Below are 57124 nucleotides of genomic sequence, written 5' to 3'. Positions count from 1 at the left end.
TCGGCGGCAGCAGTACTCAGCCTGATTGCTGTGCTGTGCCTTAAGGAAACGAGGAATAACGATCTGAATCAGGTTGCCTGACAGGAGATCAAAAGCTTCGCGAGCAAGCCCGCTCCCACATTGGAATGCATTTCCCTGTGGGAGCGAGCTTGCTCGCGAAAGCCGCGCCTCGGTTTACAGCTCTACAACAACAGCCTGAGCAGCACGAGTCGCTTTCGCACGCGCCGCCTCAATCGACTCATCCCGCGCCAACGCCACGCCCATCCGGCGCTGACCGTTGACCTCAGGCTTGCCAAACAGACGCAACGCCGTATCCGGCTCGCTCAGCGCTGCGCCAAGGTTGGCGAACGCGGTCTGGGTCGACTGCCCTTCCACCAGAATCACCGCCGAAGCCGAAGGGCCGAACTGACGGATCAGCGGCACCGGCAGACCGAGAATGGCGCGCGCGTGCAGGGCAAACTGCGACAGGTCCTGAGAAATCAGGGTCACCAGACCGGTGTCATGCGGGCGCGGCGAGACTTCGCTGAACCACACCTGATCGCCCTTGATGAACAGCTCGACACCGAACAGCCCGCGACCACCCAGGGCCTCGGTCACGGCTTTGGCCACGCGCTCGGACTCAGCCAGGGCAATCGGGCTCATGGCCTGTGGCTGCCAGGACTCCTGATAGTCGCCCTTCTCCTGACGGTGACCGACCGGTGCGCAGAACGTGGTGCCGCCGATGTGGCGCACGGTCAGCAGAGTGATTTCGTAGTCGAAATCGATGAAGCCTTCGATGATCACCCGACCTTTGCCGGCGCGACCGCCTTCTTGCGCGTACTCCCAGGCTTTCTGCACGTCATCGGCGCTGCGCAGCAGGCTCTGGCCTTTGCCCGACGAGCTCATGACTGGCTTGACCACGCACGGGAAGCCCAGATCCTGAACGGCTTTGCTGTAATCCTCGAAGGTGTCGGCAAAGTGGTACGGCGAAGTTGGCAGATCCAACTCTTCAGCGGCCAGGCGACGGATGCCTTCGCGGTTCATGGTCAGTTGGGCGGCGCGGGCGGTCGGGATCACGGTGAAGCCTTCGGCTTCCAGTTCGACCAGCGTGGCGGTGGCGATGGCTTCGATTTCCGGCACGATGAAGTGCGGCTTCTCGGCCTCGATGACTGCACGCAGCGCGGCGCCGTCGAGCATGTTGATCACGTGGCTGCGGTGCGCAACCTGCATGGCCGGCGCGTTGGCGTAACGGTCGACGGCAATCACTTCAACGCCCAAGCGTTGCAGCTCGATCACCACTTCCTTGCCCAACTCACCACAGCCACACAGCAATACGCGGGTCGCGGTCGGCGACAATGGAGTTCCGATACGGGTCATCTCAGGTCCTCAAAGAAGCGGATCATCGAGGAAAGCAACGCCAGCCGCGCTTTCCATGGGGAGAAAGCGCGGCATTTTACATGAACCGCAGGGTTTGGCTCAGCTGGCGACAGCCTGTTTGCGCTCGCGCCAGGCCATGATCAGCCAGACGGCAGTGACGCCGGCGAACTTCGAGGCCAATGCGGTGATGATCACCGGTGGCGTCATCAGGTCGATCATGCCGAAGAAGATGAAGGTATCGAGGGGAATGCTCAGCGCCGAGCTGATCCACAGGCGGTCGCGCAACGGCCGTTTGGTGACGCTGAACACCAGCCAGTCGATGATCTCGGACACCGCGAACGCTGTGGCGCTGGCCAAGGCGATGGATGGATCAGAAGTGACGTATGACAGCACCAGCGCCGCCAGCATCGCCACCAACGCACCGTGGCCGAATCGGGTTTGCACCATGTCGCGCAACACGAACACCAACCCGCCCCAGGCCGACCAGATGATGTCCAGGTGTGGCGCAGTGGAAAAGGCGAAGTTGATCAGCACGACGCTGCTGATGTAGGCGATGAGGAAAATCATGGTGGCGACCTGAGAAATTGGCGCACAGGTTACTTCAGGGCTTGGTGTGGGGCCAATAAGAAGTGGCGACTGTTCTGGCCTCTTCGCGAGCAAGCCCGCTCCCACAGGGGAATGCATTTCAAATGTGGGAGCGGGCTTGCTCGCGAAGGCGGGCTGTCAGGCGCCTGATTTTCCGGGAATCATCCACACCAACCCACTCGCCTTCGCCCGCTCATGACACAACCCCAGCACCACGCGCCGCTCGTCGTTGGTCATCCGGCCCCAGCGGGTGATCTCAGCGACGGTGCGCTGGCAACCGGTACAGATATCGTCTTCATCCAGTGCGCAGATATTCACACACGGCGAGGCAACCGGTCTTTCGGGAGTACTCATTCTTCCTGCTCGACCAGATCTCGCGCATAGCGCTGCGAGTTATGCACATAGTGCGCGGCGCTGGCTTCGAGCATCTTCTTCTGCGCCTCGGTCAGTTCACGCACGACCTTGCCCGGTGAGCCCATCACCAGCGAGCCATCGGGAATTTCCTTGCCTTCGCCGATCAGCGAATTGGCGCCGATGATGCAGTTCTTGCCGATTTTCGCGCCGTTGAGAATCACCGCGTTGATGCCGATCAGGCTGTAATCACCCACGGTGCAACCGTGGAGCATGGCGTTATGGCCGATGGTCACGCCCGTGCCGATGGTCAGCGGATAGCCCATGTCGGTGTGCATCACCGTGCCGTCCTGGACGTTACTGTTCTTGCCGATCAGGATCAGCTCGTTGTCACCGCGCAGCACGGCGTTGAACCAGACGTTGGCGCCCTCTTCGAGCTTGACCTTGCCCACCAGCACGGCATTGGGCGCGACCCAGCTCTGTGGATGGGTTTCGACGCGGGCGTCGCCCAGGCGGTATTTCATCTTGTTTTCCTCAGGCTCACGAACGGGCCATTCGAGCGATGGCTTCAGGTGTTGATATAGCTTTTGGGCGGATGATGCAGGCTGATCTGTTCGTCATAGAGCAGATTGATCAGTTCGACGATCATGATAGCGGTCAAACCCCAGATCTTGAATTCGCCATAGCGATAACTCGGCACGTACCAACTGCGGCCCTGGTAATCGATACGATGCGTGTGTTCGCGCGGGTCTTTGCGGAAGAACTCCAGCGGCACGTTGAATACTGCGGCGATCTCGGCATCGTTGGCCTGGTATTCGACGAAGTCCGGGATCACCCCGACATACGGCGTGACCTTGATGCCATGCAGGGAGATCAGCGGGCTGAGCGGGCCGATCACCTCGACCAGTCCCGGTGGCAGGCCGATTTCTTCCTCGGCTTCGCGCAGGGCGGTGAAAATCAGGTCGGGGTCTTCCGGATCCCGGCGTCCGCCGGGAAAAGCCACTTCGCCGCCGTGGGTCGAGAGGCCGCTGGCGCGCAGGGTCAGCACCAGCTCGGGTTCGTCACTGCGAGTGATCGGCACCAGAACAGCGGCCTCGGGGAAACGTTTATCGGTCTCCAGCGTGCGCGGTGTGTGGTTGCTTACCCTATGCAGTAGCTCGTCCAGCATGAGTGTTCTCGATCTGTGCCTTACCCTGCATCATGCACCAATCATTGCAGCCGCCCAAGCCCCTCGCCGGGCCATGTCGCGAAACGACAACTTGCCGACCGGCACCGCTGCACGCCAAGATAGGCGCAGCATTCAGGAACCCCAGCATGAAATTTTGCAGTCAGTGCGGCAACCCGGTGACCCAGCGCATTCCCGAAGGCGACTCGCGGCTGCGATTTGTCTGCGACAGCTGTCAGACCATTCACTATCAAAACCCCAATATCGTTGCCGGTTGCGTCGCGACCTGGGGCAGTAAAGTGCTGCTCTGCCGCCGCGCCATCGAGCCACGGCTCGGTTACTGGACGTTGCCTGCCGGTTTCATGGAAAACGGCGAAACCATCGAGCAGGCCGCGATCCGCGAAACCGCCGAGGAAGCCTGCGCCCGAGTGCGTAATCTGAGCATCTACACGCTGATCGACGTGCCACACATCAGCCAGGTGCACGTGTTCTTCCGTGCCGAACTGGCCGATCTGGACTTTGCCGCCGGGCCCGAAAGCCTCGAAGTACAACTATTCGACGAAGCCGACATCCCGTGGGACGAGCTGGCTTTCCGCACCGTGGGGCGTACCTTAGAATGCTTCTTCGCGGATCGTCGGGTCGAGGCGTATCCGGTTCGTTCGGAATCGATTCCGCCGTTGGTCCAGCCTGCCATTAGCTGACTCAAAGAATCCAAAGATCAAAAGATCGCAGCCTTAGGCAGCTCCTACACTTAACATTGCGTCACTCCTTGGGGAATCGTTTCAATGCGCTGGTTGCTTGCCCTGTTTTGCCTGTCGTTCGTCACCGTGTCCCAAGCGTCCTTCGTGACCACCGTGACGCCGTCGGATACCCCGCTGATCGAAAAGATACTGGTGCTCAAATCGGCGCATCAACTGCAGTTGATTTCCGGCGGCAAGCCGATCAAGACCTATCGCATTTCCCTGGGCAAGGGCGCGAAAAAAGGTCCGAAACTGATTGAAGGAGACAAACGCACGCCCGAAGGCTTCTACTGGATCGACTGGCGCAAGGTCAGTGAAAAATTCAATCTGGCGATGCACATTTCCTACCCGAACATCAGCGATTCGGCCCGTGCCCGCCGTGAAGGCGTCGAGCCTGGCGGGATGATCATGATCCACGGCACCCCGGATTCGGAAGAAACTCCGGAAGACCTGTTCCACACTCTGGACTGGACCGACGGCTGCATCGCCATGCGCAACATGGACATGCGTGAAGTCTGGGGTCTGGTGCCGGACGGTACGATGATCGAGATTCGCCCTTAATCAGCGACCACCGGTCACCCACAAAAAAATAAATCAAAAGATCGCAGCCTGCGGCAGCTCCTACAGGGTTGATACCACTTCCCACTGTAGGAGCTACCGCAGGCTGCGATCTTTTGCTTTTTAAAGCCCACCACTAATACCACTTAAAACCACACCCCCAAAAACCCGCCATTTCATTGGGCCATAGGCCGATTCGACGCGTTGACATGGTATTCAAGTGGTATTAATTTCCGCCCCACAAGCGAGCCACAACAATCCTATACTCGCGTCGGAAATGACCTACATGAACGACCTCCAGGCCCTACGCCCAGATGACTCCCAGCCGACGCCGCTGTACCTGCAGCTGGCGCGCAATCTGGAATCGGCGATCCATTCCGGGCAGTGGAAGGCCGAGCAGGCGATGCCGTCCGAGCGCAACCTCAGCGAGCAACTGGGGATCTCCCGGGTCACCGCGCGCAAGGCGCTGGAAGTGCTGCTCGATCAAGGTCTGATCCGCCGCCTGCAAGGTTCCGGCACCTTCATCACCCCCCGTCTGGAACAACCGCTGTCACGCCTCTCGGGCTTCAGCGAAATGCTCCGCCTCAAGGGTTTCGTCCCCAGCTCGCAGTGGCTGGAGCGCGAAATCACTCTGCCGACTCACGAAGAACTGATCCGCCTGAGCCTGTCGCCGAACGACAAGGTCGCGCGCATGAAACGCCTGCGCAAGGCCGACGACACCGTGATGGCCATCGAGATGAGCACCCTGCCCGCCTCGATCATGCCCAAGCCGCAATTGGTCGGCGATTCGCTCTACGAATACCTCGACGGCATCGGCAAACCGATCGTCCGCGCCCTGCAGCACATCCAGGCGATCAACGCCTCGGACGAATTCGCCGCGCTGGTCGGCATCGCCCCCGGCACCGCCATGCTGCTGATGACCCGGGTCGGCTATCTGGAAGACAACACGCCGATCGAAGTCACCGACACCTATTGCCGCAACGACTACTACGACTTTGTTGCAGAGCTGCGTCGTTAAGAGCGGCCATAAGCGAGAACCGAAATGTCCGAAGACAACATCCTCACCGCCAGCGGCTGGGTTCGCGGCCGGCTGATTCACGAACACGGCAAAGTCGTGTCGATCGAAGGCGTGCCCTGCGACCCGGCCGACAATGACCTGCCCTACCTGCTGCCGGGTTTCATCGATCTGCACGTCCACGGCGGCGGTGGCAAAGACATCATGGAAGGCGCCAGCGCCTTCGAAACCATCACCAAAACCCACGTGCGTTTCGGCACCACCTCGCTGCTGGCCACCACCATGACCGCGCCGAGTGCCGAGATCTCCAGCGTGCTGAAAGAGGTCGGCGAGTTCTGCGAACAGCGTCCGCAAGGTGCCGCCCGGGTGCTTGGTGTGCACCTCGAAGGCCCGTATATCAACCCCGGCAAACTCGGCGCGCAACCGAACTTTGCCCACACCGCGTTGATGGCCGAAGTCGAGGAATACCTGGCGCTGGCGCCGATCCGGGTGATCACCATCGCCCCGGAAATCGCCGGTCACGACGGGTTGATTCGTGAACTGAGCAGCCGCGGCATCCGCATGCAAATCGGCCACACCCTCGGCAGCTATGAGGAAGGCGTCGCCGCCCTGGATGCCGGCGCCACCAGCTTCACCCATTTGTACAACGCCATGAGCCCGCTGCATCACCGCGAGCCGGGGATCGTCGGCGCCGCGCTGGCCCACGCCAAATTCGCCGAGCTGATCCCGGACTTGCTGCACGTGCACCCCGGTGCGATCCGCGTGGCCCTGCGTTCGATCCCGTGCCTGTATTGCGTCACCGATTCGACCGCGGCCGCCGGCATGCCCGACGGTGAATACAAGCTCGGTAGCCACACCGTGACCAAATGCCTGGGCGGCGTGCGCCTGCCCGACGGCACGCTGGCCGGCAGCACCCTGACCATGGATCAGGCCCTGCGCAACCTGGTGAAGATCGGATTGCCGATCGCCGAGGCCTCGCAGCGTCTGTCGCAATTTCCCGCCGACTACCTCGGCATCACTGAACGCGGGCGCCTGCAACCGGGGGCCTGGGCCGACTGCGTGCGGCTGGATCGCTCACTCACACTGACCGCCGTCATGGTCGAAGGAGAAGACATTGACTTCAAAAATGCTTGAAGAGGCGCTGTCCTCGTTCGAGGCCGTGCAAGCCCAATTGCAACAGCTCGACCCGCAGATGATCGAGATCGCCGGGCGCCTGCGCCGTCAGCCGCCGCAAGTGGCGATGACCGTTGCGCGCGGCAGCTCCGACCATGCAGCGAGCTACTTCGCCTACCTGACCATGCAGCAACTGGGCGTACCGGTGGCGTCGTTGCCGATGTCGGTGGTGACCATGCAACAGGCGCCGCTGAAGGTCAGCGGTCAGGTGGCGTTCGCGTTCTCGCAATCGGGGCAGAGCCCGGATCTGGTCAACAGTCTGCGACTGTTGCGCAAGCGTGGCGCCCTCAGTGTGTCGATGGTCAACGCCGCCGATTCGCCACTGGAAGCGGCGTGTGAGTTCAGCCTGCCGCTGCTCGCCGGCACCGAAAGCAGCGTCGCCGCGACCAAGAGTTTTATCGCCACCCTCAGCGCCAGCGCCCGCCTGATCGCGCACTGGAAAGAAGACCGTGAACTGCTGGAAGCGCACAACGCCCTGCCCGAAGGACTGCGCGACGCGGCACAGCAGGACTGGAGCGCAGCAGCCATCGATGCCTTGCGCGATTGTGAGCGTCTGATGGTCATCGGCCGTGGTGCCGGTTTCGCCATCGCCCAAGAGGCCGCGCTGAAATTCAAGGAAACCTCGTCGATTCAGGCCGAAGCGTTCAGCAGTGCCGAAGTCCGTCACGGCCCGATGGCGTTGATCGACGAGCATTACCCGTTGCTGGTGTTCGCCCCGCGCGGTGCCGAACAGGCCGGTCTGATCAGCCTTGCGGCAGAGATGCGTCAACGCGGCGCCCGTGTGCTGCTCGCGGCGCCGGACGACATCCTCGAACGCGACCTGACCCTGAGCCGCGCCGAGCACCCGGCCCTCGATCCGATCCTGGCGATCCAGAGCTTCTACGTGATGGCCGCAGGTCTCGCCGTGGCCCGCGGCATGGACCCGGATCAGCCGCGCCACCTGAGCAAAGTGACCCGTACGCATTAACCACTGCTGAACGATGCACAACCCTGTCGGCGGACGCGAAAACCGTTGATTGATGCACAACCCTGTAGGAGCTGCCGCAGGCTGCGATCTTTTGATGTTGTTTTTTAAATCAAGATCAAAAGATCGCAGCCTGCGGCAGCTCCTACGGGGGAAAGCGAAATTACTGATGAGACCGAGCCATGCACAACAACAATAAAGAGCTGACCCTCAGCGCCCCGCTCAGCGGCCCGGTGCTCACGCTCGCCAAAGTCCCGGACGCGGTGTTCGCCAGCGGCGCGATGGGTGACGGCATCGCCATCGACCCGCTGAATGACACTCTGTATTCGCCCTGCGCTGGAGAGATCATCCACGTCGCCCGTACTGGCCACGCCCTGACCGTGCGCGCTGACAACGGTGCAGAAATCCTCCTGCACCTGGGCCTCGACACCGTTGAACTGAACGGCGAAGGCTTCTCGATGCTGGTCAAGGAAGGTACGCGGGTCAGCAACGGCCAGCCGTTGTTGCGCTACGACCTGGACCAGGTCGGCCAGCAGTGCAAAAGCCTGGTCAGCCTGTTGATCCTGACCAACAGCCAGGATTTCCAGGTGCGCCCGATCACCCTCAAAGCGGTGAAGGTCGGCGAGCCGTTGCTGCACATCATTGCCCGCAACGGTGCGGCTGCGAATGTTGAAGAAACTCGCGGGCCTGAGGTGCGTGGACAAGTGCTGGTGGCGCATCGCGGCGGTCTGCATGCGCGCCCTGCCGCACTGATTCGCCAGACCGCACAAGGCTTCAAGTGCCAGTCGCAGCTGCACTTCGCCGGTAAATCGGCGCCGTGCAACAGCCTGATCGGCCTGATGGGACTGGCCATCGGCGAGCAGGATGAAGTACACGTCAGCTGTCAGGGGCCGGACGCCGAAGCTGCACTGCAAGCAATGCTGAATGCGTTGGCGACCGCCCTGCCGGATGATCATCACGCCGCTGCACCGGTCAACGCCGCACCGAGCAAGCGTCCGGCCGAGACTGGCGTGCTGCAAGGTGTGTGCGCCGCACCAGGACTGGTCGGCGGGCCGCTGTTTCGCCTGAACGCGATCAGCCTGCCGGCAGATACGGGCAGTCATGATCCGCTGGTGCAACAGCAGGTGCTTGAGTCGGCGCTGAAGCAGGTGCGCGGCGAAATCCACGCCACTCTCACCCAAGCGAAAAAGCACAAGAGCACCGACGAGGAAGCGATCTTCGCCGCACATCTGGCACTGCTCGAAGACCCGGCCCTGCTCGACGCTGCGCAGCATTCCATCGATCAAGGCACAGCGGCGACCCACGCGTGGAGCCATTCGATCGACGTGCAGTGCGAAGTGCTGCAACACACCGGCAGCGCGCTGCTGGCCGAACGCGCCAACGACCTGCGCGACCTCAAGCAACGGGTGCTGCGCGCCCTGCTTGGCGAAGCCTGGCATTACGAGGTGCCGGCCGGGGCCATCGTCGCTGCGCATGAACTGACGCCGTCGGATCTGCTGCAACTCAGCGCCCAAGGTGTCGCCGGGTTGTGCATGGCCGAGGGCGGCGCGACTTCGCACGTGGCGATTCTGGCGCGCGGCAAAGGTCTGCCGTGCCTGGTTGCACTGGGCGCCGCTTTACTCGATCAAGCACAAGGTCAGTCGGTGGTGCTGGATGCCGATGGCGGCCGCCTCGAACTGACGCCGAACGCCGAACGCCTGGCCGAAGTGCAGCAGGCGCAAATCGACCGTCAGCAACGCCGCGATGCGCAACAGGCCAAGGCCCACCTGCCCGCTGAAACCCGCAATGGCGTGGCCATCGAAGTGGTCGCCAATGTCGCCTCCAGCCATGAAGCGGCAGACGCCTTTGCCAACGGCGCCGATGGCGTCGGCCTGCTGCGTACCGAGTTCCTGTTCGTCGACCGGCAGACCGCGCCGGACGTCGACGAGCAGCGCGCCGCCTATCAAGCCGTGCTCGATGCCATGGGTGAGCACTCGGTGATCATCCGCACCATCGACGTCGGCGGCGACAAGCAACTCGACTACCTGCCGTTGCCCGCCGAAGCCAACCCGGTCTTGGGCTTGCGTGGCATTCGTCTGGCCCAGGCCCGTCCGGAAATCCTCGATCAGCAATTGCGCGCACTGCTGCAAGTCAGCCCGCTGCGCCGTTGCCGGATCCTGTTGCCGATGGTCACCGAAGTCGACGAACTGCTGCACATCCGCCAACGGGTCGATGCGCTGTGCCTGGAGTTGGGCATCAATCAGCGCCCGGAAATCGGCGTGATGATCGAAGTCCCCGCCGCTGCCTTGCAGGCCGAGCAACTGGCTGAACACGCCGACTTCCTGTCGATCGGCACCAACGACCTGTCGCAATACACCTTGGCCATGGACCGCGACCACGCCGGCCTCGCCGCTCGCGTCGATGCCCTGCACCCGGCGCTGCTGCGGCTGATCGCCATGACCTGCGCAGGTGCGGCGGTGCACAAGCGCTGGGTCGGCGTCTGCGGTGCCCTCGCCTCCGATCCGCTGGCGACACCAGTGCTGATCGGTCTGGGCGTGACCGAGCTGTCGGTGAGCCCGGTGCAAATCGGTGAAATCAAGGATCGCGTGCGCCAGTTGCACGAGGCCGAATGCCAACGCCTCAGCCTCGATCTGTTGAAGCTCAACAGCGCCGCTGCGGTTCGTCACGCCTGCCACCAGCATTGGCCTCTGCACTAACAACAAGCTCTCTATAAAGAGCAGGGAGAACCACCATGTACCAACTCTTCATCGAAGGCCTGCAACGCCTCGGCCGCGCGCTGATGCTGCCGATCGCGATTCTGCCGATCGCCGGGCTGCTGCTGCGTCTGGGTGACACCGACCTGCTGAACATCGCGATCATCCACGATGCCGGGCAAGTGATCTTCGCCAACCTGGCCATGATCTTCGCCATCGGCATCGCCGTCGGGTTCGCCAAGGACAACAACGGCACCGCAGGCCTGGCCGGGGTGATCGGTTACCTGGTGATGATCTCCACCCTCAAGGTGCTCGACCCGAGCATCAACATGGGCATGCTCGCCGGGATCGTCAGCGGCCTGATGGCCGGCGCGCTGTACAACCGCTTCAAGGACATCAAGCTGCCGGAGTACCTGGCGTTCTTCGGCGGCCGCCGGTTCGTGCCGATTGTCACCGGGTTCGCGGCGGTCGGGCTGGGCGTGGTGTTTGGCTACATCTGGCCGCCGATCCAGCACGGCATCAACAGCTTCGGCACTCTGATGATGGAAAGCGGCAGCATTGGTGCGTTCGTGTTTGGCGTGTTCAACCGCTTGCTGATCGTCACCGGCCTGCACCACATCCTCAACAACATGGCGTGGTTCGTGTTCGGCAACTTCACCGACCCGACCACCGGAGCACTGGTCACCGGCGACCTGTCACGCTACTTCGCCGGCGATCCAAAGGGCGGCCAGTTCATGACCGGCATGTTCCCGATGATGATCTTCGGCCTGCCCGCCGCGTGCCTGGCGATGTACCGCAACGCGTTGCCGGAGCGCCGTAAGGTCATGGGCGGGATCTTCCTGTCGATGGCTTTGACGTCGTTTTTGACCGGGGTGACTGAACCGATTGAATTCGCCTTCATGTTTTTGGCGCCGTTGTTGTATCTGCTGCATGCGCTGCTGACCGGCCTGTCGATGGCGATCACCAATGCGCTGAACATCCACCTCGGTTTTACCTTCTCCGGCGGCTTCATCGACATGGTGCTGGGTTGGGGGCGCTCGACCAATGGCTGGCTGGTGATTCCGGTCGGTCTGGCGTATGCCGTGGTGTATTACGCGGTGTTTGATTTCTGTATCCGCCGCTTCAATTTGAAGACGCCGGGGCGTGAGGATGTGGCGGCGGCTGAAAAGGCAGTTCTCACCGAGAACGAGCGCGCTGCGGCTTACATCAAAGCCTTGGGCGGTGCCGAGAACCTGCTCACCGTTGGCGCCTGCACGACTCGTCTGCGCCTGGAAATGGTCGATCGCAACAAGGCTTCCGACGCTGACTTGAAGGCTCTGGGTGCGATGGCCGTGGTACGCCCGGGCAAGGGCGGCAGCTTGCAGGTTGTGGTCGGGCCATTGGCCGACAGCATCGCCGACGAAATCCGCCTCGCCATGCCGGCGCTGGGGCGTGCGTTGGTGGCTGCGCCTGCGGTGGTGGTCGAGGAATCGAAAGCTGCAATGGTCGCTGCACCGGAAGCCCAACAATGGCTGACGGCGTTGGGCGGTAGCGAGAATGTGCTGCAGCTGGACTGCATCGCCCTGACCCGCATTCGCCTGCAACTGGTCGATGGTAAAGCGTTGTCCGAGGCTCAGTTGAAAGAGCTGGGTTGCCAGGGTGTCAGCCCGTTGGAGGGTGGGGTCTGGCATTTGTTGATTGGCGAGAAAGCGGCGAGTTTGAGTGGGGCGATTGAGGCCCTCGTCAATCGAAGTGAGGTTAGTGCCTAGGTTTGAATCGCAATAAAGAGCTGCCGCAGACTGCGATCTCTTGATCCGGATTTTTTTAAAAAGATCAAATGATCGCATCCGTCGGCAGCTCCAGCTGCTTATGAATACCCGCGTTTATTTAAACTCTGTCAACTGTCAGATATGACAGTTGCCTACTCGTACTCCATGTTAATAACCTGCCCGTTAAAGGCGGTGTTTGCTAGTTGACGTCGCCTTGAACTCTTCAACTCACAGTGAAAGGTGACAAAATGGCAATTACCGTCGAAAAGCTGGAAAACCTTCGAAGCGACTTCATCAGACATGACCGGAACAAGGATGGGAAGCTTACCGTTCGTGAGTATGAGCAGGCGATGGCGCCGTACACATCACCGGAGACACTGGCGGCGTTGGTCAAAGAACTCGATGTCGACAATAACGCTGAGATCACCTGGTTTGAGTTCCTTGCGGATTACGTGAACGACGTGATTGGCAGATAAGCGCTTCGTTGGCAGGTGATAGAACAATTCGATCGGGACTTCAATCGCTATGACGCTAACAAGGATGGGAGGGTGTCGTTCAATGAGCTTCTCAACGCAAAGGACGGCTGCAGTACCCCCCGCCAAACTCATTGATGAGCTGACTCTGCTTTATGAACGACATGACGACGACAATGACCGACAACTAACTTGGGATGAGTTTTTTATCAGCTTTGTCAGATCGTTTGAACCATAAGAGAAGGCGACTCTAAAGAAGTGTTTCTTCATATAGATACTTGCCGATTGTTCAGCCGCCCTCGCGAGCAGGCTCACTCCTACAGGGGAATGCGTTTCACCTGTGAGCAAGCCTGCTGGCGATGAACGATAACGCAGTGCTCAGGCTTGTGGATCGACTCGATCCAGCGCGCGGTTTACCGCGAGTTCGGCGAGCATGACGATTTGCTGGATGGCAAGAGCGGTGCTGCGTTGCAGGCCGCTGAGTTCGTTGGCGAAGTTGCTGGCCATGGCACTGGCGCAGGCCAACGATTCGTAGGCGTGGGCCAGCAGGGTTTCGGTGTCGATGCTTGGGTTGACCAGGAACATCGTGCTGGGCTGATGCGCCTGAGCGGGTTGCGGGGTGAAGTAGAAATCGACAGCGCGCTTGATGGCTTCACGGTCTTTCGTCAGGTCTTCGACGCGGATGGCGTCTATGGGTGGTGCTATGGTTTCGTTGGGTGGGTCGGGGATCAGTTTGTCCATCGAACAAGTCCTTTTAAGTGTCGTAGCCACTTGCTCCCGATCTCACTCGGAGAAGAGGTGGCAGCTATGTACGGAGTGAGATTACCGGTAAGGACCCCAAATCCGGCCGGACCGAAGTCCGCCCGTACATAGCCGCCATAATGAATTGCTGACAGCGAAAGCTGGCCGCAATTATGGGGGCACTTGTCTGGGGATCCAAATCGGGTATCTCACCTCCCGGTCGCTGAATTGGCAGCGACAGACAAAGCCTAGAGATCGGACGTCCGAGGGACAACCTGAAAACCTTGTGGGAAGGTTCTTCTGATTCCACACATTTTTAAACACAAAACATCCCACTGTAGGAGCTGCCGAAGGCTGCGATCTTTTGACTTTGGCTTTCCACAATCAAAGGCAAGATCAAAAGATCGCAGCCTTCGGCAGCTCCTACAGGTGAGTACTGCATCAGCTAGAGATTGGTCGGCTGTCAGGCCGCCATCGCTGGCAAGCAGGGCTCCCACAGAGGTTGAGTACATCTGCAATGGATCCGTCAGCTGTCAGGACGCCTTCGCGAGCAAGCCCGCTCCCACAGGTTGAACCCGGCGTATTCAGGTAGAGATCGGTCGGCTGTCAGGCCGCCATCGCCAGCAGGCTGGCTCCTACAACTTAGCAAGCGCACAACCCATGCGGCGAAGCCGCCCCACTCAACAGGATGAGCGTTAGCTCGGCTGCAGCTCTTGATCTTGATCTTGATCCACGGGCGACGTCGGAAGGCTGAGTGGAGGGATTGATCCGGGGGTGGGAGCGCAGCGACCGTTTGGCGAAGCCAAACACAGCGAGAGGAGGTGCAGCGAAGCAAACCGGAGGCGCTGCGCCCGGATCAATCCCGCAGCGAAGGGACCCCGAGCCCCAGCGAGTGGGCCGAACGTAGGAGCAAGCCTTTTGGGTTACCTTTTCGGCGTTTGGAAAAGGTGACTCGCCGTAAGGGCGAAACCGCCAGCCGCCGCACCCGAAGAATCGGATATTCACTCAGTCAGCCAGAGCATGGTCGCCTGTCAGGGCGCCATCGCGAGCAGGCTCACTCCTACAGAAACGCAAATCGCAGCCAACAAAAAACCCGCAGACAATCACTCATCTGCGGGCTTCCCGTTCCAGCGGCAAAAAGATCAGAAATCCTCCAGCCGCCACACCTCATAAGCCGGCGTCTCGTAAGGGTGACTCAACTTCAAAGCCGCCACCACATCACCAATCAACGCGTCACAAACCACAAGCTCAACCTTCCACTCCTCAACCCGCTCAACCTGCCCCGCCTCACCAATGAACGGCTGACTGCCGTGCAAAGGCCGAAACTGACCAGACCCAAGCACCTGCCAAGCACAGTGGTCATAGTCCGCGATCCGCCCACCACCGGCAGCGAATACAGCGTCCTTGACCACCTCGACATGACTGTCAGGAACAAAAAACCCGAGCTTATACACGACGCTTAGTTCACCCAGACACGAGCATTACGGAACATGCGCATCCAAGGAGCATCCTCGGTCCAGTCTTCCGAACGCCACGAGTTCTGCACCGCGCGGAACACCCGCTCCGGGTGCGGCATCATGATCGTCACGCGACCGTCGCGGCTGGTGAGACCGGTAATCCCGCGCGGCGAACCGTTCGGGTTGGCCGGGTAGGCTTCGGTGACCTTGCCGTGGTTGTCGACGAAACGCATCGCCACGCAACCCGACAGATCAGCTTCCAGCAGCGCTTCTTCGCTGGAGAACTCGGCATGGCCTTCACCGTGAGCGATGGCGATCGGCATACGCGAACCGGCCATGCCCTGCAGGAAGATCGAGTTCGATTCCTGGATCTGCACCATCGCCACGCGCGCTTCGAACTGCTCGGAGCGGTTGCGCACAAAGTGCGGCCAGAACTCGCTGCCCGGGATCAGCTCGTGCAGGTTGGACATCATCTGGCAACCGTTGCACACGCCGAGGGTGAAGCTGTCGTTACGTTCGAAGAAGCCCTGGAACGCATCGCGGGCACGGCTGTTGAACAGCGCCGACTTGGCCCAGCCCTCACCGGCGCCGAGCACGTCGCCGTAGGAGAAACCACCGCAGGCCACCAGGCCTTTGAACTCGTTCAGGTCGACGCGGCCAGCGAGAATGTCGCTCATGTGCACGTCGATCGCGTTGAAACCGGCGCGGTCGAACGCGGCGGCCATTTCCACCTGACCGTTGACGCCCTGCTCACGCAGCACGGCAACCTGTGGGCGAATGCCTTTCTTGATGTAAGGCGCGGCGATGTCCTGGTTGACGTCGTAGCTCAGCTTGACGCTCAGGCCCGGGTTGTCTTCTTCCAGCAGCGCGTCGAACTCTTGCTCGGCGCAGTCGGCATTGTCACGCAGACGCTGGATCTGGTAGCTGGTCTCGGCCCACTGACGTTGCAGCAGACGACGCTGGCCTTCGAACACCGTGTCACCGTTGAAGGTGATGTTGATCTGGCCATTGTTGATCGGCTGACCGATCACCGACACGCAGTCGCCCAGACCGGCCGCGCTGAACTGCGCGAGGATGTCCGGAGTGGCGTCCTGACGAACCTGAATCACCGCACCCAGTTCTTCGTTGAACAGGATTGCGGCGATTTCTGCCGAGTTTTCGGCAACGCTGTCCAGGTTCAGGCTCAGACCGCAGTGGCCGGCAAAAGCCATTTCCACCACGGAGGTCAGCAGACCACCGTCGGAACGGTCGTGGTACGCCAGCAGGTGACCGTCGGCGTTGAGGCCCTGGATCACCGCGAAGAAGGCTTTCAGGTCTTCGGCGTCATCGACGTCCGGAGCCTGCTTGCCGAGCTTGCCGTGCACCTGGGCAAGGATCGAGGCACCCATACGGTTCTGACCGCGACCGAGGTCGATCAGGATCAGGTCGGTGGTGCCCTTGTCCATGCGCAGTTCCGGGGTCAGGGTCTGACGGATGTCAGCCACTGGGGCGAAACCGGTCACGATCAACGACATCGGCGAGGTCACGGTTTTTTCTTCGCCGTTGTCGTTCCAGCGAGTGGCCATGGACATCGAGTCCTTGCCCACCGGAATGGTGATGCCCAGCTCAGGGCACAGTTCCATGCCGACCGCTTTCACGGTGTCGTACAGACGCGCATCTTCGCCCGGGTGGCCGGCAGCGGACATCCAGTTCGCCGACAGTTTGATGTCGGAGATCTTGTTGATGCGCGAAGCGGCAATGTTGGTCAGGGTTTCGCCGATGGCCATGCGGCCCGACGCCGGAGCGTCCAGCAGCGCCAGCGGAGTCCGCTCGCCCATGGCCATCGCTTCACCAGTGTAGACGTCGAAACTGGTGGCGGTGACGGCGACGTCGGCCACCGGAACCTGCCATGGGCCGACCATCTGGTCACGGGCCACGAGGCCGGTGATGGTACGGTCGCCAATGGTGATCAGGAAGCTTTTGCTCGCCACGGCCGGGTGATGCAGGACGCGTTCGATGGATTCGCTGATGTCGAGGTTCGACGGATCGAAATCGTCACCCAGCTCGGCTTCGCGAACCACCGAACGGTGCATGCGCGGCGCCTTGCCCAGCAACACTTCCAGCGGCATGTCCACCGGGTTGTTGCCGAAGTGGCTATCCGTGACAGTAAGCTGTGGCTCGGCAGTGGCTTCGCCGACCACGGCGAACGGGCAACGCTCGCGTTCGCAGATCGCCTTGAAGCGCTCGAAGTCGGCCGGGCCGACCGCCAGAACGTAACGTTCCTGAGATTCGTTGGACCAGATTTCGTGCGGGGCCATGCCCGGCTCGTCGTTTGGAATGTTGCGCAGTTCGAAACGGCCACCACGGTCGCCGTCGTTGACCAGTTCCGGGAAGGCATTGGACAGACCGCCCGCGCCCACATCGTGGATGAAGCTGATCGGGTTCTTGTCGCCCAGTTGCCAGCAACGGTCGATGACTTCCTGGCAGCGACGCTCCATCTCAGGGTTTTCACGCTGTACGGAAGCGAAGTCGAGATCAGCCGAGCTGGTGCCGGTGGCCATCGAGGAAGCGGCGCCGCCGCCCAGACCGATCAGCATTGCCGGGCCGCCAAGCACGATCAGCTTGGAGCCGACCAGAATCTCGCCTTTCTTGACGTGTTCTTCGCGGATGTTGCCCATGCCGCCCGCGAGCATGATCGGCTTGTGGTAGCCACGAACTTCGTCACCGTGCGGGGTGCTGATCGACTGTTCGAAGGTACGGAAGTAGCCAGTCAGGGCCGGACGACCGAATTCGTTGTTGAATGCGGCGCCGCCCAGCGGGCCTTCGATCATGATGTCCAGCGCGGTAACGATGCGCTCAGGCTTGCCGTACGGCACTTCCCACGGCTGTTCGAAGCCCGGAATCTGCAGGTTGGACACGGTGAAACCGGTCAGGCCGGCCTTTGGCTTGGCGCCACGACCGGTTGCACCTTCGTCGCGAATCTCGCCACCGGAACCGGTGGACGCGCCCGGGAACGGGGCGATCGCGGTCGGGTGGTTGTGGGTTTCGACCTTCATCAGAATGTGCACCGGCTCCTGCACCGCGCCGTACTGGCGGGTTTCCGGATCCGGGAAGAAGCGGCCGGCGACGTTACCGACGATCACCGAAGCGTTGTCCTTATAAGCGGACAGCACGCCTTCGTTGTGCATCTGATAGGTGTTCTTGATCATGCCGAACAGGCTTTTTTCCTGGCTCTCGCCATCAATATCCCAACTGGCGTTGAAGATCTTGTGGCGGCAGTGCTCGGAGTTGGCCTGGGCGAACATCATCAGTTCGATGTCGTGCGGGTTGCGCTTGAGACCGTTGAAGGCGTTGACCAGGTAGTCGATCTCGTCTTCGGCCAGGGCCAGGCCCAGCTCGGTGTTAGCTTTTTCCAGCGCGGCGCGACCGCCACCAAGGATGTCGATCGCGGTCAGCGGCTTCGGCTCGGCGTGGCTGAACAGACCGGCGGCCTGTTCCAGATTGCCCAGAACGATCTGGGTCATGCGGTCATGCAGCACGTCGGCGATTTGCTGGGCTTCGGCGTCACTGAACTGGCCGGCCACGTAGAACGCGATGCCGCGTTCCAGGCGCTGGATCTTGCTCAGGCCGCAGTTGCGGGCGATGTCGCTGGCCTTGCTCGACCATGGCGAGATGGTGCCGAAACGCGGCAACACCAGAAACAGACGACCGGTCGGCTCTTGTACCGGAACGCTTGGGCCGTACTTCAGAAGGCGCGCAAGCACCTGCTGTTCGTCGCCGGTCAGGACGCCGGTGACTTCGGCGAAGTGAGCGAATTCAGCATACAGGCCACTGACAGCTGGAACCTTCTGGCTCAGTTGCTCAAGGAGTTTGCTGTGGCGAAAGGCAGAAAGGGCAGGAGCGCCGCGCAGGATCAACATCTTCGGGACAGCCTCGGGAAGGGGTGTGCTTTGAGGCCGTGCATTCTAGCCTAAACCGCCCTCAACATCACCCGAAACGCTACGCACGGTTGCACTCGGATATCAATCTGTGTTTCTGCCTTTGAAGTCAAATTCCGAGGGTGCGCGGGCAGCGCTTATTTTTTCTGTCACAAAATGCCGTTCACCCCCATTCCTGCGGGGTTTCGTGCAGTTTTGTGATCTCTAGCAGACAACCCCCTCACTGTCGAGATATGGCGCCCGCAGCCGTTTGCGTATACTGCGCAGATGTTTTTCCCAACGGCTTTGCGTCCGCGGTACGCCAAATGGCTGATCGCAACCGGACTCTTCCTGATGCTCGGTGGCTGTGTTGATAAACCCAACACACTCGAGCGCGTAAAGGAGGATGGTGTGCTGCGGGTGATTACCCGTAACAGCCCCGCCACCTACTTTCAGGATCGCAGCGGTGAAACCGGCTTCGAATACGAGCTGGTGAAGCGCTTCGCCGACGATTTGGGGGTCGAGCTGAAGATCGAGACCGCCGACAACCTCGACGACCTGTTCAACCAGATCGGCAAGCCGAACGGCCCGGTGCTGGCGGCGGCAGGTCTGGTCAGCAGCGAGGATCGCAAGAAGCAGGTGCGGTTTTCCCACTCCTACCTCGAAGTCACCCCGCAGATCATCTACCGCAACGGCCAGTCGCGCCCTACCGATCCAGGTGATCTGGTCGGCAAGAAGATCATGGTGCTCAAGGGCAGCACCCACGCCGAACAACTGGCGGAGCTGAAAAAGAAGTTTCCGGGCATCGAATACGAAGAGTCCGACGCCGTTGAAGTGGTCGACCTGCTGCGCATGGTCGATGAAGGCCAGATCGATCTGACGCTGGTCGACTCCAACGAAGTGGCGATGAACCAGGTGTACTTCACCAACATCCGCGTGGCCTTCGACCTCGGCGATGCGCGCAGTCAGAGTTGGGCGGTGGCCGCCGGCGAAGACAACAGCCTGCTCAACGAGATCAACGCCTACCTCGACAAGGTGCAGAAAAACGGCACCCTGCAGCGCCTGAAAGACCGTTACTACGGCCATGTCGATGTCCTCGGCTACATGGGCGCCACCACCTTCGCCCAGCACTTGCAGCAGCGCCTGCCCAAATACGAACAGCACTTCAAGACTTACGCCAAGAAAGAGAAAGTCGACTGGCGGCTGCTGGCGGCCATCGGTTATCAGGAATCGCTGTGGCAACCGGCGGTCACCTCGAAAACCGGCGTACGCGGTCTGATGATGCTGACCCAGAACACCGCCCAGGCGATGGGCGTGTCGAACCGTCTTGATCCCAAGCAAAGCATCATGGGCGGCGCCAAGTACCTGGCCTACATGAAGGATCAGCTCGACGATTCGATCAAGGAGCCGGATCGCACCTGGTTTGCCCTGGCGGCGTACAACGTCGGCAGCGGTCACCTGGATGACGCGCGCAAGCTGACGGCCAAGGAAGGGTTGAACCCCGACAAATGGCTCGATGTGAAGAAGATTTTGCCGCGGCTGTCGCAGAAGCAGTGGTACAGCAAGACCCGCTATGGCTATGCCCGAGGCGGCGAGCCGGTGCATTTCGTGGCGAACATCCGTCGCTACTACGACATCCTGACCTGGGTGACCCAGCCGCAGCTTGAAGGCGATCAGGTGGCCGAGGGCAATCTGCATGTGCCGGGGATCGACAAGTCAAAACCGGCTCAAGAGCCTGCCCCGCTCTAACCAACAGCATAAATCCAATGAGGGAGCGGGCTTGCTCGCGAAGGCGGAGTTTCAGTCGACATATTCTTTGACTGATACACCGCCTTCGCGAGCAAGCCCGCTCCCACATTGGGTTCTGGGGTGTTGATTAGTGCTTGGCGGCCGCCAGAATCAGCGTTTTCATCTCGGAAACAGCTGACTTGAAGCCCACGAACAACGCATGCGCCACCAGCGCATGGCCGATGTTCAATTCGTTGATGCCCTTGATCGCCGCCACGGCTTCGACGTTGTGATAATGCAGGCCATGCCCGGCATTGACGATCAGGCCCTGCGCCAGACCGAACGCCACGCCGTCCGCCACACGCTTCAATTCTTCAGCAACTTCGGTCGGGGTTTCGGCATCGGCGTAACGCCCGGTGTGCAGCTCGATGGCCGGCGCACCAACGCGTTTCGACGCAGCGATCTGACGCTCGTCGGCATCGATGAACAACGACACTTCGCTGCCGATCTTCGACAGGCGCTCGACCGCCGCCCTGATCCGCTCCTCCTGCCCCGCTACATCCAGACCGCCTTCAGTGGTCAGTTCCTGACGGGTTTCCGGAACCAGGCAGATGTGCGCCGGACGGATGCGCTCGGCGAACGCCATCATTTCTTCGGTGACGCCCATTTCGAAGTTCATGCGGGTCTGCAGCACATCCTTGAGCAACAGCACGTCGCGCTCCTGGATGTGCCGGCGGTCTTCACGCAGGTGCACGGTGATGCCGTCGGCGCCCGCCTCTTCCGCGTCCAGCGCTGCCTTGACCGGATCCGGGTAGCGTGTGCCACGGGCCTGACGCAGGGTGGCGACGTGGTCGATGTTCACGCCAAGAAGAATGCGATTGCTGGTGGTCACGGATGCGCTCCTGAATTTAGAGATTCGGCGCACAGCATACGGGGTGATCAGGGCTTGCGAAATAGCTCGCGGCTGACGAGGGGACGACCGCCCAAGTGCACGGCCAGTGCCTGACGCATCAGACGCTTGGCGGCGGACAGTGCGCCGGGAGCGGTCCAGTCGGCTTCAGCCATGGCCAGCAGCTCCGTGCCGTTGAACAGGCCCGGCTGCAGCAGAAATACGCGTTCAAGTCCGGCGTCCACTTGCAGACGATAGAGACCGTCCGGCGCGACCGGTTCGCTGTGGATATCGGTGTTCAGGGAGAAGCCATAACCGAGATCATCCAGCAGGCGCCATTCGAATGAGCGCAACAGCGGCTCCAGCGGCCGCCCTTCGGCCAAAGCCAGCAAAGTCGCTGCGTAGTGATCGAACACCGCCGGATGCGGGTCTTCGGCGGGGAGCAAACGGATCAACAACTCATTGAGGTAGAGACCGCTGAACAACGCCTCGCCGACCATCCACGTCGCATTGCCGGCACTTTCCATGCGCCCGACGTTCTTCAATTCACCCTTGCCACGAAACTCGACTTCCAGCGGCACGAACGGCCGTGCCAGTGTCCCGGCCTTGCCCCGCGCACTGCGCAACACCGCCCGCAGCCGCCCTTGTGGCGTGAGGAAGTCGACCAGCGCGCTGGTTTCGCGGTAGGCGCGCGAATGCAGGACGTAGGCGAGTTGGGCGGGAGGTGGGGTTTGCGACATGGAGTTCTCGATGAAGAAACGCAGCTTTGTAAACAACCCAAAACCAAATGTGGGAGCGGGCTTGCTCGCGAATGCGGTGTAACAGTCAACATCAATGCTGAATGCTACACCGCATTCGCGAGCAAGCCCGCTCCCACAGGGGGTTCTCCGGTGCCTCAGAAAACCGCTATTTACAGATCGCCGTAACCCAGCGAACGCAGTGCACGTTCGTCGTCGGACCAGCCGCCCTTCACCTTGACCCATAGGTTGAGCATGATCTTGGAGTCGAACAGCAGCTCCATGTCCTTGCGCGCTTCGGTGCCGATGCGCTTGATGCGCTCGCCCTTGTCGCCAATGATGATCTTCTTCTGGCCGTCACGTTCGACGAGGATCAGCGCATGGATATGCAGAGTCTTGCCCTGCTGCTTGAACTCTTCGATCTCGACGGTGATCTGGTACGGCAGCTCGGCGCCCATCTGGCGCATGATTTTCTCACGCACCAGTTCGGCAGCGAGGAAGCGGCTGCTGCGGTCGGTGATCTGGTCTTCCGGGAAGAAGTGATCGTTCTCCGGCAGGTGATCGGCGATGACCTTTTCCAGCGCGTCGAGGTTGTGCCCGTGCTGCGCGGAGATAGGGATGATCTGCGCGTTCGGCAGCTGTTCCTGCAACCACGACAGGTGCGGCATCAGCTCGGCCTTGTCTTCGATGCGGTCGGTCTTGTTCAGCGCGACGATCAGCGGGCCGGTCACGTACTGCACGCGCTCCAGGACCATCTGGTCTTCTTCGGTCCACTTGGTGCGATCGACCACGAAGATCACCACGTCGACATCTTTCAACGCTGCCGAAGCGGTTTTGTTCATGTAACGGTTCAGAGCCTTTTCGCCACCCTTGTGCATGCCGGGGGTGTCGACGTAGATCGCCTGCACGTCACCCTCGGTCTTGATCCCGAGCATGTTGTGACGGGTGGTCTGCGGCTTGCGCGAAGTGATCGCGAGCTTCTGGCCGAGGATGTGGTTGAGCAACGTCGACTTGCCGACGTTGGGACGGCCGACGATGGCAACGTAGCCACAGCGAGTTGCGTTTGTATCAGTCATTGCCATTCTCCACGCCCAGGGCAATCAGTGCTGCGGCGGCCGCTACCTGTTCGGCAATACGACGGCTCACACCCTGACCTCGGCTTTTTTCATTCAATAAGACCACTTCGCACTCGACGAAGAAGGTACGGCAGTGCGGTTCACCCTGGATATCCACCACTTCGTAGCGTGGCAGTTCGCAACCGCGCGATTGCAGGTGTTCCTGCAGACGGGTCTTGGGATCCTTGTTGGTGTCGACCAGCGTCAGGCCTTCGAACTCACCGGCCAGCCAGGCCAGTACGCGCTCGCGAGCGACGTCCATGCCGGCATCGAGGTAGATCGCACCGATCAGCGCTTCGAGGGCATCGGCCAGAATCGATTCGCGACGGAAGCCACCGCTTTTCAGTTCGCCCGAGCCCAGACGCAGGTAGTCGCCCAGGTCGAAACCACGGGCCAGCACGGCCAGTGTCTCACCCTTCACCAGACGTGCGCGCAAACGCGACAACTGGCCTTCGCGGGCCAGCGGGAAGCGATCAAACAGCGCCTCGCCGGCGACGAAGTTGAGGATGGCATCGCCGAGGAATTCCAGGCGTTCGTTGTTACGCCCGGCAAAGCTGCGGTGCGTGAGGGCCAGCAGCATCAGCTCCTGATCCTTGAAGGTGTAACCGAGCTGGCGCTCGAGACGGCTTAGAGAAACGCTCACGGTTTACCCACGCTGAGTTCGTGGCTGGATTCCACTGCCATCGCCGGGGTACGGCGCAGGCCTGGGACAATTAACGCTGTGTTCAAAAATGACGTCCTGAATATCGTGGCTTCATGCCCTGGTGCCGATTTGTGTCGACTCCAGAAATGCATTCGGCGCTGTGGTCAACAGCGCCGTGATTGATTACTTGATCAGGCCAACCCGCGAGAAATTCGGCAGGTGGCTGAGTTTCGGTTCCGGCCAGCTCATCCAGACAGCGAAGGCTTTGCCGACGATATTCTGGTCGGGAACCATGCCCAGCAAATCCTTGGGAATGTTCGGATCATCCCAGTAGCGACTGTCGTTGGAGTTGTCGCGGTTGTCGCCCATCATGAAGTAATGGCCGGCCGGCACGGTCCAGGTACGGTCCGGGGTTGCGCGGTAGCGGCTCATTTCCTTGCGGATCAGGTGCTCGGCGGCGCCGAGTTTTTCCTTGTAGAGCTCCGCGCTGCCCAGCGTGCCCGGCTCGGAGCCGACCAGTTGCTCGGCAATCGACTCGCCATTGACCAACAGACGCTTGTCGGCGGTGTAACGCACCGTGTCGCCCGGCAGGCCGACTACACGCTTGATGTAGTTGACGTTCGGGTCGCTCGGGTAGCGGAACACCATCACATCGCCACGCTGCGGATCACCGACTTCGATGATTTTCTTGTCGATCACCGGCAGGCGGATCCCGTAAGAAAACTTGTTCACCAGAATGAAGTCGCCCACGTCCAGAGTCGGTTTCATCGAGCCGGACGGAATCTGGAACGGTTCCACCAGGAACGAACGCAGCACCAGCACGATGAACAGCACCGGAAAGAACGACTTGCCGTATTCAACCAGCAACGGCTCTTTGTTCAGCTTCTCGACCACCACGGGCTCGGGCTGGCTGACACTGCCTTGATAAGAGGCAATGGCAGCACGCCGACGCGGCGCCAGGAACAGCAGATCGAGCAACGCCAACAGGCCGCAGACGAACACGGCGATGACCAGCAACAGCGGGAAATTTAGTGACATAGGACCTGACTATTCCAACCTGAGCACGGCAAGGAAGGCTTCTTGTGGAATTTCCACGTTGCCGACCTGCTTCATGCGTTTCTTACCGGCCTTTTGCTTTTCAAGCAGCTTTTTCTTACGGCTTACGTCACCGCCGTAGCATTTGGCCAATACGTTCTTTCTGAGTGCCTTGACGGTTGTCCGGGCAACGATCTGACCGCCAATGGCCGCCTGGATCGCCACGTCGAACATCTGACGAGGAATCAGTTCCTTCATCTTCTCGGTCAACTGGCGACCTTTGAAGTGCGAATTGTCACGGTGCACGATCAACGCCAGGGCATCGACCTTGTCACCGTTGATCAGCACGTCCAGTTTCACCAGATTAGCCGATTGGTAACGATCGAAATGGTAATCCAGCGAAGCATAGCCACGGCTGGTGGATTTGAGACGGTCGAAGAAGTCCAGGACCACTTCGTTCATCGGCAGGTCGTAAGTGACCTGCACCTGATTGCCGAGGAACAGCATGTCGACCTGCACACCGCGCTTCTCGATGCACAGGGTGATGACGTTGCCCAGGTGTTCCTGCGGAACCAGGATGTTGGCACGCACGATCGGCTCGCGCATGTCCTCGATGGCTGACACATCCGGAAGTTTGGACGGGTTGTCGACGTAAATCGTTTCACCGGTTTTCAGCACCAGCTCGAAAATTACCGTTGGCGCGGTGGTGATCAGATCCAGGTCGTATTCGCGCTCGAGGCGCTCCTGGATGATCTCCATGTGCAGCATGCCGAGGAACCCGCAACGGAAGCCGAATCCCAGGGCGTCGGAGCTTTCCGGGGTGTACTGCAGCGACGAGTCGTTCAGGGTCAGTTTCTGCAGCGCTTCGCGGAAGTCCTCGAAGTCGTCGGAGCTGACCGGGAACAGACCGGCGTAAACCTGTGGCTGGATGCGTTTGAAACCGGGCAGAACCGGGACATCCGGGGTCGAACTCAGGGTCAGGGTGTCACCGACCGGTGCACCGTGAATGTCCTTGATGCTGGCGATGATGAAGCCCACTTCGCCGGCCTTGAGGTCAGCGGTAGCGGTGTGCTTCGGGTTGAATACACCAACGCTGTCGACCAGGTGGATCTTGCCGGTGGATTTCACCAGGATCTTGTCACCCTTTTTCACGCGGCCATGACGCACGCGCACCAGGGAAACAACGCCCAGGTAGTTGTCGAACCAGGAGTCGATGATCAGCGCTTGCAGCGGATCTTCGATGTTGCCGGTCGGCGCAGGAATGGTCGCGACCAGACGCTCGAGCACTTCGTCGACACCCAGGCCGGTCTTGGCGCTGCAGGTGACGGCGTCGGTGGCGTCGATGCCGATGATCTTCTCGATCTCGTCCTTGACGCGGTCCGGCTCGGCCTGTGGCAGGTCGATCTTGTTCAGCACCGGCATGACCTCGAGGCCTTGCTCGATGGCGGTGTAGCAGTTGGCCACGGACTGGGCTTCAACACCCTGACCGGCATCGACCACCAGCAACGCACCTTCACACGCGGCCAGGGAACGGCTGACTTCGTAGGTGAAGTCGACGTGGCCCGGGGTGTCAATGAAGTTCAGCTGGTAGGTGACGCCATCTTTGGCTTTGTAATAGAGGGTAACGCTGTGGGCCTTGATGGTGATCCCGCGTTCGCGCTCCAGATCCATGGAATCCAGTACCTGGGCTTCCATTTCACGCTCGGCCAGGCCACCGCACATCTGGATGAAACGGTCAGCCAGCGTCGACTTGCCATGGTCAATGTGGGCGATGATGGAGAAATTGCGGATATGACTCAAATCACTCACGGATCAACACTCAAAAAGGCTGCAGGCTTGGCCCGCCGAAAAATAGCCGGGAATTGTACCTGATACACGGCGCAAGCGTCACGTTCGCCTGTCACCCGGATTGCATACGAAAACGCCCCGGTCTGTCGACCGAGGCGTTTTCGCGGTTAAAGCACTGGCAACAACGCGGCCATCAACCGGCCCGTCGCAGCAACCAGACACCCGCCAGCGCACAGACCGTGGCCGGCACCAGCACCGCGAACAGCGGCGAGAAGCCGAATACCAGGCTAGATGGGCCAAGCAGATCCTGGACGATGCGGAAGGTGAAGCCCACCAGCACGCCGGTAAACACCCGCTGACCGAGGGTCACGGAGCGCAACGGGCCGAAGATAAAGGAGATCGCCATCAGCACCAGCGCGGCGGTGACCAGCGGCTGCAACACCTTGACCCAAAATGCCAGCCAGTAGCGACCGTTGCTCAGGCCCTGATCCGCCAGATAGTGGATGTAGCCCCACAGACCGGAAATCGACAGCGACTCAGGCGCCATCACCACCGTGTTGAGCAATTGCGGGCTCAGCGACACGTCCCACTCCTCGCTCGGCGCATTCAGCACCTCGGTGCTGCGCTCGTGGAACACCGTGGTGGTCACGTCGCTGAGCAGCCAGCGCTTGCCGTCGAATTCCGCACGTTTGGCGAAGCTGGAGCTGAGCAGGTGGCGCTCTTTGTCGAAGTGATAGCGGGTTACGCCATACAACAGGCCGTTGGGTTGCACGGCGTTGATATGGATGAACTCCTCGCCCTGACGGTGCCACATGCCGTGCTTGGCGCTCTGCGCGTCGCCGCTGCCTTGCGCCAGCGAGCGATTGGCCTGGGCCATGCTTTCGGTGGCCGGGGCCACGTATTCGCCGATCAGCACGCCGGCCAGCATCAGCACCAGCATCGGTTTCATGACGGCCCAGACGATACGCCCGATGGACACGCCAGCGGCGCGCATGACGGTCAGTTCGCTGCTGCTGGCCAGACTGCCGAGGCCGATCAGACAGCCGATCAGCGCGGCCATCGGCAACATTTCATACAGGCGACGCGGTGCGGTGAGCAGGACAAAGCTCAGCACATCGGCCAGCGTGTAGGTATCGCTGACGTCGCTCATCTCATCGATGAAGGCAAACAGGGTCGCCAGACCCAGAATGATCGCCAGCACGGCGATGATCGCCATGAACACACTGCTGCCGATGTAGCGGTCGAGTTTAACCACGGGCCACCTCCAGCGCTGCGCTGCGACGGCTGGCCAGCTTCAGGCGCATCGGTTCCCAGTACAGCAGGCCGAGACCGATGGCCAGGAAGATCCCGTGCACCCACCACAGGCCAAGAGCCGGCGGGACCTTGCCTTTTTCGAGGGCGCCGCGGGCGGCAATCAGGATGGTCAGGTAAGCCATATAAAGAAGAATCGCCGGCAGCAGCTTCAGGAATCGGCCCTGACGCGGATTGACCCGCGACAGCGGCACCGCCATCAGGGTCACGATGAACACCAGCAACGGCAGCGAAATCCGCCATTGCAGCTCGGCCCTGGAGCGCTCGTCGTCGGCACCCAGCAGGGTCGAAGTCGGGATCGCGTCACGGTCGGTGACTTCGTCACTGGCATCAGGTTTTGGCAGCAATACGCCATAGGTGTCGTATTTGATCGCGCGGTAATCGGCCTGACCCGGGCTGCCGTCATAGCGATAGCCATTCTGCAGGATCAAGTAGCGGTTGCCATCCGAGTGGACTTCCTGGCGGCCTTTCTCGGCCACCAGCACGGAAATCCCACGGTCCTTCTGATCGGAGCCGAGGTTTTTCTGCGAGATGAACACGCCACCGAGGTTGACGCGGTCGTCGGTCAGGCTTTCGGTGTAGGTCACCCGCGTCCCGTCACGCAACGCCTGGAAACGGCCAGGTTCGAGGGTATCGAACTCGGTCAGGGCGTCCTGCTTGTTCAGCAGCAGCTGGAACTGGTTGGCGCCTTGCGGGGCCAGGCTCAGGCTCAGCCACGCCACCACCAGTGCCACCAGCGTCGCCGGGAACAGAGTCATGCGCAGCAGACGCTGCTGACTCATGCCGGTGGCCGAGAGCACGGTCATTTCGCTTTCGAGGTACAGCCGGCCGTAAGCCAGCAGGATCCCGAGGAACAGACCCAGCGGCAGGATCAGTTGCATGAAACCCGGCAGACGGTAACCCATGATCAGGAACAGCGATCCCGGATCGAGTTGGCCCGCAGCGGCCTGGGCAAGGTATTTGATGAAGCGACCACTCATGATGATGACCAGCAGCACGGCGCTGACGGCGCTCAGGGTCAACATCACTTCACGGGACAGATAACGGAAGACGATCAAACCAGACACTCCAGGGTTGTCAGGCTAAGGCGGCCAAACAAGCAAACGTCTCGACCGGCCCGCAAGGCAGAGCCGTCGAAAAAAGATGCGGCATTATCCTGTGATTGAGGGCGCCTGTCACTGCGCACACTCACCCAAGCGTGTAATCGGTTGAAGATCGTGCCGCCGAGGGTTGTCAGGCGCAGGGAGCGAGGTTCAAACTGCCGCCTTTGTCGCAGGCACTGGCCTGCGTCTCTTCTATCTATAAGCAGGCGACTGCGGACACCGTCGAACGCCTGTGTGTTGACCATTCATTCAGGGATCCGGACATGGAACTGGTTGTAAAAAGCGTTAGCCCAGAAACGTTGAAAACCGCCACCCTGGTGGTTGCCGTCGGCGAAGGCCGCAAACTCGGCGTGGCCGCCAGACAGCTCGACGAACTGAGCGGTGGCGCGATCAGCGCCGTGCTCAAGCGTGGCGATCTGGCCGGCAAGGTCGGTCAAAGCCTGCTGCTGCACAGCCTGCCGAACCTGAAAGCCGAGCGCGTGCTGCTGGTCGGCGTGGGCAAGGATGAAGAACTGGGCGACCGTCCGTTCCGCAAAATCGTTGCCGGCATCCTCAATACCCTGAAAGGTCTGGGCGGCAGCGACGCCGTGCTGGCCCTGGATGAAATCATCGTCAAGAACCGCGACAGCTACGGCAAGACCCGCCTGCTGGCGGAAACCCTGGTGGACGGCGAATACACCTTCGGCCAGTTCAAGAGCCAGAAAGCCGAACCGCGCGCCCTGAAGAAAATCACCCTGTTGACCATCAAGGCTGCGCAGGCCGAAGTGCAGCGCGCGGTGAATCACGCCACCGCAATTGCCAACGGCATGGCCTTCACCCGTAATCTGGGCAACCTGCCGCCGAACATCTGCCACCCGACCTTCCTTGGCGAGCAAGCCAAGAACCTCGGCAAAGAGTTCAAGGATCTGAAAGTCGAAGTCCTCGACGAGAAGAAGATCAAATCCCTGGGCATGGGCTCGTTCTACGCTGTCGGCCAGGGCAGCGCCCAGCCGCCACGCCTGATCGTCATGCAATACAACGGTGGCAAGAAGTCCGAGAAGCCTTACGCGCTGGTCGGCAAAGGCATCACCTTCGACACCGGCGGCATTAGCCTCAAGCCCGGTGCCGGCATGGACGAAATGAAGTACGACATGGGCGGCGCGGCCTCCGTGTTCGGTACCCTGCGTGCCGTGCTTGAACTGAAGCTGCCGATCAACCTGGTGTGCATCCTCGCTTGCGCCGAAAACATGCCGAGCGGCAACGCCTCGCGTCCGGGCGACATCGTCACCACCATGAGCGGCCAGACCGTGGAAATCCTCAACACCGACGCCGAAGGCCGTCTGGTGCTGTGCGACGCCCTGACCTACTCCGAGCGCTTCAAGCCGCAAGCAGTGATCGACATCGCCACCCTCACCGGTGCCTGCGTGGTTGCACTGGGCGCCCACACTTCCGGCCTGCTGGGCAATAACGACGAACTGATCGAGCAACTGCTCAGCGCCGGTAAAACCGCAGACGACCGCGCCTGGCAGCTGCCGCTGTTCGACGAATACCAGGAACAACTGGACAGCCCGTTCGCCGACATCGCCAACATTGGCGGGCCAAAGGCCGGCACCATCACCGCCGCGTGCTTCCTGTCGCGCTTCACCAAGAACCTCAACTGGGCGCACTTGGACATCGCGGGCACCGCGTGGACCAGCGGCGGCAAGGACAAGGGCGCCACCGGCCGTCCGGTGCCGCTGCTGACCCAATACCTGCTGGACCGCGCCAAAGCCTGAAACCGATGAACCTGGGCGGCGTCACTTTGCGGTGACGCCGTTCAAGGCTCAGGAACCGCAATGACCAAAGTCGACTTCTACATCCTGCCCAGCGCCGATCCTTCGGCTCGTCTGGACTTTGCCTGCAAGCTCACCGAGAAAGCCTGGCGCATGGGCCATCGCATCTACCTGCATTGCAGCGATGCTGCTCAGCGTGATGATCTTGATGCGCGTCTGTGGGCGTTCAAGGGCGAAACCTTCGTGCCCCACGGCCCTGCCGAGAGCGAACCGGACGGTTTGATCGTGCTGGGACTGGGCGCCGACTGCGGCGAACATCAGGATCTGCTGGTCAACCTCGACCTGAAAGTCCCGGCCTTCGCCAGTAAATTCGCCCGTGTGGCGGAAGTGGTGGTGGAAGATCCGACGATCCGCGCGGCGGCACGGGAGAGTTTCCGTTTCTACCGCGAACAGGGCTATCCTCTGCAAGACCACCGTTTACAGCGACTCTGAGTACGCCGATGGACACTCCAAAACCGCTGCAAAAGCCTGCGCACCTGCTGGACGATCTCGAATCGATCCGTCAGTTGCTCGGCGATGACAACCTGCAACCGCCACTGCTGACCGACACGGTCGAGGATGGTGAACAGGAACAGATTCCGATGTTGTTCGAGGCCGTCGACGCCACGCCGCCGACCCTCGAACCACCACCGGCTCCGACCCCGGCACCTGCTGCCGCACCTGTGGATAAAGGCCCGGACGCCCTGCTGCACCTGGACAGCGAACTGCGCGCCGCCGCGCAATTGATCATGCAGGACGTGATCGACGACTTCGCGCCGCACATCGAAACCGAAATCAAACGCCGCCTCGAGGCGCGTATGGAACGGCTTTTGAGCCAGTACGAATAACCACAAATCCCCTGTGGGAGCGGGCTTGCTCGCGAATTCGGTATGTCAGGCACCATCATCGCTGGCTGACACACCGAATTCGCGAGCAAGCCCGCTCCCACATTTGAACCTCGCACTACCTCCCCCGCTCGCCCTCGGCCCCATGCCCCGCTATACTTCCCGGCTTTTCCTGAATAAATGCCAATAGGGTCCCGCCGCGCATGGATAAGACCTACCAGCCGCACGCCATTGAAACTTCCTGGTACAACACCTGGGAGTCCGAGAACTATTTCGCACCGCAAGGCGCGGGCGATTCCTACACCATCATGATCCCGCCGCCGAACGTCACCGGCAGCCTGCACATGGGTCACGGTTTCAACAACGCGATCATGGACGCCCTGATCCGTTTCCGCCGCATGCAGGGTCGCAACACCCTGTGGCAGCCGGGCACCGACCACGCCGGTATCGCCACGCAGATGCTGGTGGAGCGTCAACTGGAAGCCACTGGCCAGAACCGTCACGACTTGGGCCGTGAGAAATTCCTCGAGAAAGTCTGGGAGTGGAAGGATCAGTCCGGCGGCAACATCAGCCGCCAGATCCGCCGCCTCGGCTCGTCCGTGGACTGGAGCCGCGAGCGCTTCACCATGGACGACGGTCTCTCGGAAGCGGTCAAGGAAGCCTTCGTACGCCTGCACGAAGACGGCCTGATCTACCGCGGCAAGCGTCTGGTCAACTGGGACACCAAGCTGCACACGGCGATTTCTGACCTCGAAGTGGAAAACCACGACGAGAAAGGGTTCCTGTGGAACCTCAAATACCCGCTGGCTGACGGCGCGAAAACCGCTGAAGGCAACGATTTCCTGATCGTCGCGACCACCCGTCCGGAAACCATGCTCGGCGACTCCGCCGTCGCGGTTAACCCGAACGATGAGCGCTACAAAGCCCTGATCGGCAAATTCGTCGAGCTGCCACTGGTTGGCCGCCGCATCCCGATCATCGCCGACGATTACTGCGATCCAGAATTCGGCACCGGCTGCGTGAAGATCACCCCGGCCCACGACTTCAACGACTACGAAGTCGGCAAGCGCCACAACCTGCCGCTGCTGAACATCTTCGACAAGAACGCCAACGTGCTGCCCGCAGCCCAGGTGTTCAACCTCGACGGCACGTTGAATGACAGCATCGACGGCAAGATCCCGGCCGAGTACGCCGGTCTAGAGCGTTTCGAAGCGCGCAAGCAGATCGTCGCGGCGTTCGACGCCGCCGGCCTGCTGGTCAGCGTCGACGATCACAACCTGAAAGTACCGAAAGGCGACCGTTCCGGCACCGTCATCGAGCCGTGGCTGACCGACCAGTGGTACGTGTCGACCAAACCGCTGGCCGAGCCTGCGATTGCTGCCGTTGAAGACGGCCGCATCCAGTTCGTGCCCAAGCAGTACGAAAACATGTACTTCTCGTGGATGCGCGACATCCAGGACTGGTGCATCAGCCGTCAGCTGTGGTGGGGCCACCGGATTCCGGCCTGGTACGACGAGTCGGGCAAGGTCTACGTCGGTCGCGACGAAGCCGAAGTGCGGGCCAAGCACAACCTCGGCCCGGACGTTGCGCTGCAACAGGACAACGACGTGCTCGACACCTGGTTCAGCTCGGGTCTGTGGACGTTCTCCACCCTCGGCTGGCCGGAAAAGACCGAGTTCCTGAAAAAATTCCACTCCACCGACGTGCTGGTCACCGGTTTCGACATCATCTTCTTCTGGGTTGCCCGGATGATCATGCTGACGATGCACCTGATCAAGAACGAGGACGGCACCCCGCAGGTGCCGTTCAAGACCGTTTATGTGCACGGACTGGTGCGTGATGGCCAGGGCCAGAAGATGTCCAAGTCCAAGGGCAACGTCCTGGACCCGCTGGACATCATCGACGGTATCGAGCTGGAAGCCCTGGTGCAGAAACGCACCTCCGGCATGATGCAGCCAAAACTGGCGAAGAAAATCGAGAAGCAGACCCGCGACGAGTTCGCCGACGGCATCGCCAGCTACGGCACCGACGCCCTGCGCTTCACCTTCTGTTCGCTGGCGTCCACCGGTCGCGACATCAAGTTCGACATGGGCCGCGTCGAAGGCTATCGCAACTTCTGCAACAAGATCTGGAACGCCGCGCGTTATGTTCTGGACAAAGGCGAAGACTGCGGTCAGAACGGTGAAGCCTACGAGCTGTCGCTGGCCGATCGCTGGATCATCTCGCAACTGCAGCGCACCGAAGCCGAAGTGACCCGTCAACTGGATCAGTTCCGTTTCGACCTCGCCGCGCAAGCGCTGTACGAGTTCATCTGGAACCAGTACTGCGACTGGTATCTGGAACTGTCCAAGCCTGTGCTGTGGGACGAAAACGCTCCGGTCGAGCGCCAGCGCGGCACCCGTCGCACGCTGGTGCGCGTACTGGAAGTGGCGCTGCGCCTGGCGCACCCGTTCATGCCGTTCATCACTGAAGAAATCTGGCAGCGCATCGCGCCGCTGGCCGGTATTCAGGGCAAGACGATCATGCTGCAGCCTTGGCCGGTGGCCAACGAAGAGCGCATCGATCCGGCTGCCGAAGACGACATCGAGTGGCTCAAAGGCCTGATGCTCGGCACGCGTAACATCCGTGGCGAAATGAACATCGGCCCGGGCAAACCGCTGCCGATCTACCTGAAAAACGTCAGCGCTGAAGACCAGCGTCGCCTGACCGAGAACGAAGCGCTGCTGAAGAAGCTGGCGCGTCTGGAATCAATCACCGTACTCGCTGCTGGCGAAGAAGCGCCACTGTCCGCCACCGCACTGGTGGGCGAGATGGAAGTGCTGGTGCCGATGGCCGGTCTGATCGACAAGGGCGCCGAGCTGGCACGTCTGGACAAGGAAATCCTGCGTCTGCAGGGCGAAGTCCAGCGGGTTGGTGGCAAGCTGTCCAACGCCGGTTTCGTTGACAAGGCCCCGGCCGAAGTCATCGAGAAGGAACGCGCCAAACTGGCCGAGGCTGAACAGGCCCTGGGCAAGCTGGCCGAGCAGCACGCGCGGATTTCCAGCCTGTAAGGCAAGCCGCAATGAAAGAGGGAGGCCCGCCAAGGCCTCCCTTTTTTATTCAAGAATCGCCACAAATCCCCTGTGGGAGCGGGCTTGCTCGCGAAAGCGGTGTGTCAGCCGACAAATCTGCCGGATGTGTAACCGCCTTCGCGAGCAAGCCCGCTCCCACAGTTTGAACGGTGTTGCCGTTAGATGTGGGACAATACCCGCCACTTTCAGCCATACCCGAATCGATCACCCCCATGAACGCCCCCCGCACACCCAAACCTGCGCGCAAGAAGCCTGATGCCGCGACCCCGACCAAAGCCGTCGAGCCGCGTGAAAAGGCCAGCCTGCACCCGCGCAATCGCCACCAGGGTCGCTACGACTTCCCGGCGCTGATCAAGACCACGCCGGAACTGGCGAAATTCGTGATCACCAACCCGTACGGCAAGGAAAGCATCGACTTCGCCAGCCCCGACGCGGTGCGGGTGTTCAACCGGGCGCTGCTCAAGGCGTTCTATGGCATCGAGCATTGGGACATCCCGGCGGACTACCTGTGCCCACCGGTTCCGGGCCGCGCCGATTACGTGCACTTCCTCGCTGACCTGCTGGCCAGCATGAACGACGGCAAAGTCCCGCGCGGTGCGATCGTTAACGTGCTGGACATCGGCATGGGCGCCAACTGCGTTTATCCGCTGATCGGCAACAGCGAATATCGCTGGCACTTCCTCGGTTCGGAAATTGACCCGACGGCCGTGGCAGCGGCCAGGGCCATCGTCCAGTCCAACGACTTGAACAAGGTCATCAAGCTGCGCCAGCAGGAAAACCGCAAGCACATCCTGATTGGCTTGCTGGAGCCGGGTGAACGCTTTGACCTGACCATGTGCAACCCGCCGTTCCACGCTTCGATGGAAGAGGCGACCAAGGGCAGCGAGCGCAAATGGCGCGCACTGGGCAAGGCCGATCCGAAACGCAAACTGCCGGTGTTGAACTTCGGTGGTCAGTCCGCCGAGCTGTGGTGTGAAGGCGGTGAAGCGCGTTTCGTGACCCAACTGATCGCCGAAAGCGCGAACTTCCAGCACAAAGTGTTGTGGTTCAGCACCCTGGTGTCGAAAGCCTCTAACCTGCCGGCCATCGAAATCGCCCTGAAAAAGGCCGGCGTGCTGGAAAGCCAGGTGGTGGAGATGTCGCAAGGGCAGAAACAGAGCCGCTTTGTGGCGTGGACCTTCCAGACCAAGTCCGAGCAGCAGATCTGGCGGCGCGAGCGCTGGGTTCGCTGACACTGAGCTACTTGTGGGAGCGGGCTTGCTCGCGAAAGCGGTGTATCAGCCGACATCAAGGTGACTGACACACCGCTATCGCGAGCAGGCTCACTCCTACAAAGGTTCGAGGTGCATCGCCAAATCGCAGACACAAAAAAACCGTGCCCGGATCGCTCCGGTGCACGGTTGTCGCTGCGTCTTACTTGTTCACAGCGTCGGTCAGGCCTTTGGCCACAACCAGCTTGATCACTTTCTTGGCAGGGATTTCGATGGCAGCGCCAGTCGAAGGGTTACGGCCAGTGCGGGCAGGACGCTCGGTCACTTTCAGCTTGCCGATACCTGGCAAGGTGATTTCGCCGCCATTTTCCAGCTGATCAGCAACGATTTGGCCCAGTTGGTCCAGAGCGTTACGCGCGGTGGTTTTCGGCGCGTCGATAGCTTCAGCGATGTCGGCGATCAGTTGGTCTTTAGTAAGAGCCATGTAGTGTTCCTTCCCTATCAAATTCATATGGATTGCAGAGTGCAGTGTCAGCCATCGAGCCCGATCTTCTGGATCTGGCACCCTCGGCGATAACCACGACGAGTCGGGTTATAGATGCCGAAATCAGGGTTTGGTTCGACCTGACAAATGCTGATTGCACGCTTAACGCAGTGACTTCGCGTAAGACCGGGCAAAACTAGCACAGAGACGGGGAAATATCCGCCTCTAGCTACCCATTTGGTCAGCTTTATTGCTCTAAATCGGTAAAAAACTGCATAAGGGCACCCACCCGCCCTGGATTTGCCCTTCACCCCGCGCCAAAACCAGTGGTTGCGGTACACTGGGCGCTTTTTCGGGGGAGCCTGCCCTCCTCCCTTCCAACAGCCGAGAAGCCCATGCCGATCCGTCATTGCATCGTCCACCTGATCGACAAAAAACCCGACGGCACGCCCGCAGTTCTGCACGCCCGTGACTCCGAACTGGCTGAGTCCGCGGCCATCGAGAACATGCTCGCCGACCTCAACGAGAGCTACAACGCCAAACAGGGCAAAGCCTGGGGCCTGTTCCATCCGGAATCCGGTGCGTTCCCGTTCAGCGGCTGGCTGAAGGAATACATGGACGGTGGCAAAGACTTCGCCGCGTTCAGCAGGGTTGCGGTAGAACACCTGCAGAAGCTGATGGAAGAATCGAACCTGTCGGTCGGCGGCCACGTGCTGTTCGCTCACTATCAGCAGGGCATGACCGACTACCTGGCGATCGCCCTGCTGCACCACAGCGAAGGCGTCGCAGTGACCGATGAGCTGGACGTGACGCCGTCGCGTCACCTGGACCTCGGCCAGTTGCATCTGGCGGCGCGGATCAACGTCTCCGAGTGGCAGAACAACAAGCAGTCCAAGCAGTACATCTCGTTCATCAAGGGCAAGAACGGCAAGAAGGTTTCGGAGTATTTCCGCGATTTCATCGGTTGCCAGGAAGGCGTCGACGGCCCGGGCGAAACCCGCACCCTGCTCAAGGCCTTCAGCGATTTCGTCGAGAGCGAAGACCTGCCGGAAGACTCCGCCCGCGAGAAAACCAAGACCCTGGTCGATTACGCCAGCAGCCAGGCCAAGCTCGGCGAGCCGATGGGCCTGGAAGAGCTGTCGGAGCTGATCGACGAAGAACGGCCGAAAGCCTTCTACGATCACATCCGCAACAAGGACTACGGCCTGTCGCCGGAGATTCCCGCAGACAAACGCACCCTTAACCAGTTCCGCCGCTTCACCGGCCGCGCCGAAGGCCTGTCGATCAGCTTTGAAGCGCATCTGCTGGGCTCGAAGATCGAGTACGACGAGGAGGCCGGCACCTTGATCATCAAGGGCCTGCCGACCTCGCTCACCGATCAGCTCAAGCGCCGCAACTGATGCTGGGTAATGTGCTGAAGAAGGTTGCGCTGGTTCTGCTGGTGGTCGTGGTCTATCAGAACTGGGGCAAGATCGAGCGGGTGTTCAACCCGTCGCAGATGGTCTCGGAGCAGGTTCGCGCCAACGCCGATGTCGTGCTGTATGCCACCGACTGGTGCGGCTACTGCAAGCAGACCAAACGCTTTCTCGACAGCAAGGGGATTCCTTTCAAGGAATTCGATATCGAGAAGGATGCCGAGGCGCGCAAGGCGTATGAGGCACTGGGTGGGCGCGGGATTCCGTTGATCGACGTGAATGGCACGTTGATTCGCGGGTTCGACCCGGACGAAATTCTCGCCGCCCTGCGGTAACACAAACCTGTGGCGAGGGAGCTTGCTCCCGCTGGGCTGCGAAGCGGCCCCCGCTTTTCCGGGCGAGAACACGTTCGCAGGTTTACGACTGCTGCGCAGTCGAGCGGGAGCAAGCTCCCTCGCCACAGGATGTTGTGTGTAACCGTTACTTGGCTTCGATACGGAAACCAAAACGCGGGAAGTGCACATGCACCACGCCGCCACGCGGGTCTTCACGGCGCAGGATCAGCTCTTCACGGCCAGCAAACAGCAACTCACCCACCACCGGATCAACCCCGTAATCTGTCGCGGCAATCGCCACCTGCTGCCCGGCCTTGAAACCGTTCGGATCGACAAACGGCTCATCCGGCAACGCCGCCGGCGTCGAACTGCGCGCGACTTGCAGCGCCTCCTCGGCAGTCATCTCACTCGCGGCACCATGACCAAAGCCCAGCACACGGCCCAGCCAGGCATTCACGGCCGGATATTCATCGACCAACGGCGCAGTGACGTGCGTCGCCTTGAGGAACCACAGCGGATGCGCCAGGGCAAAGTCGGCAATCGACGGCTCACCGAACAGGAAGTCGCCCTGCTCGCGCTGCAACTGCTGCTCCAGCCGCGCCATGATTGTTGGCCATTGGTGCTTGGCCTGTTCGGCCGACAGCCGCGTGGCGCTGCCGCCGCTGAACAGGCCGGCACGGTCAGCAATAAACGCCTTGATCGCTTCCGGCGGCAACTTGCCGAAACGCACCGCCACCGACTCCGGCTGGAACACCAGACTGACCGCGTGCTGGAACACCACCGAATCGGCCCATGCGGCGAAGCTGGCGCTGGTCATTTCCTGGCCTTCCGGGAAAAACGCCGGCAGGGCTTTTTCCTGCTCCAGACGACGGGCGATCAACGATGTGTCGCAATAGATGTCGGCGCCGATCTGCAACACAGGGGTCTTGCGATAGCCACCGGTCAACGCGGTCAGATCCGGCTTGGGCATCACCGGCGAAATGTGCACCGAGCGCCAGGATAAGCCTTTGAAGCCCAACAGCAGACGAGCCTTTTCGGCAAATGGAGAGGTCGGGTAATGATGCAGAATCAACTCGGACATGCTCGGCTCCGCCGCACAGAAAGTGAGTCCGCAGCTTAGCGTGCATTTGATTAGCAGCCTACAGATCTGCCTGATGGGAACCGATCAGTCAGATTGATAAGACGCGACCAGGCATTCCTTGGCGCTCTTGCGCAGCTTCTTGATCAGCCGTTCCTGGCGCAGCGCGTCGCTCTTGTCGCGGCAACGCTCGGTGTAGACCAGCGCCATCGCCGGGCTGGACAGGAAGAAGCGTGCGCCCTTGCCGCTTTGATGCATGGCGAAGCGGCGCACCGGGTCGTCGCTGATCCCGCAGTACAGCGAACCGTTGGCCGCGCGCACGAGGTAGACGAACCAGGCCTTGCTCGCTGGCTCGACGACTTCAACCGGTTTTTCGCTGAGGCTGGTCACTTCGGGATCTGGATGTGTAGGAAACAGGCCGCGATCTTATCAGCGAGTAGCCTGAAATGCCTTCAGACCTTTCAGCGCCTGCGCCCGGACCGCGTTGCGCACCAGCGGAGTCCAGCCGAGCAGCAGGCCTTTGAAGCCCAACGCCTGACGCGACCAGCGCCACAAGTCGAAGTGATCGTGGTGCTCGCAGATCTTGCCGTCACGAAAGACGAAACGCGCCTGGATATCGTTGATTACCACGTTGCCGGTCTGGCTGAACAGGTAAGTCGCCACCCAGTGCGCACCGCCGCTGCGCTCGTCGGCGCGGACATTGTCGAAGGTCAGGGAGAAGTCCTTGGCCCGAGTGGTGAGCATGCGCCACATATCGCCAGCATCGCGCCCGCGCAGTTCACCGAAAGCCGGATCGCTGAACACCACATCGTCGGTGTAGCAGGCGGCCATGGCCTCGGCATCGAGGCGCTGGAACGCCTGGTAGAAGCGGGTGATCAACGCGGCGTGGGCTTCACTCATGGGCAAACTCCGGGAAATGGACAGAATGCCAGCACGATAAGCTGCAAATCGAAGAAACACTATCGGCATTCGCAAAGCGAATATCAGCAACACACAGAACCACTGTAGGAGTGAGCCTGCTCGCGATAACGGTGTATCAGTCAGCGCAATGTTGACCGACACACCGTTATCGCGAGCAGGCTCACTCCTACAAGTTGAACCGTGTCAAATCTTCTCGCTTTGCACTTGCACGTACAGCGCCCGGCCCGCACCCAGCCCGGCAATGATCGCACCAGTGCCAATGATGCCGAAGATCCAGCCCACCGCATTCCAGCCGCCGGTCCAGTCATGCACCACGCCGACCGCGAACGGCCCCATCGACGCCAGGGTGTAACCGAAGCCCTGGGACATGCTCGACAGGTTCGCCGCCACATGCGAATCCCGCGAGCGCAGCACGATCAAGGTCAACGCCAGACTGAACGTACCGCCCTGCCCCAGCCCCAGCAGAATCGCCCAGCCCCACAGTCCGTCGATTGGCGCATACAGGCAACCGAACAGACCACCGAGGGTCAGCGCCATCACCACCACGATCGCCAGGCGCTGATCCTTGCCCCGGGTCGCAAGCCACGGCGCGGCCAGGGAGCTGGCGAGCTGGATGATCACCGAACCGGACAGCACCAGGCCGGCCTGAGTCGGGGTCAGCCCTCGGCCGATCAGGATCGACGGCAACCAGCCGAACACGATGTACGCCAGCGACGATTGCAGGCCCATGTACAAAGTCACTTGCCACGCCAGTGGATCGCGCAGCAGACCTTTCACCCGATAGGCGACGTTGTGCGCGCCGTGTTTCTGCCCGACTTGCGGCAGCCAGAACAGCGCCGCCACCAGCGCCGGAATCACCCAGAAGCCCAGGCCCAATGCCCAGCTGTGGTCGAAGTGCTCGCTCAACGGCACGGTCGAACCCGCCGCCATCGCGGCGCCCAGGCACAGGGCCATGGTGTAGACGCCGGTCATGGTCCCGGCGTGTCTGGCGAAGTCACGTTTGACGATGCCCGGCAGCAGCACGCCGATAATGCCGATGCTCGCGCCACCGAGGACGCTGCCAGCGAACAGGCCGATCTCACCGAAGTTGCTGCGCACAATTATGCCGGCGGCCAGGGTCAGCAGAATCCCCAGCACCACCCGCTCGGCGCCGAAACGCCGCGCCAGAATCGGCGCCAGCGGCGCGAACAGTCCCAGGCACAACACCGGCAACGTGGTCAGCAGACCGGCCTGAGCCGCAGACAGACCAAGGCTTTTCGACACTTCGCTGAGCAGCGGCGCCATGCTCGACAGCGCCGGGCGCAGGTTCAGTGCGACCAGAATCAGCCCCAGCAGCAACAGCCACGGCCGGCGTACCAGCGGATGGCTTTGCTGCACTTGCTCGTCGTCGGCCTCGGCGTCGATCAGCAGTTCTTCGAGTTCTGCCGTGCGCTTGTGGGTTGAGAGATTTTTCTCGCTTTCAAGGTTCATTGATCAACTGCCTCGATATGGCTTTGGCCCGTTCCGGGTCGCGTTGTTCGACCGCATCGAGCAACTCGATGTGCAGGTCGAACACTTCCTGACGGCGCGGGACGATGTTCAGCGTCTGGCGCAATTGCGCGCCGACGATGCTGGAGAAATAGCGATACAACTCGCTGAGGGTGGGGTTGTGCGCGGCGTCCACCAGACGGCGGTGGAACACCAGATCGCAGGCAATGTAAGTGTCGAGATCGCCGTGGTAGTGGCTGCCGCTGGTGCCGAGTGCTTCGCGCAGGGCGAGCAGATCCTCATCGGTGCGACGCAACGCGGCCAGGCCAATCGCTTCGACTTCGAGGATGTGCCGGGTCTCGCGCGCCTGCTCCAGCGAGCAGCGTGATAACGCCTTGAGCGTGTCCATCGGATCGACCACCGCGCGCAGATAACTGCCGTCGCCCTGCCGGATTTCGATCAACCCGGAAAACGCCAGCACGCGCATGGCTTCGCGCACGGTGTTGCGGCTGATGCCCAGGTCGGCGCACAACTCAGGCTCGGTCGGCAGCCGTTCGCCGACTTGCCACACGCCATCGCTAATGCGCTGACGCAACTGATCCAGAGCCTGATCGACCAAGGATCGCTTGATCAAAGGTGAGATGTCTGTCACGGAATTCGCCCTCTCATCCAATCATAGGATGAATTTCCTGACATGGTAGTCAGCTGCGGCGCTCCACACAACCCCACGCAGGAAGGAACAACCGGGACATCAATCCTACTTGTCGAGTTGTAAAAACCGCTGACAGGCGAAGTGATTTCCCACAGTCCGCAGGAATGCTGCCGACATCACTTGCAGACGCTGGACTGCAGACTTTGGAAATTGAACCAGGGGCTTTTTGCCCCGTCATTATCCAAAGGAAGATGCACCGCTCATGGTAGAAGTCAATTTCGGCAAGCAGCACGACCGCCCTTTTGTCCTGCAGAAAAATCGCCAATTGCTCGCAGTCCGCAGCCACGCGGGAACGCAGTTGGCCCAAACGCTTTGCTGCGAATCTGCTCACGCAGCGCTGGAAGGTTGCGAGCTGTTGCTGCATGTCGAGGACGCTGATGTGCAGATTTTCAAACTGCCTGGGCACTCGGACGCATCGCAACGCAAGGCGCTGTTACGCGAATTGCCCGACGTACGCTTCGCGGGCAGCGTGCTGGTGGACCCCATCACTCAGGAGCCGGTGCTCTATACCGAAAATATCTTTTTGAAGTTCATCGACTCACTGAAAGCCACTGAGTGCATGGTCATACTTGAAGAGCTGGGCCTGATGATCAAGCAACAAGTGCCGTATGCAAAAAATGCCTTTTTTGTGCATCACCCCGCCACCCATGGCATCGAGATCTGCACCCTCACGAGTAAATGGCTGGAACGCGACGAGATCGAGTACTGCCATCCGGAGCTGCTGCGCCAGGGTCAACGCCGAGCGATCCATGCCAATCAGTGGCACCTGAAGAAAACCACCGTGACCTATCAGGTTGAAATCGATGCCAGCGCCAACGTCGAGGCCGCACATGAGCTCGCGCAGGGCGAAGGCATCGTCATCGCAGTCATCGATGACGCGTTTGATATTGACCATCCCGAATTTTCCGGAGAAGGCAAAGTTGTCGCTGCAAAGAACTTTGACCGACGTAACGCCAAAGGCGGCCCGCGCCCACTGAACGCCCTGGAACGCCACGGTACAGCCGCTGCCGGGGTGGCTTGCGCCAATGGTGAGGACGGCGCCAGCGGTGTCGCCCCCAAAGCCAGCCTGATGCCGTTGAAACTCACCAAACCCTTGGGAGCCCGCGCGGAGGCCGACGCCTTTTTCTGGGCTGCCGATCAGGGAGCCGACGTCATTTCCTGCAGCTGGGGGCCGGCTGAAGGGCATTGGGCCGACCCGGCGGACCCGCGTCACACGCAAGTGTTTCCCCTGGCCGCCAGCACACGGCTGGCAATCGAATACGCCGCCACCAAGGGCCGCAATGGCAAGGGCTGTGTGATCTTTTTTGGCGCGGGAAACGGTAACGAGTGCGCCGATAACGATGGCTATTCCAGCCACCCCCATGTCATTGCGGTAGGTGCCTGCAACGATCAGAACCGGCGCAGTGCCTACAGTGATTATGGCAAGTCACTCTGGTGCTGCTTTCCCAGCGGAGATCAGCAACACCCCGACCCGAAGTTCAAGCCTGCAACCTCGATCCCGCAGACCCGGGGCATCCGCACCACTGATTTGAGCGCAAAGTTTGCCGCCGCCACATTGCCGGCCTACACCGACGCCTTCAGCGGTACCTCCAGCGCCTGCCCCGGTGCCGCGGGCATCGCCGCGCTGGTGCTCGGCGTCAATCCCGAGCTTGATCGCTCTGCGGTACGCCAGATACTTGCCGATTGCTGCGACAAGATCGGCCACCGCGATGACGGGCCGCGCGGCCAGTACGACGAAAACGGCCACAGTCACTACTACGGGCACGGCCGACTCAACGCGCTGCGTGCCGTGCACCTGGCACTTGAACGCAAAACAAATGCGGGCTGATTCGCCCCCATGAAAAAAGCCCTGTCGGTATACCGGCAGGGCTTTTTGTCAGGCGAGCTTCTCAGGCAATCAATGCAGGATCTGGCTCAGGAACAACTTGGTACGGTCATTTTGCGGGTTGTCGAAGAAGTCGTTCGGCGCTGCCTGCTCGACGATTTCGCCCTTGTCCATGAAGATCACGCGGTTGGCCACGGTGCGGGCAAAGCCCATTTCGTGAGTCACGCAAAGCATGGTCATGCCGTCTTCAGCCAGACCGATCATGGTGTCGAGTACTTCCTTCACCATCTCCGGATCGAGCGCTGAAGTCGGTTCATCGAACAGCATGATTTTCGGTTTCATGCACAGCGCACGAGCGATCGCCACACGCTGTTGCTGACCGCCGGACAGTTGCCCCGGGAATTTATGCGCCTGCTCCGGAATGCGTACGCGCTCCAGATAATGCATGGCGATTTCCTCGGCCTTGCGCTTGGGCATCTTGCGCACCCACATCGGCGCCAGCGTGCAGTTCTGCAGGATGGTCAGGTGCGGGAACAGGTTGAAGTGCTGGAACACCATGCCGACTTCGCGGCGGATCGCTTCGATCTGCTTGAGGTCATTGGTCAGCTCCACACCATCGACCACGATGCGCCCCTGCTGGTGTTCTTCCAGACGGTTGAGGCAGCGAATGGTAGTCGATTTGCCGGAGCCCGACGGGCCGCACAGGACGATACGCTCGCCCTGTTTGACGTTGAGGTTGATGTCTTTCAGCACGTGGAACTGGCCGTACCACTTGTTCACGCCCTGCATCTGGATAATGCCTTCAGGGCCGACAGGCTTTTTGATTGCTTCGCTCATTTACAGAGAACTCCTAACGCTTGTGGCCAGTGTCGAGCTTGCGTTCCAGATGCATGGAATAGCGCGACATACCAAAACAGAAAATCCAGAACACCAGGGCGGCGAACACGTAGCCTTCAGTGGCCATGCCCAGCCATTTCGGGTCGGCAGCGGCTTGCTTGACGCTGTTGAGCAGGTCAAACAGACCGATGATGATCACCAGGCTGGTGTCCTTGAACAGCGCAATGAAGGTGTTGACGATGCCCGGAATCACCAGCTTCAGGGCTTGCGGCAGAATCACCAGACCCATGGCGCGCCAGTAACCGAGGCCCATCGCCGCAGCCGCTTCGTACTGACCTTTGGGGATCGCTTGCAGACCGCCGCGCACCACTTCGGCGACGTAGGCCGACTGGAACAGGATCACCCCGATCAGCGCCCGCAGCAGTTTGTCGAAGTTCATCCCTTCGGGCAGGAACAGCGGCAGCATCACCGAGGACATGAACAGCACGGTGATCAACGGCACGCCGCGCCAGAACTCGATGAAGGTCACGCAGACCACACGAATCGCCGGCATGTTCGAGCGACGGCCCAGCGCCAGAATGATCCCCAGCGGCAAGGCGCCGGCGATACCCACGGTGGCGATGACCAGGGTCAGCATCAGACCGCCCCACTGGCTGGTCGCCACGGCGTCGAGGCCAAACACGCCACCGTGCAGCAGGCACCAGGCGACGATCGGGTAGATCACCAGGAAGCTCAGGCCGTACACCGCTTTACGCGGGAAGCGCGAGATGAACAGTGGCGCCACGCCGATGACCGCCAGCCACACGGTCAGGTCAACACGCCAGCGCATGTCGACCGGGTAGTAGCCGTACATGAACTGGCCGAAACGCTGCTGGATGAACACCCAGCAGGCGCCGTCCTTGGTGCAGTCGGCGCGAGTGGTGCCGACCCAGTTGGCATCGACAATCGCCCAACTGAGGATCGGTGGCACGACGAGATAGATCAGATAGAACGCAAACAGGGTCAACAGGGTGTTGAGCCAGCTGGAAAACATGTTCGCGCGTATCCACGCCATCGGGCCGAAGACCTTGGCCGGCGGTGGCATGTCGGGTTTGAAAGTATGGGTTGTCATGCGCGTTTCCTCACCGCTCGATCAGCGCAATGCGCTTGTTGTACCAGTTCATCAGCAGGGAAATGCTGATACTGATCGCCAGGTACACGCTCATGGTGATGGCAATGACTTCGATCGCCTGACCGGTCTGGTTGAGCACAGTGCCGGCGAACAGCGAAACCATTTCCGGGTAACCGATACCGGCGGCCAGTGACGAGTTCTTCGCCAGGTTCAGGTATTGGCTGGTCAGCGGCGGAATGATCACCCGCAGGGCTTGTGGAATGATCACCTTGCGCAGGGTCGGGCCGTTGCGCAGGCCGAGCGAACGCGCCGCTTCGGTCTGGCCATGGCTGACCGACTTGATCCCGGAACGGACGATTTCCGCGATAAACGCTGCGGTGTACACGGTCAGGGCGAGGGTCAGCGCCAGCAGTTCCGGGATCAACACCCAGCCACCGACGAAGTTGAAACCCTTGAGCTCGGGCATTTCCCAGTGCAGCGGAGCGCCGAAGATCAGTGCGCACAAGGAAGGGATCACCAGCAGAATCGCCAGACCGGTCCAGAACTTGTGGAACGGTACGCCGGTTTCTTCAAAGCGCTTGTTGGCCCAGCGGGTCATCAGCACGATGCCGACGATCGCCACCACGACGCTGATCACGAACGCCCAGAAACCATCAGCCGCCAGCGCGGCCGGCATGTTCAGGCCACGGCTGCTGACGAAGAAGGTGTCGCCGAAGTTATGGCTGTTGCGCGGTCCCGGCATGGTCAGGAATACCGCGAAGTACCAGAACAGGATCTGCAGCAGCGGCGGAATGTTGCGGAACACTTCCACATACACGGTCGCCAGTTTGCTGATGATCCAGTTCGGCGACAGCCGCGCCACACCGATGATGAAGCCCAGCAGAGTCGCCAGAATCACACCGATGAAGGTCACCAACAGGGTATTGAGCAGGCCGATCACGAACACCCGGGCGTAGCTGTCCGCTTCGGTGTAAGAGATCAGGTGTTGAGCGATGCCGAACCCGGCACTGCGCTCCAGAAAGTCGAAACCGGAGGTGATGCCCCGGTGCTGCAGGTTGGTCTGGGTGTTGTCGAACAGATACCAGCCCATGGCGACCACCGCCACGACGGTGATGATCTGAAACAGCCACGCACGCACTCGCGGATCGCTGAGGCTGAGCCTCTGCTTTGGTGCGCCGATTGAATTTTGCATGAAGTGCCCCGGAAAAAATGGAACAAGAACATCACCCGGCGGTTGGCCCGCCGGGCGATAGAACCATTAGCGCACTGGTGGTGCGTACTGAATGCCGCCGTTGTTCCACAGGGCGTTCAAGCCGCGGTCGATTTCCAGCGGAGTGCTCTTGCCGAGGTTTTTCTCGAAGATTTCGCCGTAGTTGCCGACTTGTTTGACGATCTGCACAACCCAGTCTTTCGGCAGTTTCAGGTCTTTGCCGTACTCGCCGTCAGCGCCGAGCATACGGGCGACGTCCGGGTTCTTGGTCGACTTGGCTTCGGCTTCGACGTTCTTCGAAGTGATACCGGCTTCTTCAGCGTTGAGCAGCGCGTAGCCAACCCAGCGCACGATGGCCAGCCACTCGTCGTCGCCATTACGCACGACCGGGCCCAGCGGTTCTTTGGAAATGGTTTCCGGCAGAACCACGTAGTCCTTCGGCGATGCCAGTTTGGAGCGCTGGGCAAACAGCTGGGACTTGTCGGAGGTCAGCACGTCGCAACGACCGGATTCCAGCGACTTGGCGCTTTCATCGGAGGTGTCGAAAGTGATCGGGGTGTATTTCAGGCCGTTGCCGCGGAAGTAGTCGGAAACGTTCAGCTCGGTGGTGGTACCGGCCTGGATGCAGATGGTTGCACCGTCCAGCTCTTTGGCACTCTTCACGCCCAGCTTGTTGTTCACCAGGAAGCCGATACCGTCGTAGTAGGTAATGAAGCCCGGGAATTTCAGGCCCATGCCCGCGTCACGGGAGCTGGTCATGGTGGTGTTGCGCGACAGGATGTCGATCTCGCCCGATTGCAGCGCGGTGAAGCGCTCCTTGGCGTTCAACTGACTGAATTTGACCTTGGTCGCGTCGCCGAACACGGCAGCGGCCACAGCGCGGCAGACGTCAGCGTCGATCCCGAGGATCTTGCCGGTTGCGTCCGGTACCGAGAAGCCCGGCAGACCGTCGCTCACGCCACACTGCACGAAACCTTTCTTCTGCACGGCATCCAGGGTTGCACCCGCCTGAGCGAACCCGCTGACGCCGAGAACTGTTGCTGCAGTCACGATCGCCAGAGTGGATTTCAACATCTTCATTCAAACCTCCAGTTTTGCTCTTGTTGTGTCGGAGCTTGAGTCCTGCCGCACCCTTTTGAGGCGTTGTTGACCCGTGTTGGCTTTTTTTGGGGTCAACCGACGTAAGACCTTCGCTATGAGTCTAGTAGGAGAAAATCCACATCATGGACAACTCACTTCTCACCAATCGGCCGAACGGGCTGTAGCCCTTTCACGTTCGCTAAGCCCGTAGTGGCCATTGGCGAACATCCATAACCGGATTCTTTGCAATCCCGTCGCGGGTCGTACACTGATAGTGTTACCGCCACGCGTAGGAAGCTTCGTACAGAACCTTCCATAGCAAAGCCCGTACCACACCGCTTGCCGAATCGATTCGGCGACAGGTCAATAGCAAAACTTGTAACCTTGCGACATCTTCTTAACGGATCCACCGGACGCGCACTCGAATCACGCACTCAATGAGAGCGCCCGCACATATTTGGAGCAGACATGACCGAGCCCTTGATTCTTCAGCCTGTTAAGCCCGCAGACGCCTGCGTGATCTGGCTGCACGGCCTCGGCGCCGACCGCTACGACTTCCTCCCGGTGGCTGAAGCGCTGCAGGAAAGCCTGCTGAGTACGCGCTTCGTGCTGCCGCAGGCGCCGACTCGCCCAGTGACGATAAATGGCGGATATGCCATGCCGAGCTGGTACGACATTAAAGCCATGAGCCCGGCCCGCGCGATTGATCGTGATGAGCTGGAAGCGTCCGCCGATCGCATCATCGAATTGATCGAAAACGAGCGCGCCAGCGGAATAGACGCCTCGCGGATTTTCCTCGCCGGTTTTTCCCAGGGTGGCGCGGTGGTCTTGCACACTGCATTTTTGAAATGGCAGGGACCGTTGGGTGGCGTGTTGGCATTGTCGACGTATGCGCCGACGTTCAGTGATGATTTGCAATTGTCCGCCAGTCAGCAGCGGATTCCGGTGATGTGCCTGCACGGGCAGTTCGATAACGTGGTGCAAAACTCCATGGGCCGCAGCGCTTATGAGTACCTGAAGCACCATGGTGTCACCGTGACATGGCAGGAATACCCAATGGAGCACGAAGTGTTACCCGAAGAAATTCGTGACATCGGCGTCTGGCTGGGCGAACGCCTGCGTTGATCGTTTCAGCGCGAACGCCCCTTTGATCATCCCACTACGCCGCGCCCGTTTCTTGCATTACACTGGCCGGCGTACATTCCTTAACCAATTGATGAGATGACCGTGCTCAAAGCACTCAAGAAAATGTTCGGTAAAAGCGAGGCTGAGCAGCTCGCGCCAGTCCCCAGTGCGCCGTCGCACGCCCCCGGCCCTCGCAGCGATGCGCCCAAGGCTGAACGTCCGGCTCCGGTAGCGACACCCCAGCCCGAGCCGCAAGCCGCTATCGCCGCCGAACCGGTCCGCGCCGAAGCGCCGAAACCACCCCGGCCGCGCCGCGAACCGAAGCCCAAGGCACCGGTCATTCCCTGGAAACTCGAAGATTTCGTTGTCGAACCCCAGGAAGGCAAAACCCGCTTTCACGATTTCAAACTCGCTCCAGAACTGATGCACGCCATCCAAGACCTGGGCTTCCCGTATTGCACGCCGATCCAGGCGCAGGTGCTGGGTTTCACCCTCGCCGGAAAAGACGCCATCGGTCGCGCGCAGACCGGTACCGGCAAGACCGCCGCGTTCCTGATCTCGATCATCACTCAGTTGCTGCAGACTCCGCCGCCGAAAGAACGCTACATGGGCGAACCCCGTGCGCTGATCATCGCGCCGACCCGCGAGCTGGTGGTGCAGATCGCCAAGGACGCCGCTGACCTGACCAAGTACACCGGCCTCAACGTGATGACGTTTGTCGGCGGCATGGACTTCGACAAGCAGCTCAAGCACCTCGAAGCACGCCACTGCGACATCCTCGTCGCCACTCCGGGCCGTCTGCTCGACTTCAACCAGCGCGGCGACGTGCACCTGGACATGGTCGAAGTAATGGTGCTGGACGAAGCCGACCGCATGCTCGACATGGGCTTCATCCCGCAAGTGCGGCAGATCATTCGCCAGACTCCGCCGAAGTCCGAGCGTCAGACCCTGCTGTTCTCCGCGACCTTCACCGAAGACGTGATGAACCTGGCCAAGCAATGGACCACCGATCCGGCAATCGTCGAAATCGAAATCACCAATGTGGCCAACGAAAACGTCGAGCAGCACATCTATGCGGTGGCCGCGGCCGACAAATACAAACTGCTCTACAACCTGGTCAACGATAACGGCTGGGAACGCGTGATCGTCTTCGCCAACCGCAAGGACGAAGTGCGCCGCATCGAAGAGCGCCTGGTGCGCGACGGCATCAACGCCGCGCAACTGTCCGGCGACGTGCCGCAGCACAAGCGCATCAAGACCCTCGAAGGCTTCCGCGAAGGCAAGATCCGCGTGCTGGTGGCCACCGATGTCGCCGGTCGCGGCATCCACATCGACGGCATCAGTCACGTGATCAACTTCACCCTGCCGGAAGTGCCGGACGACTACGTACACCGCATCGGCCGTACCGGTCGCGCAGGCGCTGACGGCGTATCGATCAGCTTCGCCGGCGAGGACGACTCCTACCAGTTGCCGTCGATCGAAGAGAAACTCGGTCGCAAGATCAGCTGTGAAACACCGCCGACGCATTTGTTGCGCGCGGTTGAGCGCAAGCGTCCACAGCCGCAGTAAACGCCCCGAAAACAAAAAGCGCAGCCGGCAACGGACTGCGCTTTTTTTTGCCCGGCGTTTTCAACAGGCGCTTGCGATAGATAACTAAAAGTCCATAATGGACAAATTAGTTTAGATCCAGAATGCGGAGCCTGACATGTCCAGTACACCCTACGTGATCGACCACACCCGGGCCCGCGAGTTGCTGGCGCGCATCGACGTGCCGCAGATCCTGCGCAAACTGTTTCGCGACCTCGCCGCCGGCCACGCCGTGCAACCGGCGCAGCAACTGGTGGAGTTTCCGCAGGGCGCCGGTGACTTCATCAATTATCTGGGGGTGCTGGCCGAAGATGGCGTGTACGGGGTCAAGACTTCGCCGTACATCGTCCGCGAGCAAGGGCCGCTGGTCACGGCGTGGACACTATTGATGTCGATGAAAACCGGCCAACCGTTGTTGCTGTGCGATGCCGGTGAACTGACCACCGCGCGCACGGCCGCGACCACCGCCGTTGCAGTCGATGCCCTCGCCCCGCTGAATGCCCAACGGCTGGCAATCATCGGCAGCGGCAAGGTTGCTCAGGCGCATCTGCATTACGTGAAAGGTCTGCGCGACTGGCAGAGCATCAGCGTGTATTCGCCGAGTCTGTCTGAAGACGCTGAAACCCGGGCGCTGCTGAAGGAAATCTACCCGGGGGTGAAGATTGCCGACAGCCGCGATGTCGCCCTCACAGACGCGGACGTGATCATGCTCTGCACCTCGGCCGCCGGTCCGGTCATTGACCCGGCCACCTTGAGCAAACCGGCGCTGATCACCTCGATCAGCACCAACGCGCCACGCGCCCATGAGGTGCCGCCGCAGAGCCTGGGCGACATGCAGGTGTTCTGTGACTATCGTCTGACCACGCCGGGCTCGGCCGGTGAGATGTTGATCGCGACCGAGCAGCATGGCTGGAGCAAGGATTCGATCATCGGCGACCTTGCCGACCTGCTCAGCGAGAAAGTGCCGCGCCCCGGTTACGACCGTCACGTATTTTTCCGTTCTATTGGCCTGGGCCTGGAAGACATCGCGCTGGCGAATGCGGTTTATCTCTTAACCCACTAACACCACAAATCCCATTGTGGGAGCGGGCTTGCTCGCGAAGAGGCCGTATCAGGCGACGTATTTGCCGAATGACACACCGCCTTCGCGAGCAAGCCCCGCTCCCACAGGGGATCAGCGTATTTTCCAATATCGCGAGCAACTGGAGACCTTTCATGAGCCAGGCAGACTTCATCATCATCGGCGGCGGGATTGCCGGTGCTTCCACCGGTTTCTGGCTGTCGCCCCACGCCAAAGTGATCGTGCTCGAACGTGAATCGCACCCGGCCTACCACTCCACCGGGCGTTCGGCGGCGCTGTACTCCGCTGCGTACGGAACACCGCAGGTGCGCGCGCTGACGCTGGCCAGCCGCGAGTTTTTCGACCATCCGCCGAGCGGCTTCTGCGAGCATCCATTGCTGACGCCGCGTGGCGAAATGACCGTGGATTTCAGCGGTGACGCCGCCGAACTGAACAACCAGTACCTCAGCGCCAAAGCCACGGTGCCAGAGATGCAGTTGCTCAGCGCCGACGAAGCCTGCGCCCGTCTGCCGATCCTGCGTCGGGAAAAGGTCCACGGCGCGATCTACGACCCGACCGCCAGCGACATCGACACCGACGCCCTGCATCAGGGCTACCTGCGCGGTATCCGCCGCAACAACGGCGAGGTGCACACCGATTGCGAGGTGCTGGGCCTGAGTCGTGACGCTGACGGCCAATGGCAGGTGCAAACCAACGGTCAGACCTTCAGCGCCCCGATCATCATCAACGCCGCCGGCGCCTGGGCCGACCAGATCGGCGCGCTGGCTGGTGCTCATGCGCTGGGCCTGCAACCCAAGCGCCGCGCGGCGTTCATTTTTGCCGGGCCCGAGGGCGTCGACATTCATCACTGGCCGATGCTGGTCAGCCTCGACGAATCGTTCTACATGAAGCCCGACGCCGGGATGTTCCTCGGCTCGCCGGCCAACGCCGACCCGGTCGAACCGCATGACGTGCAACCGGAAGAGCTGGACATCGCCATGGGCATCTATCAGATCGAAGAGGCCACGACCCTGACCATCCGCCGCCCGACCCGCACCTGGGCCGGACTGCGCAGCTTTGTCGCCGACGGTGATCTGCTCAGCGGTTTCGATCCGCAGGTGCCGGGGCTGTTCTGGGTTGCGGCCCAGGGCGGTTACGGCATTCAGACTTCACCGGCCATGGGCCAGGCCAGCGCGGCATTGGTCCGTGGTCAGCCGTTGCCTGAGTCGTTGCAGCAGTTCGGCCTGACGAGCGCCATGCTCTCCCCTTCACGCCTGCGCTGACGGCCCCTGCGGATGACGCGCCCAACGGATTGCGGCACACTCGCAGCGCCCCCGTGCACGGGGGCGCTGACGCTGCCTGGAGCTCCACAAACATGACCGCCCCCGAATTCGATCCGGCCCTGGATAACTTCCGTGCCATCGCCGACGCCATCGCCACGCTGTTCTTTCCCCACGCCGAAGTGGTGCTGCACGACCTGCGCACGCAGAAGGTCGACTACATCGCCAACAACCTGTCCAAGCGCGAGATCGGCGACGACTCATCGCTTGAAGACATGCTCAGCGAGGAGGTCAGTGAGCGCAACATCGGCCCGTACGAAAAGCTCAATTGGGACGGCCAGAAGATACGCAGCCTGAGCACCGTGCTGCGCGACCGCGAAGAGCGGCCGCTGGCGGTGCTGTGCATCAACCTGAATATTTCGTTGTTTGAGAATGCCAAGGCTGCGCTGGATCTGTTCCTGTCGCCGAGCAAACTGATCCCGCAGCCGGATTCACTGTTTCGCGATGACTGGCAGGAGCGCATCAACACCTTCCTCCACGCCTGGCTGCGCGAGCGCCAGCTGAGCCTGAATCTGCTGACCCGCGATCACAAGCGCGAACTGGTGCTGGCGCTGCACGCCGAAGGCGCGTTCAAGGGCAAGAGCGCCTCGAACTATGTGGCCAATGTGCTGAACATGGGGCGAGCAACGGTGTACAAGCATTTGAAGGAATTGAAGGGCTGAAGATCTGCATTGGCAGTTCCGGCCCCTTCGCGAGCAAGCTCGCTCCCACAGGGATTTGTGAATGCCATAGATCCAATGTGGGAGCGAGCTTGCTCGCGAAAGCGGTAGATCAGTCGCCGTAGATGTCGGACTTGAAGTACTTCTCGGAAATTCTCTGATACTCGCCGCTCGCCCGAATCCCGTCGATGGCTGTGTTCAACTCGCTGACCAGCTCGGTATTGCCCTTGCGCACCGCAATCCCCGCGCCCTCGCCCACGTACTTCGGATCCTTCAGCTCCGGCCCGACAAACGCATAGCCTTTGCCGCGTGGCATCGACAGGAAATCGTTCAGCGGAATGGTGTCAGCGAAAATCGCATCGAGCCGCCCGGCCGCCAGGTCCATGTAGATTTCTTCGTTATTGCCGTAGCGCTTGACGTTGATGCCCTTGGGCTCGAACACCTCGGTGGCATAACGATCGGTGGTGGTGGCGCGCTGCACGCCGATGGTCTTGCCCTTGAGGCTGGCGTATTGATCATCGACCGTAGCGCCTTCCTTCATCACCAGTCGCGACGACGTGAAATAGTACTTGTGGGTGAAATCCACCGACTTCTTGCGGTCTTCGTTGATGGTCATCGACGACAGCGCCATGTCGATTTTCTTCACTTTCAGCGAAGGGATCAGACCATCGAACTCACCCTCGACCCACACGCACTTGACCTTCATCTGCGCGCACAGGGCATTGCCGATGTCGTAGTCGAAACCGACGATTTCGCCCTTGTCGGTTTTCGAGGCGAACGGTGGATACGCAGCCTCGATGCCGATGCGCAGGGTCTTCTCGGCGGCAAACGAGCTGGTGCACGCCAACAGGCTCAGGGCCAGACCGGTGATCAGGGGGAGTTTCTTCATGTTCGTTCTCTCGCGGGTTGTTGTTGGTTTGGCAAGACGAAGAAGAGCAGCTGGGAGCAGGGAGCTACGAGCGGCAAGATTGAAGCTTTTTGTACTTGGAAATCCATATTGGACTTATAGGTACAAGCCGTCAATTAGGGAAGAGAGTGTGTCTGCGAGGTTTTTGGTGTTACAGATGGCCCCTTCGCGAGCAAGCTCGCTCCCACATTGGATTTGGGAACGACACAGATCCAATGTGGGAGCGAGCTTGCTCGCGAAGGCGTACTGAGGGGCGCTAAAGAAATTACTTCTTCCAGCGATCCGCAGCGGCATGATCACTGTCACGCCCTTCTACCCAACGCGGACCATCGCTGGTGTTTTCTTTCTTCCAGAACGGCGCGCGGGTTTTCAGGTAATCCATGACGAAAGCGCAGGCGTCGAACGCCGCCTGGCGATGGGCGCTGGCCACGCCGACAAACACGATCGGCTCGCCCGGCTCCAGCGCGCCGATGCGGTGCAGCACTTCCAGCTTCAGCAGCGGCCAGCGTTGCTCGGCTTCGAGGGCAATCTTGCCGAGGGCTTTTTCGGTCATGCCCGGATAATGCTCGAGGAACATCCCCGCCACATCCAGCCCGTCGTTGAAGTCGCGCACGTAACCGACAAAACTCACCACCGCGCCGACACCGACATTCGCCGCGTGCATCGCGTTGACTTCAGCGCCGGGATCGAACGCTGTGGACTGCACCCGAATCGCCATGCCTCAGCCTCCGGTCACGGTGGGGAAAAACGCCACTTCGTCGCCATCGCTCACCGGCTCGTCGAGCTGGCACAGGTCTTCGTTGCGTGCGCACATCAGGTTCTGTTCGCTCAGCACTTCGGCGCTATCGCGTTGCGCGAGCAGCGCACGCACAGCGTCGACCGTGGCGAAATCGCCTTCGACCTCGACCGAGTCCACGCCCAGCGCTTCACGATAACGAGCAAAGAATTTAACCGTCAGCTTCATGGCTGCTCCGCCTGAAAGTGCCCGCTCTTGCCGCCGACCTTCTCCAGCAGACGCACGCTTTCGATAACCATGCCGCGATCCACCGCCTTGCACATGTCGTAGATGGTCAGCGCCGCGACGCTGGCGGCGGTCAGCGCTTCCATTTCCACGCCGGTCTGCCCGGACAGTTTGCAGCGAGCGACGATGCGCACGCTGTCGTCGCCCTCAGCGCTGAGTTCGACCTTGACCCCGGTCAGCATCAGCGGATGACACAGCGGGATCAGATCACTGGTTTTCTTCGCCGCCTGAATGCCGGCAATGCGCGCCACGGCAAACACGTCGCCCTTGGGATGGCCGCCGCTGACGATCATCTGCAGGGTTTCGGGGAGCATGCGCACCAGCGCTTGGGCCGTCGCCTCACGGAACGTCACGGCTTTTTCGGTGACGTCGACCATGTTGGCGCGACCTTGGGAATCGAGATGAGTCAGCACGGGATTACTCCTGATCAGGAGCAGGGATTGTAAACCTGTGGGTCAAATTTCCGCATCACTGATTATGAAATCACCACTATCCCCTGTGGGATCGGGCTTGCTCGCGAATGCCGTGTATCAGGCACACATTGGGTGGCTGACACACAGCATTCGCGAGCAAGCCCGCTCCCACATTGGGTTATGGGTTCATTGTCTAGTCCTGAAATAGGTTTACACCTGTTTCACCCTGACGCCCGATGCACCGCATCGGGCGTTTTGTATTTCAAAGACAGGTGCGGACGCTCACCGTTGTAGATCGATACCGACTCACTCACCATCTTCTTCGCCTGCGTTAAATCCTGTGGTCGCTGGAGCAT

General features: G+C 60.8%; 55 protein-coding genes (1 of these 55 cut by a window edge). 24 read left to right on the top strand and 31 right to left on the bottom strand.

The annotated features are described in order from the left end of the window. On the top strand, window positions 1–81 hold the 3' end of the coding sequence (locus CKW11_RS16010) for an MFS transporter (RefSeq protein WP_047601383.1). It extends 1236 nt beyond the left edge of the window; the window shows 81 of its 1317 coding nt (coding positions 1237–1317); its start codon lies beyond the left edge, outside the window; it ends in the stop codon at window positions 79–81. Window positions 82–174: 93 nt separating this feature from the next. Here CKW11_RS16010 and purT read toward each other — a convergent pair whose 3' ends face one another. From purT to CKW11_RS15985, 5 genes are all read right to left on the bottom strand, one after another. Beyond that, a complete protein-coding gene (gene purT, locus CKW11_RS16005) occupies window positions 175–1356 on the bottom strand; it encodes a formate-dependent phosphoribosylglycinamide formyltransferase (RefSeq protein WP_041063124.1) in 1182 nt (393 codons plus the stop codon). Between the two features lie 99 nt (window positions 1357–1455). Beyond that, entirely contained in the window at window positions 1456–1923 is a 468-nt protein-coding gene (locus CKW11_RS16000; RefSeq protein ID WP_095138286.1) for a VUT family protein, read from the bottom strand. Window positions 1924–2079: 156 nt separating this feature from the next. Then, window positions 2080–2295: a DUF1289 domain-containing protein gene (locus CKW11_RS15995; protein WP_095138285.1), complete on the bottom strand. Its 216-nt coding sequence runs from the start codon at window positions 2293–2295 to the stop codon at window positions 2080–2082. Continuing rightward, window positions 2292–2816 carry a gamma carbonic anhydrase family protein gene (locus tag CKW11_RS15990; RefSeq protein ID WP_095138284.1) on the bottom strand — a complete coding sequence of 175 codons (525 nt, stop codon included), beginning with the start codon at window positions 2814–2816 and terminating at the stop codon, window positions 2292–2294. Before CKW11_RS15990 ends, CKW11_RS15995 begins: the two co-directional genes overlap by 4 nt. Before the next feature lie 44 nt (window positions 2817–2860). Beyond that, window positions 2861–3460 carry a CoA pyrophosphatase gene (locus CKW11_RS15985; RefSeq protein WP_007967803.1) on the bottom strand — a complete coding sequence of 200 codons (600 nt, stop codon included), beginning with the start codon at window positions 3458–3460 and terminating at the stop codon, window positions 2861–2863. Between the two features lie 146 nt (window positions 3461–3606). Between CKW11_RS15985 and CKW11_RS15980 the strand changes: the two genes are divergently transcribed. The 9 genes from CKW11_RS15980 to CKW11_RS29155 all read left to right on the top strand — a co-directional run bounded on the left by CKW11_RS15980 (window position 3607) and on the right by CKW11_RS29155 (window position 12959). Beyond that, window positions 3607–4158, top strand: a complete 552-nt coding sequence (locus CKW11_RS15980) for an NUDIX hydrolase (protein ID WP_007967805.1) — start codon at window positions 3607–3609, stop codon at window positions 4156–4158. Between the two features lie 84 nt (window positions 4159–4242). After that, complete coding sequence (locus tag CKW11_RS15975; RefSeq protein ID WP_095138283.1) at window positions 4243–4758, top strand: murein L,D-transpeptidase family protein; 516 nt, start codon at window positions 4243–4245, stop codon at window positions 4756–4758. Between the two features lie 283 nt (window positions 4759–5041). Then, window positions 5042–5773, top strand: a complete 732-nt coding sequence (locus tag CKW11_RS15970) for a GntR family transcriptional regulator (protein WP_045122308.1) — start codon at window positions 5042–5044, stop codon at window positions 5771–5773. A 24-nt stretch (window positions 5774–5797) separates the two neighbouring features. Further along, entirely contained in the window at window positions 5798–6904 is a 1107-nt protein-coding gene (gene nagA, locus CKW11_RS15965; RefSeq protein WP_095138282.1) for an N-acetylglucosamine-6-phosphate deacetylase, read from the top strand. Next, window positions 6897–7910 carry an SIS domain-containing protein gene (locus CKW11_RS15960; protein WP_095138281.1) on the top strand — a complete coding sequence of 338 codons (1014 nt, stop codon included), beginning with the start codon at window positions 6897–6899 and terminating at the stop codon, window positions 7908–7910. Before nagA ends, CKW11_RS15960 begins: the two co-directional genes overlap by 8 nt. 179 nt (window positions 7911–8089) lie before the next feature. After that, complete coding sequence (gene ptsP, locus CKW11_RS15955) at window positions 8090–10603, top strand: phosphoenolpyruvate--protein phosphotransferase (protein ID WP_095138280.1); 2514 nt, start codon at window positions 8090–8092, stop codon at window positions 10601–10603. A gap of 35 nt (window positions 10604–10638) precedes the next feature. Next, window positions 10639–12348: an N-acetylglucosamine-specific PTS transporter subunit IIBC gene (gene nagE / locus CKW11_RS15950; protein WP_095138279.1), complete on the top strand. Its 1710-nt coding sequence runs from the start codon at window positions 10639–10641 to the stop codon at window positions 12346–12348. A gap of 248 nt (window positions 12349–12596) precedes the next feature. Further along, window positions 12597–12824 (top strand): EF-hand domain-containing protein, encoded by a 228-nt coding sequence (locus tag CKW11_RS15945; RefSeq protein ID WP_095138278.1) that lies wholly within the window; start codon window positions 12597–12599, stop codon window positions 12822–12824. A gap of 15 nt (window positions 12825–12839) precedes the next feature. After that, window positions 12840–12959 carry an EF-hand domain-containing protein gene (locus CKW11_RS29155; RefSeq protein WP_143500017.1) on the top strand — a complete coding sequence of 40 codons (120 nt, stop codon included), beginning with the start codon at window positions 12840–12842 and terminating at the stop codon, window positions 12957–12959. Between the two features lie 240 nt (window positions 12960–13199). On the opposite strand, the gene CKW11_RS15940 is transcribed toward CKW11_RS29155, so the two are convergent. The 3 genes from CKW11_RS15940 to purL all read right to left on the bottom strand — a co-directional run bounded on the left by CKW11_RS15940 (window position 13200) and on the right by purL (window position 18918). Then, a complete protein-coding gene (locus CKW11_RS15940; protein ID WP_095138277.1) occupies window positions 13200–13562 on the bottom strand; it encodes a DUF6124 family protein in 363 nt (120 codons plus the stop codon). Window positions 13563–14704: 1142 nt separating this feature from the next. Then, a complete protein-coding gene (locus CKW11_RS15935; RefSeq protein ID WP_095138276.1) occupies window positions 14705–15016 on the bottom strand; it encodes a YqfO family protein in 312 nt (103 codons plus the stop codon). A 5-nt stretch (window positions 15017–15021) separates the two neighbouring features. After that, window positions 15022–18918 (bottom strand): phosphoribosylformylglycinamidine synthase, encoded by a 3897-nt coding sequence (gene purL / locus CKW11_RS15930; protein ID WP_095138275.1) that lies wholly within the window; start codon window positions 18916–18918, stop codon window positions 15022–15024. Window positions 18919–19203: 285 nt separating this feature from the next. Between purL and mltF the strand changes: the two genes are divergently transcribed. Next, on the top strand, window positions 19204–20664 hold the full coding sequence (gene mltF, locus CKW11_RS15925) for a membrane-bound lytic murein transglycosylase MltF (protein ID WP_095138274.1): 1461 nt from the start codon (window positions 19204–19206) through the stop codon (window positions 20662–20664). Window positions 20665–20791: 127 nt separating this feature from the next. Here mltF and pdxJ read toward each other — a convergent pair whose 3' ends face one another. The 8 genes from pdxJ to lptF form a co-directional block, all read right to left on the bottom strand. After that, complete coding sequence (gene pdxJ, locus CKW11_RS15920; protein ID WP_085654695.1) at window positions 20792–21535, bottom strand: pyridoxine 5'-phosphate synthase; 744 nt, start codon at window positions 21533–21535, stop codon at window positions 20792–20794. A 47-nt stretch (window positions 21536–21582) separates the two neighbouring features. Next, the gene (gene recO / locus CKW11_RS15915; protein ID WP_007965159.1) at window positions 21583–22272 is read right to left on the bottom strand and encodes a DNA repair protein RecO; all 690 of its coding nucleotides are present in this window, start codon (window positions 22270–22272) and stop codon (window positions 21583–21585) included. Between the two features lie 170 nt (window positions 22273–22442). Then, a complete protein-coding gene (era, locus tag CKW11_RS15910; RefSeq protein WP_003221935.1) occupies window positions 22443–23345 on the bottom strand; it encodes a GTPase Era in 903 nt (300 codons plus the stop codon). Beyond that, window positions 23338–24027 carry a ribonuclease III gene (rnc, locus tag CKW11_RS15905; RefSeq protein WP_024011703.1) on the bottom strand — a complete coding sequence of 230 codons (690 nt, stop codon included), beginning with the start codon at window positions 24025–24027 and terminating at the stop codon, window positions 23338–23340. Before rnc ends, era begins: the two co-directional genes overlap by 8 nt. A gap of 183 nt (window positions 24028–24210) precedes the next feature. After that, entirely contained in the window at window positions 24211–25065 is an 855-nt protein-coding gene (gene lepB / locus CKW11_RS15900; RefSeq protein WP_095138273.1) for a signal peptidase I, read from the bottom strand. Window positions 25066–25074: 9 nt separating this feature from the next. Next, window positions 25075–26871, bottom strand: a complete 1797-nt coding sequence (lepA, locus tag CKW11_RS15895; protein WP_003221926.1) for a translation elongation factor 4 — start codon at window positions 26869–26871, stop codon at window positions 25075–25077. A gap of 172 nt (window positions 26872–27043) precedes the next feature. Next, window positions 27044–28105, bottom strand: coding sequence for an LPS export ABC transporter permease LptG (gene lptG / locus CKW11_RS15890; protein WP_095138272.1), 1062 nt, complete (start codon window positions 28103–28105; stop codon window positions 27044–27046). Then, a complete protein-coding gene (gene lptF, locus CKW11_RS15885; protein WP_095138271.1) occupies window positions 28098–29219 on the bottom strand; it encodes an LPS export ABC transporter permease LptF in 1122 nt (373 codons plus the stop codon). Before lptF ends, lptG begins: the two co-directional genes overlap by 8 nt. A 308-nt stretch (window positions 29220–29527) precedes the next feature. Here lptF and CKW11_RS15880 point away from each other — a divergent pair, with 308 nt between their 5' ends. The 5 genes from CKW11_RS15880 to rlmF all read left to right on the top strand — a co-directional run bounded on the left by CKW11_RS15880 (window position 29528) and on the right by rlmF (window position 36202). Next, window positions 29528–31018, top strand: a complete 1491-nt coding sequence (locus CKW11_RS15880; protein ID WP_095138270.1) for a leucyl aminopeptidase — start codon at window positions 29528–29530, stop codon at window positions 31016–31018. 60 nt (window positions 31019–31078) lie between these two features. Then, on the top strand, window positions 31079–31507 hold the full coding sequence (locus CKW11_RS15875; RefSeq protein WP_095138269.1) for a DNA polymerase III subunit chi: 429 nt from the start codon (window positions 31079–31081) through the stop codon (window positions 31505–31507). 8 nt (window positions 31508–31515) lie between these two features. Then, window positions 31516–31902 (top strand): DNA polymerase III subunit chi, encoded by a 387-nt coding sequence (locus CKW11_RS15870; protein ID WP_095138268.1) that lies wholly within the window; start codon window positions 31516–31518, stop codon window positions 31900–31902. 200 nt (window positions 31903–32102) lie between these two features. After that, a complete protein-coding gene (locus CKW11_RS15865; RefSeq protein ID WP_007965170.1) occupies window positions 32103–34949 on the top strand; it encodes a valine--tRNA ligase in 2847 nt (948 codons plus the stop codon). Window positions 34950–35182: 233 nt separating this feature from the next. After that, on the top strand, window positions 35183–36202 hold the full coding sequence (rlmF, locus tag CKW11_RS15860) for a 23S rRNA (adenine(1618)-N(6))-methyltransferase RlmF (protein WP_095138267.1): 1020 nt from the start codon (window positions 35183–35185) through the stop codon (window positions 36200–36202). 181 nt (window positions 36203–36383) lie between these two features. Here rlmF and CKW11_RS15855 read toward each other — a convergent pair whose 3' ends face one another. Further along, window positions 36384–36665, bottom strand: coding sequence for an HU family DNA-binding protein (locus CKW11_RS15855; protein WP_003221909.1), 282 nt, complete (start codon window positions 36663–36665; stop codon window positions 36384–36386). A 395-nt stretch (window positions 36666–37060) separates the two neighbouring features. On the opposite strand from CKW11_RS15855, the gene yejK reads away from it, so the two are divergent. Together yejK and CKW11_RS15845 are read left to right on the top strand one after the other, a co-directional pair. Continuing rightward, window positions 37061–38065, top strand: a complete 1005-nt coding sequence (yejK, locus tag CKW11_RS15850) for a nucleoid-associated protein YejK (protein WP_095138266.1) — start codon at window positions 37061–37063, stop codon at window positions 38063–38065. Then, window positions 38065–38415 carry a glutaredoxin family protein gene (locus tag CKW11_RS15845; RefSeq protein ID WP_095138265.1) on the top strand — a complete coding sequence of 117 codons (351 nt, stop codon included), beginning with the start codon at window positions 38065–38067 and terminating at the stop codon, window positions 38413–38415. Before yejK ends, CKW11_RS15845 begins: the two co-directional genes overlap by 1 nt. A gap of 145 nt (window positions 38416–38560) precedes the next feature. Here CKW11_RS15845 and CKW11_RS15840 read toward each other — a convergent pair whose 3' ends face one another. The 5 genes from CKW11_RS15840 to CKW11_RS15820 all read right to left on the bottom strand — a co-directional run bounded on the left by CKW11_RS15840 (window position 38561) and on the right by CKW11_RS15820 (window position 42533). Continuing rightward, on the bottom strand, window positions 38561–39496 hold the full coding sequence (locus tag CKW11_RS15840; protein ID WP_095138264.1) for a glutathione S-transferase family protein: 936 nt from the start codon (window positions 39494–39496) through the stop codon (window positions 38561–38563). A gap of 84 nt (window positions 39497–39580) precedes the next feature. Further along, window positions 39581–39883 (bottom strand): GIY-YIG nuclease family protein, encoded by a 303-nt coding sequence (locus tag CKW11_RS15835; RefSeq protein WP_095138263.1) that lies wholly within the window; start codon window positions 39881–39883, stop codon window positions 39581–39583. 39 nt (window positions 39884–39922) lie between these two features. Further along, window positions 39923–40393 carry a nuclear transport factor 2 family protein gene (locus CKW11_RS15830; RefSeq protein WP_027610944.1) on the bottom strand — a complete coding sequence of 157 codons (471 nt, stop codon included), beginning with the start codon at window positions 40391–40393 and terminating at the stop codon, window positions 39923–39925. A gap of 204 nt (window positions 40394–40597) precedes the next feature. Further along, entirely contained in the window at window positions 40598–41884 is a 1287-nt protein-coding gene (locus tag CKW11_RS15825) for a CynX/NimT family MFS transporter (protein ID WP_095138262.1), read from the bottom strand. Beyond that, window positions 41874–42533, bottom strand: coding sequence for a FadR/GntR family transcriptional regulator (locus CKW11_RS15820; RefSeq protein ID WP_095138261.1), 660 nt, complete (start codon window positions 42531–42533; stop codon window positions 41874–41876). Before CKW11_RS15820 ends, CKW11_RS15825 begins: the two co-directional genes overlap by 11 nt. 262 nt (window positions 42534–42795) lie before the next feature. Here CKW11_RS15820 and CKW11_RS15815 point away from each other — a divergent pair, with 262 nt between their 5' ends. Then, window positions 42796–44421: a S8 family serine peptidase gene (locus CKW11_RS15815; RefSeq protein WP_095138260.1), complete on the top strand. Its 1626-nt coding sequence runs from the start codon at window positions 42796–42798 to the stop codon at window positions 44419–44421. Between the two features lie 69 nt (window positions 44422–44490). Here the strand turns inward: CKW11_RS15815 and CKW11_RS15810 are convergent, their stop codons facing one another. From CKW11_RS15810 to CKW11_RS15795, 4 genes are all read right to left on the bottom strand, one after another. Further along, window positions 44491–45255 carry an amino acid ABC transporter ATP-binding protein gene (locus CKW11_RS15810; RefSeq protein ID WP_003221897.1) on the bottom strand — a complete coding sequence of 255 codons (765 nt, stop codon included), beginning with the start codon at window positions 45253–45255 and terminating at the stop codon, window positions 44491–44493. A 13-nt stretch (window positions 45256–45268) separates the two neighbouring features. Beyond that, window positions 45269–46366, bottom strand: coding sequence for an amino acid ABC transporter permease (locus CKW11_RS15805; protein WP_095138259.1), 1098 nt, complete (start codon window positions 46364–46366; stop codon window positions 45269–45271). Window positions 46367–46376: 10 nt separating this feature from the next. Next, window positions 46377–47558: an amino acid ABC transporter permease gene (locus tag CKW11_RS15800; protein WP_095138258.1), complete on the bottom strand. Its 1182-nt coding sequence runs from the start codon at window positions 47556–47558 to the stop codon at window positions 46377–46379. A 66-nt stretch (window positions 47559–47624) separates the two neighbouring features. After that, window positions 47625–48656, bottom strand: coding sequence for an amino acid ABC transporter substrate-binding protein (locus tag CKW11_RS15795; RefSeq protein WP_095050968.1), 1032 nt, complete (start codon window positions 48654–48656; stop codon window positions 47625–47627). A gap of 468 nt (window positions 48657–49124) precedes the next feature. Here CKW11_RS15795 and CKW11_RS15790 point away from each other — a divergent pair, with 468 nt between their 5' ends. The 5 genes from CKW11_RS15790 to CKW11_RS15770 all read left to right on the top strand — a co-directional run bounded on the left by CKW11_RS15790 (window position 49125) and on the right by CKW11_RS15770 (window position 54430). Then, window positions 49125–49781, top strand: a complete 657-nt coding sequence (locus CKW11_RS15790; protein WP_095138257.1) for an alpha/beta hydrolase — start codon at window positions 49125–49127, stop codon at window positions 49779–49781. Between the two features lie 96 nt (window positions 49782–49877). Next, a complete protein-coding gene (gene rhlB, locus CKW11_RS15785) occupies window positions 49878–51350 on the top strand; it encodes an ATP-dependent RNA helicase RhlB (protein WP_095138256.1) in 1473 nt (490 codons plus the stop codon). A 136-nt stretch (window positions 51351–51486) separates the two neighbouring features. Next, window positions 51487–52431 carry an ornithine cyclodeaminase family protein gene (locus tag CKW11_RS15780; RefSeq protein ID WP_095138255.1) on the top strand — a complete coding sequence of 315 codons (945 nt, stop codon included), beginning with the start codon at window positions 51487–51489 and terminating at the stop codon, window positions 52429–52431. A gap of 152 nt (window positions 52432–52583) precedes the next feature. Then, window positions 52584–53711, top strand: a complete 1128-nt coding sequence (locus CKW11_RS15775; protein WP_095138254.1) for an FAD-binding oxidoreductase — start codon at window positions 52584–52586, stop codon at window positions 53709–53711. Window positions 53712–53803: 92 nt separating this feature from the next. Beyond that, window positions 53804–54430, top strand: a complete 627-nt coding sequence (locus CKW11_RS15770) for a transcriptional regulator (RefSeq protein WP_095138253.1) — start codon at window positions 53804–53806, stop codon at window positions 54428–54430. 109 nt (window positions 54431–54539) lie between these two features. Here the strand turns inward: CKW11_RS15770 and CKW11_RS15765 are convergent, their stop codons facing one another. From CKW11_RS15765 to CKW11_RS15745, 5 genes are all read right to left on the bottom strand, one after another. Further along, window positions 54540–55316 carry an ABC transporter substrate-binding protein gene (locus CKW11_RS15765; RefSeq protein ID WP_095138252.1) on the bottom strand — a complete coding sequence of 259 codons (777 nt, stop codon included), beginning with the start codon at window positions 55314–55316 and terminating at the stop codon, window positions 54540–54542. 283 nt (window positions 55317–55599) lie between these two features. Continuing rightward, the gene (moaE, locus tag CKW11_RS15760; protein ID WP_095138251.1) at window positions 55600–56052 is read right to left on the bottom strand and encodes a molybdopterin synthase catalytic subunit MoaE; all 453 of its coding nucleotides are present in this window, start codon (window positions 56050–56052) and stop codon (window positions 55600–55602) included. A gap of 3 nt (window positions 56053–56055) precedes the next feature. Beyond that, window positions 56056–56298, bottom strand: coding sequence for a molybdopterin converting factor subunit 1 (moaD, locus tag CKW11_RS15755; RefSeq protein WP_095138250.1), 243 nt, complete (start codon window positions 56296–56298; stop codon window positions 56056–56058). After that, window positions 56295–56768: a cyclic pyranopterin monophosphate synthase MoaC gene (gene moaC / locus CKW11_RS15750; RefSeq protein ID WP_095138249.1), complete on the bottom strand. Its 474-nt coding sequence runs from the start codon at window positions 56766–56768 to the stop codon at window positions 56295–56297. The genes moaD and moaC overlap by 4 nt, the downstream gene beginning before the upstream one ends. 221 nt (window positions 56769–56989) lie before the next feature. After that, a partial coding sequence (locus CKW11_RS15745; protein ID WP_143499931.1) for an integrase core domain-containing protein occupies window positions 56990–57124 on the bottom strand: 135 nt, incomplete at its 5' end.

This window comes from Pseudomonas sp. Irchel s3a10 (assembly GCF_900187525.1).
Classification (GTDB): Bacteria; Pseudomonadota; Gammaproteobacteria; order Pseudomonadales; family Pseudomonadaceae; genus Aquipseudomonas; species Aquipseudomonas koreensis_G.
Note: the sequence above shows the minus strand (reverse complement) of the source record. Positions and strands in the feature narration are given on the sequence as shown.

Excerpts from the sequence above, each read along its gene's own strand:
- purT (WP_041063124.1), bottom strand. The coding sequence starts at position 1,356 with ATGACCCGTATCGGAACTCCATTGTCGCCGACCGCGACCCGCGTATTG.
- CKW11_RS16000 (WP_095138286.1), bottom strand. The coding sequence starts at position 1,923 with ATGATTTTCCTCATCGCCTACATCAGCAGCGTCGTGCTGATCAACTTC.
- CKW11_RS15995 (WP_095138285.1), bottom strand. The coding sequence starts at position 2,295 with ATGAGTACTCCCGAAAGACCGGTTGCCTCGCCGTGTGTGAATATCTGC.
- CKW11_RS15990 (WP_095138284.1), bottom strand. The coding sequence starts at position 2,816 with ATGAAATACCGCCTGGGCGACGCCCGCGTCGAAACCCATCCACAGAGC.
- CKW11_RS15985 (WP_007967803.1), bottom strand. The coding sequence starts at position 3,460 with ATGCTGGACGAGCTACTGCATAGGGTAAGCAACCACACACCGCGCACG.
- CKW11_RS15980 (WP_007967805.1), top strand. The coding sequence starts at position 3,607 with ATGAAATTTTGCAGTCAGTGCGGCAACCCGGTGACCCAGCGCATTCCC.
- CKW11_RS15975 (WP_095138283.1), top strand. The coding sequence starts at position 4,243 with ATGCGCTGGTTGCTTGCCCTGTTTTGCCTGTCGTTCGTCACCGTGTCC.
- CKW11_RS15970 (WP_045122308.1), top strand. The coding sequence starts at position 5,042 with ATGAACGACCTCCAGGCCCTACGCCCAGATGACTCCCAGCCGACGCCG.
- nagA (WP_095138282.1), top strand. The coding sequence starts at position 5,798 with ATGTCCGAAGACAACATCCTCACCGCCAGCGGCTGGGTTCGCGGCCGG.
- CKW11_RS15960 (WP_095138281.1), top strand. The coding sequence starts at position 6,897 with ATGCTTGAAGAGGCGCTGTCCTCGTTCGAGGCCGTGCAAGCCCAATTG.
- ptsP (WP_095138280.1), top strand. The coding sequence starts at position 8,090 with ATGCACAACAACAATAAAGAGCTGACCCTCAGCGCCCCGCTCAGCGGC.
- nagE (WP_095138279.1), top strand. The coding sequence starts at position 10,639 with ATGTACCAACTCTTCATCGAAGGCCTGCAACGCCTCGGCCGCGCGCTG.
- CKW11_RS15945 (WP_095138278.1), top strand. The coding sequence starts at position 12,597 with ATGGCAATTACCGTCGAAAAGCTGGAAAACCTTCGAAGCGACTTCATC.
- CKW11_RS15940 (WP_095138277.1), bottom strand. The coding sequence starts at position 13,562 with ATGGACAAACTGATCCCCGACCCACCCAACGAAACCATAGCACCACCC.
- purL (WP_095138275.1), bottom strand. The coding sequence starts at position 18,918 with ATGTTGATCCTGCGCGGCGCTCCTGCCCTTTCTGCCTTTCGCCACAGC.
- mltF (WP_095138274.1), top strand. The coding sequence starts at position 19,204 with ATGTTTTTCCCAACGGCTTTGCGTCCGCGGTACGCCAAATGGCTGATC.
- recO (WP_007965159.1), bottom strand. The coding sequence starts at position 22,272 with ATGTCGCAAACCCCACCTCCCGCCCAACTCGCCTACGTCCTGCATTCG.
- era (WP_003221935.1), bottom strand. The coding sequence starts at position 23,345 with ATGACTGATACAAACGCAACTCGCTGTGGCTACGTTGCCATCGTCGGC.
- lepB (WP_095138273.1), bottom strand. The coding sequence starts at position 25,065 with ATGTCACTAAATTTCCCGCTGTTGCTGGTCATCGCCGTGTTCGTCTGC.
- CKW11_RS15880 (WP_095138270.1), top strand. The coding sequence starts at position 29,528 with ATGGAACTGGTTGTAAAAAGCGTTAGCCCAGAAACGTTGAAAACCGCC.
- CKW11_RS15875 (WP_095138269.1), top strand. The coding sequence starts at position 31,079 with ATGACCAAAGTCGACTTCTACATCCTGCCCAGCGCCGATCCTTCGGCT.
- CKW11_RS15870 (WP_095138268.1), top strand. The coding sequence starts at position 31,516 with ATGGACACTCCAAAACCGCTGCAAAAGCCTGCGCACCTGCTGGACGAT.
- CKW11_RS15865 (WP_007965170.1), top strand. The coding sequence starts at position 32,103 with ATGGATAAGACCTACCAGCCGCACGCCATTGAAACTTCCTGGTACAAC.
- rlmF (WP_095138267.1), top strand. The coding sequence starts at position 35,183 with ATGAACGCCCCCCGCACACCCAAACCTGCGCGCAAGAAGCCTGATGCC.
- CKW11_RS15855 (WP_003221909.1), bottom strand. The coding sequence starts at position 36,665 with ATGGCTCTTACTAAAGACCAACTGATCGCCGACATCGCTGAAGCTATC.
- yejK (WP_095138266.1), top strand. The coding sequence starts at position 37,061 with ATGCCGATCCGTCATTGCATCGTCCACCTGATCGACAAAAAACCCGAC.
- CKW11_RS15845 (WP_095138265.1), top strand. The coding sequence starts at position 38,065 with ATGCTGGGTAATGTGCTGAAGAAGGTTGCGCTGGTTCTGCTGGTGGTC.
- CKW11_RS15840 (WP_095138264.1), bottom strand. The coding sequence starts at position 39,496 with ATGTCCGAGTTGATTCTGCATCATTACCCGACCTCTCCATTTGCCGAA.
- CKW11_RS15830 (WP_027610944.1), bottom strand. The coding sequence starts at position 40,393 with ATGAGTGAAGCCCACGCCGCGTTGATCACCCGCTTCTACCAGGCGTTC.
- CKW11_RS15825 (WP_095138262.1), bottom strand. The coding sequence starts at position 41,884 with ATGAACCTTGAAAGCGAGAAAAATCTCTCAACCCACAAGCGCACGGCA.
- CKW11_RS15815 (WP_095138260.1), top strand. The coding sequence starts at position 42,796 with ATGGTAGAAGTCAATTTCGGCAAGCAGCACGACCGCCCTTTTGTCCTG.
- CKW11_RS15810 (WP_003221897.1), bottom strand. The coding sequence starts at position 45,255 with ATGAGCGAAGCAATCAAAAAGCCTGTCGGCCCTGAAGGCATTATCCAG.
- CKW11_RS15805 (WP_095138259.1), bottom strand. The coding sequence starts at position 46,366 with ATGACAACCCATACTTTCAAACCCGACATGCCACCGCCGGCCAAGGTC.
- CKW11_RS15800 (WP_095138258.1), bottom strand. The coding sequence starts at position 47,558 with ATGCAAAATTCAATCGGCGCACCAAAGCAGAGGCTCAGCCTCAGCGAT.
- CKW11_RS15795 (WP_095050968.1), bottom strand. The coding sequence starts at position 48,656 with ATGAAGATGTTGAAATCCACTCTGGCGATCGTGACTGCAGCAACAGTT.
- CKW11_RS15790 (WP_095138257.1), top strand. The coding sequence starts at position 49,125 with ATGACCGAGCCCTTGATTCTTCAGCCTGTTAAGCCCGCAGACGCCTGC.
- rhlB (WP_095138256.1), top strand. The coding sequence starts at position 49,878 with ATGACCGTGCTCAAAGCACTCAAGAAAATGTTCGGTAAAAGCGAGGCT.
- CKW11_RS15780 (WP_095138255.1), top strand. The coding sequence starts at position 51,487 with ATGTCCAGTACACCCTACGTGATCGACCACACCCGGGCCCGCGAGTTG.
- CKW11_RS15775 (WP_095138254.1), top strand. The coding sequence starts at position 52,584 with ATGAGCCAGGCAGACTTCATCATCATCGGCGGCGGGATTGCCGGTGCT.
- CKW11_RS15770 (WP_095138253.1), top strand. The coding sequence starts at position 53,804 with ATGACCGCCCCCGAATTCGATCCGGCCCTGGATAACTTCCGTGCCATC.
- CKW11_RS15765 (WP_095138252.1), bottom strand. The coding sequence starts at position 55,316 with ATGAAGAAACTCCCCCTGATCACCGGTCTGGCCCTGAGCCTGTTGGCG.
- moaE (WP_095138251.1), bottom strand. The coding sequence starts at position 56,052 with ATGGCGATTCGGGTGCAGTCCACAGCGTTCGATCCCGGCGCTGAAGTC.
- moaD (WP_095138250.1), bottom strand. The coding sequence starts at position 56,298 with ATGAAGCTGACGGTTAAATTCTTTGCTCGTTATCGTGAAGCGCTGGGC.